The organism is Pseudomarimonas salicorniae, from assembly GCF_023156535.1.
In the GTDB taxonomy this organism is placed as follows: Bacteria; Pseudomonadota; Gammaproteobacteria; order Xanthomonadales; family Xanthomonadaceae; genus Pseudomarimonas; species Pseudomarimonas salicorniae.
Genome location: NZ_JALNMH010000011.1, coordinates 57,672 through 114,517, shown reverse-complemented (window position 1 = coordinate 114,517; position 56,846 = coordinate 57,672). Strand labels below are relative to the sequence as shown.

Genomic DNA, 56,846 nt, shown 5'->3' with positions numbered 1-56,846 from the left:
GTACGCCGCTGCTGCTGATCCACGGCTTTCCGACCAGCAGCTGGGACTGGGAGGCGGTCTGGCCCGAACTGGCCCACGACCATCGACTGATCGCGCCCGATCTGCTCGGCTTCGGCCGCTCGGACAAGCCGCCGGGCCATCGCTACAGCATCGGCGAGCAGACGGATCTGTGTGTGGAGGTGCTGCGCCAGCTCGGCTTCGATGAGTGCCACGTGCTGGCCCATGACTATGGCAACACCGTGGGCCAGGAGCTGCTCGCCCGGGCCAACGAGGGCCGCCTTGCCACTCGCCTGCACTCGATGGTCTTCCTCAATGGCGGCCTGTTTCCGGAGTGCCACCGCCCGGTGCTGCTGCAGCGCCTGCTGCTCGGCCCCCTGGGCCCGCTGCTGGCAAGGCTGACCAGCCGGCGACGCTTTGCCGCCAACCTCGTCCGCGTGTTCGGCCCGCAGACGCCGCCCAGCGCCGAGCAGGTGGACGGCTTCTGGCACCTGCTCAATGAGAACCACGGCATCGCCGCCCTGCCCCGCCTGCTGCGGTATATCCCCGAGCGCCATGCCCGGCGCGAGCGCTGGGTCGGCGCGCTGATGCAGGCGCGGCTGCCGGTCGGCTTCATCAACGGCAACCTCGATCCGATCTCCGGCGCGCACATGGCCGCGCGCTGGCGCGAGCTGTTGCCCGCGGCCGCCCTGGTCGAACTGGCCGACATCGGCCACTACCCGCAGCTGGAGGCGCCGCAGCGGGTGCTCGAGGCCTATCGTGCACTGCGCGCACGCTTCTCGACGGGCGGAGCATGAACGACGTCCCGTCGCCCCGCCGACCGCTCTCGCCCGCCTCGGTGCCGGCCCTGCTCGACGTGCTGGGCTATCCGCTGCAGGGCGCCGCCCTGGCTGCGCTGGCTGCCATCCTGGCGGTCCGCGCCCTGGCCGCCTTGCTGCCCGGCCCGATCGCCGTGCTCTGCCAGGGCCTGCTCTGGCTGGCCCTGTACAAGTACGCCCTGGAGTGCATGGCGGCGACCGCCCAGGGCCGCCGCGAGTCGCCCGACGTGCTCGCCCACCTCGACGACAGCATCCATCGGCGACATATCTGGGTGCAGGTCGGGGCCCTCGCCCTGCTGGTCGCCGTGATCCTGCTGGCCCCGGACCAGGTCGTCCTGGCAGCGCTCCTCGCCGCCGCCATCCTGCCAGGGCTGATCCTCGCGCTGGCCATCGGCCAGAACCTCGGCGCCGCGCTCAACCCGCTGAACTGGCTAGTGGTGGCGGGACGGCTCGGGCCAAGCTATGTGCTGCTCGCCCTGCTCTGGCTGCTGGTCAGTGCGCTGCAGTTCTCGGGGGCGGGTGTCTTCGCCCTCGGCGGACTGCCCGACTGGCTCGCCTATCCCTGCTTCTATCTGGTGACTCATTACCTCGTGCTCATGCAGTTTCGCTGGATGGGCCTTGCCCTCCTGGCCCATGCCGACCAGCTGGGCTATGAGGTCCGCGTCGCGGAACGCCCCGAGCTGCTGCGCGACCGCGAGCAAGCCGCGGTGCGCCGCGGCATCGCCTCCGCCCGCGAGCTGGGAGACCCCGGCGGGCGCGCCGACGCTCTTCGCGAGGCCGTGCGCCTGGGTGCGGCCGAACCGGTGCAGCGCGAGTACCGCATCGCCCTGCGCGCGGCCGGCCGGCGCGAGGAGCTGGACGCCCACGCCCGGGTCCGGGCGTCCGAGCTGGTCGTGCTGGGCGAGCTCAAGTCCGCGGCCGCTCTGGCCAACGAGGCCCTCCAGGACAACCCGCAGTTCAGCCTGCCCGAGGCCGAACCGCTCGAGCGCCTGCTGGACCACCTCGAACGCCTTGGACAGTGGCGCAACGCCCTGGCCCTGGCCCTGAACTACCGGCGCAGCTTCCCCAAACGCCGCGACAGCCTGCGCCTGGCAAGCCGCGCTGCCGGCATTCTCGCCGACCAGCTGGACGAGCCCGCGGAGGCGGCCGCGCTGCTCGACGAGGCTCTTGAACAGGCCGTTCCACTGGGCGAGCAGGCTCCGCTGGAAGCACTACGACAGCGTCTGGCCAGCGGGCTCCCGCTGCGCTCGCCGATCAGGCCGTCAGGTTAGGGGCGGCACCGGGAATTTCCTGAACGGTCATCCTGCGGCGGACAGCTGGCATATGCTTGGGACCTGAGCACTTCGCCGGAACCCCATGGCCGCGCCGCAGCCCGAATATTCGCCCGAGGAGCTGCACGAGCTGCTCAGCGGACTGATGCCGGAGATCCCCGGCTACCGGGTGCTGCGCCTGCTCGGGCGCGGCGGCATGTCCTACGTGTATCTGGGCGTGCAGGAGTCACTGGACCGCCAGGTGGCGATCAAGGTGATCCAGCCCGAGGCCCTGCGTGACGAGATCAGCAAGCTGCGCTTCGAGCGGGAGGCGCAGATCATCGCCAAGCTGCAGCATCCCTGCATCGTCGGCATCTACGAGATCGGCCGCACCGAGCACGGCCTGCTCTACTACGTGCTGCCCTACCTCTCCAAGGGCCACCTCGGCCAGCGCGACCTGCGCGATGACCAGCGGGCGATCGTCGAGGTGCTGCGTGCCCTGCTCTGGGCCCTCGACTACGCGCACGGCCGTGGCGTCGTGCACCGCGACGTCAAGGCCGAGAACGTTCTCTTCGACAATGCCGACCGTCCCCTGCTGACCGATTTCGGCATCGCCCTCAGCCGCCGCGACCGCTCGCGGGTGACTGGCCGCGGCCTCGCCGTCGGCAGCGGCGGCCACATGGCGCCCGAGCAGGCCCGCGGCGAGTCGGTCGATGGCCGCGCCGACCTGTACAGCCTCGGCATCCTCACCTTCGAGATGCTGACCGGCTACCTGCCATACAAGAACTCCGACCCGCTGGGCCTTGCCCTGATGCATGCGGTCGATCCGCTGCCGGCGCTGCCCGAGGCACTGGCCCACTGGCAACCCTTCATCCACAGGGCGATGGGCAAGTTGCCCAAGGACCGCTACCCTGACGCCCGGGCGATGATGGTCGCGCTGGACGAAGTGGAAGCGGCGATCCACCGCCTCGGCCTGCCCGAGTCTCCGGGCGCCGGGTCCCGGCAAAGCTGGCACGCCCTGGGTAACTGGGCCCGCGCCACCCGTGAACGGCATCAGGCCCAGCTGGCGGCCGCCGCGAGCACCGAGCCTGCGGCAACCGCCGACCCCCAGCCGGAGCCGCCGCAGGAGCCCAATCCGGCGTCCCGCGCGCTGGCTGCCCGGGTGCAGAACCTGCGCCGCCGTGCCGACGAGAGCACGGCACACCTGCGCGAGCAGTCGCGACTCGTGGGCGCGCGTGCCCGCGCCTCGCTGCGCGGCATCGACCGCAACCGCATCGGACAGGCCACGGCGGTGATCGCGCTGCTCGCAGCCGGCCTGCTGATCTGGAGACTCTGGCCCGAAGCACAGGCCCCTGCGCCGACGGCCTTCGAGACGCCGGCAAACGGCGTGGTGACCCAGGAGCTTCCGGACCGCGCCGCCGACGCCGCACCGCCCGGCCCTGAGGCCGCCGGCACCGGAGCAGACCGGTTCGAGCCGATCCAGCTCGAGCAGGAAAGCGCTTCCGGTGAGCCGGACGCCCCGGATCCGCTGGCCGAACTGCCCGCCGATGAGCGCCTGCTGGCCTTCGCCGAGGAGCAGATCGCCCGCCGCAGTCTCAGCCAGCCCCCGGGCAACAATGCCTACGAGTCGCTGCTGGCTGCCGAATCGCTCTCCGCCGATCCGGCCCGCCTTGCCGAACTGGGTGATGCCTGGCTGCAGGCGGCCACGCCGTATATCGCCGGCGCGCTGGCCGAGGGCCGCGACGACTCCGCCCTGGCCCTGCTGGAGCGCGGCCGCGAGCTGGCCAGGCGCCTGCGCCTGCAGGACGCGCCGGCGCTCGGTGCGCTGCGCGAAGCCCTGTCGACCCCGCTGATCGCCCGCTTCGAGGCCCTCACCCGGGCCCGCGATGTCGACGCACTGGCGACCCTGAAGGCACGGATCCTGACCCTCGGTCTGCCGTCCGAATGGTTCGAGCCGCACTGGTCGCGCAAGCTGATCCTCGCGCGCCCCGGCGAGCCGCTGCCGGGCGCCCCGCAGTGGCGCCTGGTCAGTCTGCCCGAGGGCCGGCAGGCCGGCCTGGCCATGCTGAGCACCCCGGTCAGCGTGTCCGAGTACGCCGCGTTCGCCCGCGACAGCGGGCGCGGCCCGGCAAACTGCCGGGTGCGCACGGCAATGCTGACCCTGAAGAAACGCAGCTGGCAGGATCCGGGCTTTGCCCAGCAGGGCGATCATCCCGTGGTCTGCGTCAGCCCGGCCGACGCCCGCGCCTATGCCAGCTGGCTGGGCGCCCGCGAGGGCGCCACGGTCCGCCTGCCCGCCGGCGCCGAGTGGAATCGCCTCGCCGGTCACGGCGTGGCCTGCGCGCCGGGCGCTTCATGCAGCCGCGAGGGCACCCGCGGCGGCGCCCAGTCCGCGGCCTCGGCGCTGGGCATCCACGCCAGCCGCGGCAATGTCCGCGAGTGGGTGGCCGAGCCCGGTGCCGCCCAGCGCGGCGAGAGCTGGCGCGATGTCGTCGACCGCCGCGCCGGCCGCGGCGACGACGCCCTCGACGCCTCACGCGGTTACGACGACATCGGCTTTCGGGTCGTGCGCAGCGTGCCGGCGGCCGAACTGGAAGTCGCCATCCCACCCCGCCGCTAGTTCGCCCGCGCCTCGCATCACCCCTCTGGCGGCGCGGCGCCGGAAGGGCAAGACTTCGCTTCCCGGGCCGGGTGCCCGCCCTCTGTCCGGATCGCCCCTTGCTGACCACGACCGAGCTGTATCTGATAGCCATGCTGGCCGTCTTCGGCCTGCCCTATCTGGTCTGGCGGCTGGGCCGCACCGACTACTACGCCCCGCTGGTCGTGGTCCAGATCGTCTGCGGCATCCTGCTCGGTCCGGGCATCCTCGGTGCCGCCCTGCCGGAGCTGCACGCCACGGTCTTCTCGCCCGCGGTCATCAGCGCCCTCAACGGCATTGCCTGGTGGGCGGTGATGCTGTTCGTCTGGGTCGCCGGGATCGAGCTCGACCTGCACGAGGCCTGGTCGCAGCGGCGCGACACCGCGGTCACCGCCTCCCTGGCGCTCGGCATGCCCCTGCTCGCCGGGGCCATCGCCGCCTTGGCGCTGCTGGCCTGGGGCGGCGGCTGGATCGGACCCGCGGCCAGCCCGTGGCAGTTCGTCAGCGGCGTCGGCATGGCCTGCGCCGTGACCGCGCTGCCGATCCTGATCCTGTTCCTGGAAAAGCTCGGGCTCCTGCGCCAGCCCCTGGGCCAGCGCGTGCTGCGCTATGCCAGCCTCGACGACATCGCGGTCTGGGCGGTGCTCGCCCTGGTCCTGCTCGACTGGCAGAGGATCGGGCGCCAGGCGGTGTTCCTGGTCGGCTTCTCGCTGGCGGCCTGGATGCTGCACGCGCTGATGCGACGGATCGAGGAGCGCGACCGCTGGTTCGTCTCGATGATCTGGCTGGCGGCGGTTTCGCTCGCGGCCGACTGGTGCGGCCTGCACTTCATGGTGGGCGCCTTCCTCGCCGGTGCGGTGATGGACTCACGCTGGTTCGACCAGGCGCGCATGGATCTGTTTCGGCACCACGTACTGCTGGCGCTGATGCCGGTGTTCTTCCTGTCCACCGGGCTGCGCACCCACTGGAGCATGGGCGGCGCCGCGGTACTGATGGCCGCGGCCCTCCTGCTGCTCGCCTCGGTGGGCGGCAAGCTCGCCGGCGTGCACCTCGCCGGACGGCTGCTTGGCTGGCGGCGGGGCGAAGCCGCACTGATTGGCTGGCTTCTGCAGACCAAGGCACTGATCATGATCATCTTCGCCAACGTACTGCTGGACAAACAGGTGATCAGCCCGGACCTGTTCACCGCCCTGCTGCTGATGGCCGTGGCCAGCACCATGCTGACCATTCCAATGGTCGCGCCGCGCCTTGCGGCCCATCGCGGCGAAACCGAACACCCGGCCCGGCCCGTCGCCGGCCCCGGATCCATGGAGCGCTGATGTACCTGCCACGCCGATTCGCCGAGACCGACCCCGCCGAGCTGGATGCCCTGCTCGCCCGCGACGCCTTCGTCACCCTGGTGACCGTGGATGCCGAGGGATTGCCCTTCGCCAGCCACCTGCCGGTGCTGCACCGCTGGGAAGGCGAACGCCTGCTGCTCGAGGGTCACTGGGCCCGGCCCAATCCGCAGGCCGGCCACCGCGGCCCGGCGCTGGCCATCGTCCACGGCCCGCATGCCTATGTCTCGCCAACCTGGTACACCGACCCCCGCGCCCAGGTGCCGACCTGGAACTACGCCGTGGCCCACCTGTCCGGCCCCCTCGCTCCGTTCGAGGAGACCGAAGCGCTTCAGACCCTGGTGGCGGAACTGTCGGCGAAGTACGAGGAGGCAGTGGGCAGCGACTGGCGCTTTCCAGGTTCGGCGCCGGACACGCTCTCCGACCTGCGCGGCATCATCGGCTTCCGACTCGAAGTCGAGCGCCTGCAGCTGAAGTTCAAGCTCAACCAGAACCACCCCGAGGCCAATGTGGTGGGTGCGGCGGCGGCGCTGGAACGCCTCGGCGGCGAGTCGGCCGAGGTCGCGGCGCTGATGCGCGAGCGGCTGGCCCGCCGACCCGCCCGGGCGTGATAGCGTTCCCTTCGATCGGGCGAAGGGAGCACAACACATGGACCTTGACCTTGCAGGACGCCATGCCCTGGTCTGCGGCGGCTCGGCCGGCATCGGCGGTGCCAGCGCCCGCGAACTCGCCCTGCTCGGTGCCCGCGTCACCCTGCTGGCCCGGCACACCGAGGGCCTGGAGCAGGCGCTCGCCGCCCTGCCTGCGCCGCGCGGCCAGGTCCACGCCGCGCACGCCCTGGACCTTGGCGATGGCCCGGCCCTGGCCGCGCTGATCGCCGGGCCGCTGTCCGCCGGCGACGTCGACATCCTGGTCAACAACAGCGGCGGTCCGCCCGGCGGCCGGCTGCTTGAGGCGCCGCTGGAGGCTTTCGAGAAGGCCTTCGCCCCGCACCTGATGGCCGCGCACCGGCTGATCCAGGCCTTGGTCCCGGGTATGCGCCGTCGCGGCTTCGGTCGCATCGTCAATATCGTCTCGACCTCGGTCTATGAGCCGATTCCGGGGCTCGGCGTGTCCAACACCCTGCGCGCAGCGGTGGCCGGCTGGGCCAAGACCCTGTCGCGGGAGCTGGCAGCGGAGGGCATCACCGTCAACAACGTGCTGCCCGGGTACACCCGCACCCGGCGCATCGACGAGATCATCGGCGCCCGGGCAGAGAAGGAAGGCCGCGAGGCCGGACAGGTCGAGGCCGACATGCTGGCCCACGTCCCGGCCGGCCGCATGGCCGAAGCGGCCGAGGTCGCCGCAGCGGTCGCCTTCCTCGCCTCACCGGCGGCCGCCTACATCAACGGCATCAGCCTCGCCGTCGACGGCGGGCGCATGCAGTCGATCTGAGCGCGGCAGCCATGCGCGAAGTCCTGAACCAGATTGGCGGCGTCGCCCAGTCCGCGCGGGACGGCCGCTTTCTGGATGTGTTCGACCCGGCCACCGGCGAAACGATCGCCCGGGTGGCGCGCAGCGGCGCCGACGATGTCGAGCAGGCGGTGACCGCAGCCCGGGCGGCCCAGCCGGCCTGGGCCGCGCTGCCGCACTCCGCACGCGCCGCCTGGTTGACCCGCCTTGCCGACGCGATGGACGCCGAGGCCGAGGCCTTCATCGCGCTTGAGGCACTCGACACCGGCAAGCCGATCGCCCTGATCCGCGACATCGAGTTTCCCCGCGCGCTGGCCAACCTGCGCTTCTTCGCCGCCGCCATCACCCAGTGGGCCTCGGAGTCGCACCACGGCGAGGTCGGCCTGAACTACACGCTTCGACAGCCGCTCGGCGTGGTGGCCTGCATTTCGCCCTGGAACCTGCCGCTGTACCTGTTCAGCTGGAAGATCGCGCCGGCCCTGGCCTGTGGCAATGCCGTGGTCGCCAAGCCGAGCGAGATCACGCCGCTGAGCGCTACCCGGCTGGTCGAGCTGGCCAGCGAGACCGGTCTTCCACCTGGGGTGCTCAACCTCGTCCACGGACAGGGCGACGAGGCCGGACGCGCACTGGTCGCCCATCCCGGCGTGCGCGCGGTGAGCTTCACCGGCAGCACCCGGGTTGGCCGAGAGATCGGCCGCACCTGCGGCGAACAGCTGAAGAAGGCCTCGCTGGAACTGGGCGGCAAGAACGCCTGCATCGTCTTTGCCGATGCAAGGCCGGAGGGGCTGGCCGCGACCCTGCTGCGCGCCGGCTGGCAGAACAGCGGACAGATCTGCCTGTGTGGCTCGCGCCTGCTGGTCCAGCGCTCGGCCTACGAGGGCCTGCGCGAGGCCCTGGTCGAAGAGGCCCGGAACTGGACGGTCGGCGACCCGCAGCAGCCTGCAACGAGGATGGGGCCGCTGGCCTCCCGGGCCCAGTTCGACAAGGTGCAGGCCGCGCTGGACAGCGCACGGCAGGCCGGCGCGCGGATCCTCTGTGGCGGCCAGGCGGTGCGCCCCGAGGGCCGCTGCCGCAACGGCTGGTTCCAGGCCCCGACCCTGATCGAGGCGCTGCCCGAAGACAGTCCGCTGCACCAGCAGGAGATTTTCGGCCCGGTGATCGTGCTGCAGCCGTTCGAGGACGCCGAGGACGCGCTGCGACTTGCCAACGGCACCGCCTACGGGCTCTCGGCCAGCGTCTTCACCCGGGACCTTGGCACCGCCCACGACATGGCGGCCCGGCTGCGCGCCGGCATCGTCTGGGTCAACGGCTGGATGGCCCGTGACCTGCGCACACCCTTCGGCGGCATGGGCGACTCCGGAATCGGTCGCGAGGGCGGCGTCGAATCGCTACGCTTCTTCACCGAACCCAGGAACGTGTGCCTGACCCTATGAGCCCTCCGCAGAACGTCCTCAAGAAGAACAAGGAATGGTCCGCGCGGATGCTTGCCGAGGACCCGCAGTTCTTCAAGCGACTCTCCGCCCAGCAAGCGCCCCGCTTCCTCTGGATCGGATGCTCCGACTCCCGGGTGCCCGCCAATCAGGTCTGCGACCTGGCGCCGGGCGAGGTGTTCGTCCATCGCAACATCGCCAATGTGGTCTCCCATGGCGACCTCAACTGCCTGTCGGTCATGCAGTTCGCCGTCGACATCCTCAAGGTCAAGCACGTCATCGTCTGTGGCCACTACGGTTGCGGAGGCGTGCACGCGGCCTTGGCCGGCACGCGCGTCGGGCTGGCCGACAACTGGCTGCGGCACGTCGGCGACGTCGCCCACCAGCACCAGGAGATCCTCGGCGCCTGCGAGCTCGAGTCGCTGCGCCACGCCAAGCTCTGCGAGCTCAACGTCATCGAGCAGGTGGTCAACGTCTGCCAGACCACCGTGATCCAGGATGCCTGGGCGCGAGGCCAGTCGATCACGGTGCACGGCTGGATCTATGGACTGCTCGACGGGCGCATCCGCGAGCTCGGCTTCGGCGTCAATGCGCCGGAGGCGGTCGACAAGGCGTATGCCGAAGCCGTCTCCAGCGTCCGCGCGGGCAAGACCGCGCCATGAGCGACGGGATCTCCGCACAGGCCGCGCCGCGCCCGGTGGGCAGCTACCCACACGCGCGCCGGGTCGGCGAGCTGCTGTTCCTCTCCGGAATCGGCCCACGCAACCCGGCCGACAACAGCATCCCGGGCAACCAACACGACGCCGAAGGTCGGCTCGTGCGCCACGACATCGCCCTGCAGACCCATGCGGTGATCGCCAATGTGCGTGCCGTGCTGGAGGCCAGCGGCGCGGGCCTCGCCGACCTCGTTGACGTCACCGTCTACCTCACCGACATGGCCCACGACTTCGACGCCTACAATGCCGTCTGGGCGGAATACTTTCCGGACCCGGCCAACGCCCCCTGCCGCACCACGCTGGGCATCGAGCGCCTGCCGACGCCAATCGCCATCGAGCTGAAGTGCCTGGCCCGGGTGAGCGAGGGATAATCGGGCCGTCGACGCCCTGATCGCCAGCAAGCTGGCTCCTACACGAGCGACCTGACTGTAAGAGCCAGCTTGCCGGCGATCCGGAGCACAGCGGTCGCCAAGGAGTCCGACCATGCTCAGCCCCCCTATCAACCTCCAGGCCTGGATCGACGAGCACCGCCACCTGCTCAAGCCGCCGGTGGGAAACAAATGCATCGTCGACGGCGACTTCATCGTGATGATCGTCGGCGGGCCCAACTCGCGCAGCGACTACCACTACGACGAAGGCCCCGAGTTCTTCTACCAGCTCGAGGGCGAGATGGTCCTGCGCGTGCAGGAGGACGGCACCGCACGCGACATCCCGATCCGCGCCGGCCAGCTGTTCTACCTGCCGCCCCGCGTGCCGCATTCGCCGCAGCGCATGGCTGACTCCATCGGCCTGGTCATCGAGCGCCGCCGCCTGCCCCACGAGCAGGACGGTCTGATGTGGTTCTGCGAGCGCTGCAACACCAAGCTGTACGAGGAGTACTTCCCGCTGACCGACATCGAGAAGGACTTCCCGCCGGTCTTCCAGCGCTACTACGCCTCGATCGAGGCGCGGACCTGCAGGGCCTGCGGCACCGTCCAGGCCCCGCCGCCAGGGCGGGGTTGACGGGACGAAGCCGAGCTTTGGGTGCGAGGCAGACCTTCCGCAGAACCCTAATGTACAAGGAGCCAGCTTGCTGGCGATAGGCGCCCCGGTCGCGACGATCGCCAGCAAGCTGGCTCCTACGTGCAACGGGATTTCCGGGTCCGGTTTGCGCCGAAAGGTAGACCTTGCCGCAGTCAAATTGTGGGAGTGCCCTTGGGCGCGACCGCGCCCCATCGGATTCACCACAAACCGAGGTCGGAGCGGATCTCCGCGGTCGCGCCCAAGGGCGCTCCCACAGTCGGGCTTCGTTGGGCGTCAGCGAAGCCCCATAGGGTGCGCCTTGGGCGCACTGGTAAGGGCGTTCGGACGCTACGCCCGGTGCGGTCAGCCGCACCCTAAGAATGCCTTCTTCGCGCCCTGACTGAGCATCCGCTTGAGCGGCGAGCCACTATTCGAATCCGTCGCGGAAGATCCGGTTGGCGTCGAGCGGCTCGAGCGCGCCGAGGCTGGGGCTGGCCGGGCGCGGGTCCCCGAGCAGGTCGTCGGGGGGCATCTGCGCTGCCAGCGCCTGGCCGATGCCGGCGCCGGTCGGCTGCGGACGGCCGTAGCGCTCGGCCAGATCACGGAATACATCGGCAATACGCGCCTGGCCGCCGGCGAAGCGCCCGCTGCCCGGCTGCCATACCGGGGTCACCAGACCGGTCTGGCCGGGCAGGCCCGGGTCGCCGCGCACCGGCTCCGGATCATCTTCGGGGTTGATCAGCTCGGCACCGCTGCTGGGCAGGGTCGAGCCGCCGTTGAACACCAGATTGCGCCGGAAGATGAAGCTTGCGGTATCCGCCGGAGGGGTGGTCGAGAACTTGCCCATGGTTCCGGTCGGGTCGGACCAGATGTTGTTGTACAGAAGCAGGTTCTGCATCACCGGATTGGCGCCCTCGCGGTTGAAGCGGAAGGCGTATTCCAGTGCCGGCAGGTTGCCGGCGATGGTGTTGGCCCGGAACACCACGTCGCGACAGCCCTTGACGCCGAAGGCCGAACGCATGGTGGCAGCGCTGTTGCCGAGCATCAGGTTGTTCTCGACCACGAGGTCGAAGGCCTCGAAGCTGGCCGTGCCGTCCTCGCCGCAGAGGACGAAGTTGGTCCCGGTGTTGCCTTGCCAGTTGAAGAACAGATTGCGCCGGATGCGCACGTTGGAGGCGCCGGTCACGCCGTCGCTGCTTCCGTTGGAGTCCTTCACCACGACGAAGCTCGAGGTGTCGTTGCCATTGACCCGGCCGGAGGCGGCGAAGTCGTTGAAGAACACGTTGCCCTCGACCAGCACGTCGGTGACGCTGTTGATGTCGATGTGCTCGTCGCTGCCCTGCTGGTTGTAGAACAGGTTGCCGAGCACGCGGACCTGCTCCGCGCCGTTGTTGATCTTCAGCAGGTCGTTGTTGAAGCTGTCGTGGATGACGTTGTCGGCCAGCGTGATATTGCGGGTCGGCTGTCCGCCGATCGCCTGCAGCTGGACCACCAGCCCGCCGGCTCCCGGGCCGGCATGGGCGATGTCGAAGCCCTCGATGCGGATGCCTTCGACGCCGACGGTATCGCTGAACACGGTCAGCACGGTGGCGGTGTGGCGGAGCTGGGCACGGTAGGGCTCGGACGAGCGGATGGTGACCGCCGGATCGAAGCGACCGCGGATGCGGATGCGGCCGTCGTAGCGGCCAGGCGCCACCAGGATCAGGTCACCCGAGGCGGCCCGGTCGAGGGCGAAGGTGATCGTGGCGAAGGGCTGGGCCTGGCTGCCCCGGCCTTCGGCGTCTAGGCCGTCGGTGGCGACGTGCAGGGTCGTCTGCGCCAGAGCCGGAAAAGCCAGCGCCCAGAGCAGCAGGATGATCGCGCGCATGGCGTGCCTTGGCTTGGGCCGCGACCAGTGTGCACCGGCCTGGCCTGCGGCCGGGCGCCGCCGGTCGGCGCCAGCGGCCGCGCGGGCGGTCAACGCCGCGGCGGCGGCTTGCGCTTGAAGCCGCCAGGCTTGCCGGGCGGCCGCCCCGGGCGCCGTGCTCCGCCACGCGGCCCTAGGCCTTCGGGCTCCTGCTCGTTCTCTCCCGCGGGGCGGATCTTCAGGCGCTGCCCGGCCACCCAGACCGACTTGAGGTGTTCGATCAGGTCGTCGGGCACCTGATCCGGCAGATCGACGAGGCTGAATCCCTCGCGGATGTCGATCCGCCCGATGTAGCGGCTCTCGATGCCGGCCTCGTTGGCGATGGCGCCGACCAGATTGCCCGGTTTCACCCCGTGGCGGTGGCCCACCTCGACCCGATAGCTGCGCATGCCGGCCTCGGGCGCGCGCTGCGGCCGATGCGGCATGCCGTCGGCGTCGTCGAAGTGGTGGCGTTCGCGGATCAGCTTCGGCGAGCCAGGCGACCGCTCTTCGCGGCCGCGCTCCGGGCGGTCGGGACGCTCCGCACGCGGCGGGCCGGCCTCGCGCTCGCGCCGGGCCGGCGGCTCCAGCAGCAGCGGGCTGTCGCCCTGCAGCAGCCGGGCCAGCGCCGCGGCCACCTCGACGGCCGGGACGTTGTGCTCGGTCTCGTAGCGCTCCACCAGGGAACGGTAGAGCTCCAGCCCTCCACGCTCCAGGGTGTCGGTGATGCGACTGAGGAACTTGGCCACGCGCTGGTCGTTCACCGCCTCGACGCTGGGCAGGACCATCTCGGCGATCGGCTGCCGGGTGGCGCGCTCGATGGCGCGGAGCATGCCCTTCTCGCGCGGGGTGACGAACAGGATCGCCTCGCCGCTGCGTCCGGCGCGGCCGGTGCGGCCGATGCGGTGGACGTAGCTCTCGGTGTCGTAGGGAATGTCGTAGTTCAGCACGTGGCTGATCCGCTCGACGTCGAGACCGCGGGCGGCGACGTCGGTGGCGACCAGGATGTCCAGCTGGCCCTCCTTCAGCCGCTGGATGGTGCGCTCACGCTGCGGCTGCGCGATGTCGCCATTGATGGCCGCCGCGGAGAAGCCGCGCGCGGCGAGCTTCTCGGCCAGCTCCTCGGTGGCCTGTTTGGTGCGGGCGAAGATGATCATCGCCTCGAACGGCTCGGCCTCGAGGATGCGGGTCAGCGCATCAAGCTTGTGCAGTCCGCTGACCCACCAGTAGCGCTGGCGGATGTTCGCCGCCGTGGTGGTCTTGGCCTTGATGCTGATCTCGACCGGGTCGCGCAGGTAGGTCTGCGCGATGCGCCGGATCGGCGGCGGCATGGTCGCCGAGAACAGCGCCACCTGGCGCGACTCGGGCAGCTTCTTCAGCACTGCCTCGACGTCGTCGATGAAGCCCATGCGCAGCATCTCGTCGGCCTCGTCGAGGACCAGGGTGCGCAGGGCGGACAGGTCCAGCGAGCCGCGCTCGAGGTGGTCGATCACCCGACCGGGCGTGCCGACCACCACCTGCACACCGCGGCGCAGCGCGCCCAGCTGCGGCCCGTAGCTCTGCCCGCCGTAGATCGGCAGGACATGGAAGCCGTCCATGCCGGTGGCGTAGCGCTGGAAGGCCTCGGCCACCTGGATGGCCAGCTCGCGGGTCGGCGCCAGCACCAGGCACTGCGGCAGTCGGGCGCCGGGGTCGAGACGGCTGAGCACCGGCAGGGCGAAGGCTGCGGTCTTGCCGGTGCCGGTCTGCGCTTGGCCGAGCACGTCGCGCCCCTCGAGCAGCGGCGGGATGGTGGCGGCCTGGATCGGCGAGGGCGTTTCATAGCCCACCGCGGCCAGCGCAGTGACCAGTTGCGGGGTCAGGCCCAGCTCGGAGAACGCCGGCACGCCGTCGGAAGATTCGTGGGAAGTCATCGCTTGCGGCCTTGAAAGGAAGGCCCACAGTCTAGAGGTCGGCGGGGGCGCTGGCATCCGCTGTCTTGACGCGGGGGCCGCGCGGGCCACGGCGGGCGGACCTCGACCGCCCGGACCGCGTGACGCCGGCCACCTTTGCCAAGCCCTGCATCTCGCGCCACACTGGCGCGGTCAGAGGGGGAAGCGCCATGTCCAGCACCGCAAAACCCGGCCTGTTCAGACGCCTCTTCGGTGGAACCGAGAGTTTCGTGGAACGTCGCCGCCGACCGCGCAGCCCGCCGCCGGATGGCACCCGAGCCCTGATCATCGACGACTCCAACACCGTACTGGCGGTCCTCGGCAAGATGCTGAGGCAGAACGGCTATCTCACGAGCACCGCACAGGACGCCGAATCCGGCATCCAGCTGGCCCGCAGTGAACGTCCCGACGTCGTGTTCCTGGATATCGTCCTGCCCGGCATGAACGGATTCGCCGCCCTGCGCGCGCTCAAGCGCGACCCCGAGACCCGCGACATTCCGGTGATCATGATGAGCGGCAACATGCAGGCCACCGAGCAGTTCTACGCCCAGCGGATCGGCGCCGACAGCTTCCTGAAGAAGCCCTTCCCCCGCGCGGAACTGTTCTCCCATCTCGAGCGCCTGCTCGATGCGTCGCGCCTGCCTACCGCGCTGGACGACGGCGATCCGGGACCGAGCGTGGTCGACAACAGCGAGGGCAACTGAGCGTGGGATCCGTGCGCCGGCTGTCCGGACTGGTCCTTGCCGTGCTGGCGGCGCTGCCGCTGCCCGTCGCAGCGGCGTCGCTCTCCGGCCAGGTCCGGCTCGACAGCAGCGGACAGGCCCTGCGCGCCAGTGAGGCCGCCGATGCGGTGGTCTACTTCCGCCCCGACGCCGCATTCGAGCCTCCGGCGCCGATGCCGCCGCAGAGCATGAGCACCCGCCGCAAGCAGTTCCTGCCAAGAGTAATGGCGATCACCCCGGGCACCGAGGTGGCCTTCCCCAACCAGGATCCGATCCTGCACAACGCCTTCTCCAGCTCCGCCGGCAACCAGTTCGATACCGGGGTCTACGGCGCCGGTGAAGGCAGCCGGCACCGCTTCGACACGCCGGGGCTGGTCAAGGTCTACTGCAACGTTCACCACGCGATGTCGGCGCACATCCTGGTGCTCGATGTGCCCTGGTTCACCCGCCCCGATGCCGAGGGCCGCTTCCGTCTCGACTCCCTGCCCGAGGGCCCCGGCACGCTGGTGGTGTTCCACGACCGCGCCAGCATCTGGCAGAAGCGAGTGGAGATCGGCGGGGCCCCGACCGAGGTCGAGGTCCAGCTGTCACTGACCCGACGCAAGGTGCCGCCACACATGAACAAGTTCGGAAAACCCTACGGCCGCGGCGTCAACCGCTACTGATCGCGCTGCGCGCCGGCCGCCCCAACCGCAGGCTTCCATTGACCACCCAGGACCGTTGAGCGATCCCGCCTCCACCCGCCGCCTGCCGCTCGCCACGCGCATGTTCCTGCTGGTGGCCGGCCTGCTGTTGCTGGCCATTGGTGCCGCGGTCTGGGTCAGCTTCCGCCAGGGCGCGGCGGTGGCCGAACGGGCGGTGCGTCATGCGCTGGAGTCCAGCGCCACGGTTCAGCAGGAGTTTGCCAGCCAGCGCCTCGCCGAGGTGGAACTCAAGGTTCAGCTGATCGCCGCCGACGCGCCCTTCGTCAACTACATCAGCGAGTCGCAGGGCGGCGTGCCCGGCGCCGCCCCGGCGGGCCTTGCCGAAACCGCCTCGATCTACGACCTGCTGGTCGAGCGCCAGGAGGCCTTCGGCTTCGACCTCGGCATGGTGCTGGACCCCCTCGGCCAGGTGCTTGCCCGCAGCGACCAGCCCGAGCCGATCGAGGAGTCTCTGGCGGCTGATCCCTTCATCGCCTCAGCGGTGGAGCCGATCACGCCGATCAGCGGCTACTGGCGGATGGGCAGCGCGCTCTACCAGGCGGCGGTCTGGCCGCTGGACCAGGGCGGCGACCTGGTCGGTTTCCTGATCGTCGCCCGGGCCATCGACCTGGCCATGGCCGAACGCATCCGGGCAATCAGCGATGCCGACATCGCCTTCCTGCTGCCGCGCGACGATGGCATCGTGATCGGTGCCTCCTCGCTCGCGGCCAACGAGCTGGCCGACCTCGATGCGGCGCTTCGCCGCGAAGGGTCGGAGCTCGGCGAGGCGGTCCGCCGAACCGGCGCGCTCGAGCGCAGCGAACTGCAGCTGGCCGGCTCGCGCTGGGTGGCGCGCCTGCGGCCGCTGTCGCTGGAAGGCGGCGCCGAAGTCGGCTCGGCCCTGCAGCTGACCTCGCTCGATCGCGCCGAAGCAGGCTACCGCGCGATCCTCAATACGGTGGCTGTCGCGGGCCTCGCCGCCCTGCTCGTCGCCCTGCCGCTGAGCCTGCTGCTCGCCCGGACCACCCTGCGCCCGCTGCGCGACATGGCTCGCGCGGCCAAGGACGCGGTGTCCGGCAACTACCAGACGCGCTTCCATCTGGAAGGTCGCGATGAACTGGCCGAACTCTCGCGCGCCTTCGACAGCCTGCTCTCGGATCTTCGCGGAGAGCGCGACATCGAGTCCTACGTCACCCACCTCTCACGGCTGCTCCCCGAACCGGGAGACGAACCGGAAACCGCGGGCGCGGCCGGAGACCTGCCTGCCTCACGCTGGCTGGGCGGCCTGTTGCTGCTGGTCGACCTGCGCTCTGCCCTGCCCACCGAAGGCGAGCGCGCGGCGCGACAGGGCGCGGTGCGCGAGTTGCTCGACGCGCTGGCAGGCCTTGCCGAGGACCATGGCGGGCAGCTGCCGGCCGCCTTCGGCACCGACGCCCTGCTGGTTTTCGAAGGCGATCAGGCCCTGGTCTCCGCCTTGCACGTGCTGCGCGGTGCGCTGGCAGACCACCCGGGCCTGCGCGCCGCGATCGGCGAGGGCGAGCTGCTGGTCGAGGTCGGCGCGGCCGGCCGGCCGGATATCGCCTGGGGCGCGGCCCTGCACGGCGTCGAGCGGCTGCTGGCCGAAAGCGGCGCAGGCTGGTTGCTGCTCTCCCGCCCCCTCGGCGAACGACTCCGCAGCGAGCTTCCCGAAGTGGAACGCAAGGTGGTGAAGGGCGCACTCAGCGGCAAACCCTACTATGCCGTGGCCCGCTCTGCCCTGTCCGGCCTGCCGGCCAGCCCGCCCCAGCCGCGCGCGCCCCGGGCGACGGCCAGCGCGGCCACCGTTGAGCGACCGGCCGCGCGCGGGGGCGACGCCCAGGCCCTCGTGCCCGGGCAGCGGCTGAGCGGACGCTTCCGGGTGCTCTCCGTGCTCGGCAGCGGCGGCATGGGCGTGGTCTACAAGGCCCGCGACCTGGAGCTTGACGACGTTGTCGCGCTGAAGATGCTCAAGCCCGACGCCCTGCGCGACCGCGACCAGCTCGAGCGCCTGAAGAGCGAGATCAAGCTGGCCCGCCGGATCACCCATCCAAACGTGCTGCGCACCTTCGACTTCGGTGAGATCGAAGGCATGCCTTTCATCAGCATGGAATACGTACGCGGCATGACCCTGCGCTACCTGCTGCAGCAGAGCGGCTCGGTGCCTTATACCGCCGCGCTGCGCATCGCCCGCCAGCTCTGCGCGGGCCTTGAGGCCGCCCACGACGTCGGCGTCCTGCACCGCGACATCAAGCCGGAAAACCTGATCCTCGAGGCCAGCGGCAACGCCAAGCTGATGGACTTCGGCATCGCCCGCCCGATCCGCCGCATCGCGCCTGGACAGACCGAGCCCGGGATGTACGTCGGCACCCCAGCCTATTCGGCGCCCGAGCAGCTGGCCGGCGAGGACGTCGACCACCGCGCCGACATTTTCGCCAGCGGCGTGCTGCTCTGCGAAATGTTCTGCGGCCGCCTGCCCTTCCCCGGCAGCACCACGGTGGAAATCTACATGGCGCAGATGCAGGGCGAGACGCCCTCGCCGCGCGAGCTGAAGCCGGACCTGCCCGAGGCCCTCGACGCGATCATCCTGCGCTGCCTGCAGCGCCGCCGCGAGGACCGCTACCAGTCCGCCACCGAGCTGGGGCGCGCGCTTTCCGCGCTGCGTGCCTGAGCCGCGAGGAAAGCCGATGCCGCGCCCGAGCCCCCGTCCCGCCCGACTCCCCAGCCGCTCGCTGTGCGGGCTTCTGCTGGCGCTCGTGACCGCGGCCGCTGGCGCACAGGAGATCGACCCCTTGCTGCAGTCGGCCGAGTTCGAGGACCAGCCGGTCCGGAGCGCCTGGCGGGCCACCGGCGATCTCGCCCTGCGCGCGGAATCCACCCACGGTTTCAGCAACCGTGAGGACATCGAACGCCTGCGCTCGCGACTGCGCGCCGGCCTCGTCCGCGACGATGGGACGTGGACGCTGCGCGCGGTAGCCAAGTTCGGACTCGGCAGCGATGACAACGCCGACAACCTGCGCAACCTCGACAACGAGAAGTCCGACGGCGTGGGCATCGACGAGTTCGCCGTCGGCTGGCGCGGCGATACGCTGCAGTGGCAGCTGGGCAAGAGTGTCCTGCCCCTGGCCTTCACCCCGCTGACCTGGGATCGCGACCTGCGCCCGATTGGCGCCAGCCTGCAGCACGAACGCCCGATCGGCGACTTCCACCGCTTCGTCGCCCAGGCCGGCTACTTCGCCCCTGACCATCTGGGCGAGGACGACTCGCGACTCGCCGCCGCGCAGTTCTCCTGGTTCCTCAACGAAGGCGGCGTGTTCTCAGGCGAGCTGCACGCCGGCTACTGGCACTACGACCGGCTTGAGTCGACCCGTCGCAGCGGCCTGATGCGCAGCAACCGCGTGGTCGACGGGCGCCTGGCCAGCGATTTCGAACTGATCAACCTGCAGGGCGCCGTGCGCCGGATGTTTGGCGAGCGGCCGCTGGAACTGCGTCTTGACCTGGTCGACAACCTCGGCGCCGATCGGGACGGCCGCGGCGCGCGCTTCTCGATCGTCTACGGCAGCGCCCTGATCCCCGGCCAGTGGGAGATCGCCAGCGCCTTCCAGCGCATCGGCCGCGACGCCGTGCCGGCGGCCTTCAACGAGGATGACTGGTGGTTCCATAGCGCGGCGCGCGGGGTGATGCCCTGGATTGCCTACGGCATCGACGAAACCTGGAGCCTGCAGCTGTCCGGCTTCTTCGAGCGCGCCGATGGCCGCGACGAGCGCATCGACCGCTATCTGCTCGACCTGCGCGCGCGCTGGTAGACCCGGGGTCATGGCGATGTTCACCCACGATCGGCGATGATCGCGGGCTGTCCCACACGCCACGGGAGGCGCCATGTCCCACACCCTGATCCTCGGCAGCAATCGCGGCATCGGCCTTGAGCTGGTCCGCCGGCACCTCGATCGCGGGCACAGCGTGACCGCCACCTGCCGCCAGACGAGCAAGGCGCTTGACGCCACCGGCGCCACCGTCATCGAAGGCATCGACCTGCGCCACACCGACGACCTGATCCGCCTGCGCGACACGCTGGACCGGCCGGTGGACCGACTGGTTGTGTGCGCCGGCATCCTGCGCGGCGACCGCCTTGAGTCGCTGGCGGATGAGGGCTTTGGCGGCGTCTCCGAGCAGCTCGCCGGCAATGCGCTGGCGCCGCTGCAGGCCGTGGTGACCTTGCTGCCGAAGCTGGCCAAGGGCGCGCGGGTCGGTCTGATCACCAGCCGCATGGGCTCGATCGCCGACAACGGATCGGGCGGCCAGTACGGCTACCGCATGTCCAAGGCCGCGCTGAACGCCGCTGGCCGCAGCCTGGCCATCGACCTCGCCCCGCGAGACATTCATGTCGCCCTGCTGCACCCGGGCTTCGTCCGCACCGAAATGACCGGCGGCCGCGGCGATGTGGAAGCATCCGAGTCGGCCGAGTCGCTGGCCCAGCGCCTTGACGAGCTGGATGCCTCGCGCAGCGGGCGCTTCTGGCATGCCAAGGGTGAGGAGCTGCCCTGGTAACCATGCACGCCGATGCCGCGCGGCGCCGCGCCTTCTTCCAGATCCACTTCTGCGTGCTGCTGTGGGGCTTTACCGCCATCCTCGGCAAGCTGATCAGCCTTGCCGCCCTGCCCCTGGTCTGGTGGCGGATGCTCCTGGTCAGCGTGGCCCTGCTGCTGCTGCCGCGGGTGGTCCGCGCGATCCGCGCCCTGCAGACACGCCTGCTGCTGGCCTATGCCGGAATCGGCGTACTGGTCGCCCTGCACTGGGTGACCTTCTATGCCGCGATCAAGCTGGCCAATGCCTCGGTGGCCGCCACCTGCATCGCCCTGGGCCCGGTCTTCCTGGCCGTGGTCGAGCCGCTGATGCAGCGCCGCGGCATCGCCTGGCGCGATCTGCTGCTCGGCGTCACCATGCTGCCGGGCGTGGCCCTGGTGGTTGGCGGCATCCCTGATGCCATGTGGTACGGGGTATTGATCGGTGTGCTCTCGGCCCTGCTGGTGGCGATCTTCGGCAGCCTCAACAAGCTGCTGGTCGAACATGCCGATCCGCTGGCGGTCACCAGCATCGAACTGGGCGCCGGCACCGCCGCCCTGACCCTCCTTGCCCCCCTGCTCGCCCTGCTGCTCCCCGAGCAGGCCGGCGTGGCGCCCTGGACCCTGCCCGGGCAGCAGGACTGGCTCTGGCTCGCCCTGCTCGCCTTCGGCTGCACCCTGCTGCCCTTCGCCCTTTCCCTGGTCGCGCTGCGCCAGCTCAGCGCGTTTTCCGCCCAGTTGGCGGTCAACCTCGAGCCGATCTACGCCATCGCCCTCGCCGCCCTGATCTTCGGCGAGCAGCAGGAAGTGCAGTGGACCTTCTACGCCGGCGCCGCCATCGTCGTCGCCGGCGTCTTCCTGCATCCCCTGCTGCACCGTCCCACCGGCCAGCCGGAAAGCCCCGAGATGCTCGCCGTGGCCGAGAGCAAGACGCTGGATTAGCGCGCGGCGAGAGGCCGTTTCGGGCGCGAAGCGGACATCCATAGGGTGCGGCTGGCCGCACCGGGCATACCTTCCAAACGCCCGTATCGGTGCGCCAAGGCACACCCTATGGGGCTTCGCCGACGCGCAACGAGCCCGACTGTGGGAGCGCCCTTGGGCGCGACCGCGGAAATCCGCTCTGGCCGCGGTCTGTGGTGAATCCGTAGCGCTGCGGTCGCGCCCCTGGACACTCCCACAATTTGACTGCGGCAAGGCCTACTTGGCGGCGCAGACCGGGCCTGGCAACGCCGTCGCACGTAGGAGCCAGCTTGCTGGCGATAGGCGCCCCGGAAGGGACGATCGCCAGCAAGCTGGCTCCTACATTCGGGTTTTGCGGAAGGTCTGCTTTGCGCCCGAACCGTGCGCCTTCGCCAGCCTCCCAACGAAGCGGCGGGTATGAGCGGGCTCGCCCGCGACCGCAACGCCGCGGGTCTGCCGCGGACTGCGGCCGGAGCGACCGTCCGCGGTGGCGCTGAAGGGCGCTCCTGCAGGAATCCCGCCACTTGACGGGCCTGGGCGGACGTTGAGGATGCGCCCGGATCGAGCCTTCTCTCAGACTCCGAGGCTGCGCTCGCACCAGGCCAGCAGCGGGCCGGAGAACACACCGAGTACCAGCATCAGCGCGGCGTTGATGGTGAACAGCCAACGCAGCTGGACGTCAGCCGAGGGCTCGGCCTCGACGCCGTCGGCGGGCGGGTCGAAGAACATGACCTTGATCACCCGGATGTAGTAGTAGGCACCGATCACGGCGAAGACCACGGCGGTGATGGCAAGCCAGATCATGTCGGCGTCGACGGCGGCGCGGATGACGGCGAGCTTGGCCCAGAAGCCGAGCAGCGGCGGCAGGCCGGCCATCGACCCCATCAGCAACATGACGCAGGCGGCGTACATCGGATGGCGCTTGCCGAGGCCGGCGAAGTCGCTGATCTCCTCGGCCTCGAAGCCCTTGCGGGCCAGCAGCAGGATGCCGGCGAAGGCGCCCGCGGCCATGATCGCGTAGCAGATGGCGTAGAACATCGCCGCCGAGAATCCGACCGCGGTGCCGTTGGCAAGGCCAAGGAACAGGAACCCGACATGCGAGATCGTCGAGTAGGCCAGCATGCGCTTGAGGTTGGTCTGGGCGATCGCGATCACGTTGCCGATGGCCAGCGAAGCCACCGCCAGCCAGGCGATCAGGGTGCGCCAATCGGCCTCGATGCCGCCGGCCGCGCCGTCGAGCAGGCGGTAGGCCATGCCGAAGGCGGCGAGCTTGGGCGCCGAGCCGATGAACAGCGTGATCGCGGTCGGCGCGCCCTGGTAGACGTCAGGCAGCCACATGTGGAAGGGCGCGGCGCCGAACTTGAAGGCGATGCCGACCAGAACGAACACCACACCGAGCAGGAACAGCGTCTGCTGGGCATCAAGTTCCAGCGAAGCGAAACGGATGCTGGCAATGTCCAGGCTGCCGGTGGCGCCGTAGATCATGCTCATGCCGTAGAGCAGCATGCCCGAGGCCAGCGAACCGAGGACGAAGTACTTCATCGCCGCTTCGGAGGCGCGCTTGTTGTCCCGGTCGATGGCAACCAGGGCGTATGACGACAGCGCCAGCAGCTCAAGGCCGAGGTAGACGGTCACGAGGTTGCCCGCCGAGACCAGCACCATCATGCCGAGGACGGCAAACAGCACCAGGACGTGGAACTCGCCGCGGAACAGCTTGCGCTCCTGAAGATAGGCCTTGGCGTAGACGATGGAGGCCGCGCTGACCACGATGATGAACAGTTTCAGCGCATCGGCCACGCCGTCGCGGATGAACATGCCGCCGAAGGCGGTCACGCTGACCTCGGACGGCGCACGCACCAGCAGGGCCGCGGTCGAGGCGAGCACCGCGAGCGACAGGAAGTGGGTCAGCCCGCGGCGCGATTCGCTGATGAACAGGTCGATCAGCAGCAGGGCGCAGGTCGCGCTGAGCAGGAAGATTTCTGGAAGCAGCGGGGCCAGGTCGGCGGCATTCATCGCGGAAGTCATCCCTTACAGCTTGGACACGGCGAGTTGCGCCGCCAGTTGCGCCACGGAGGCATCCATGAGGTCGGTCAGCGGCTTCGGGTAGATGCCGAAGGCCAGCACCGCCGCCGCAAACGTTGCCAGCACGATGGCCTCGCGGGCGTTGAGATCGGTCAGCTGGGCGACATTCGGGTTGGCCACCTCACCGAAAACGACCCGCTTGACCAGCCACAGCGTGTAGGCGGCGCCGATCACCAGGGTCAGTCCGGCCAGCGCGGCCAGCCACGGGTTGGCCTGGAAGGCCGCCAGGATGACCATGAACTCGCCAACGAAGCCCGAGGTGCCGGGAAGACCGGAGTTGGCCATGCCGAACAGGACGAAGAAGGCCGCGAAGCAGGGCATGGTGTTGACCACGCCACCGTAGTCGGCGATCCGCCGGGTGTGCATGCGGTCATAGATCACGCCGACACAGGAGAACATCGCGCCGGAGATGAAGCCGTGCGAGATCATCTGGACCATCGCGCCCTGCAGGCCGAGCTCGGCGGCGTCGGTGCGGCCGGACTCGCGGATCAGGGCGAAGGCGATGAAGCAGCCCAGGGTGACAAAGCCCATGTGCGAGATCGACGAATAGGCGATCAGCTTCTTCATGTCCTCCTGCACCAGCGCGACCAGGCCGACATAGACCACGGCGATCAGCGACAGCGCGATCACCAGCCAGGCCCACTCCTGCCCGGCATCCGGGACGATCGGCAGGGAGAAGCGGATGAAGCCGTAACCGCCGATCTTCAGCATGATCGCCGCCAGCACCACCGAGCCACCGGTCGGCGCCTCGACGTGGGCGTCGGGAAGCCAGGTGTGCACGGGGAACATCGGCACCTTGACCGCAAAGGCCAGCAGGAAGGCGAAGAACAGCCACATCTGCTCGGTCGCGCCGAGCTTCAGCGTGTAGAGATCGGCCAGCTGGAAGCTGCCGCCCTTCAGGTACAGGTAGACCAGCCCGACCAGCATGAACACCGAGCCGAGGAAGGTGTAGAGGAAGAACTTGATCGCCGCGTAGACGCGCCGCTGGCCGCCCCAGACGCCGATGATGATGAACATCGGGATCAGCATGCCCTCGAAGAACACGTAGAACAGCATCGCGTCCATGGCCGCGAACACGCCGACCATCATGCCCTCCAGGATCAGGAAGGCAGCCAGGTACTGGTGAACCCGGTCGGTCACCGACCCCCAGGCAAGGACCACGACCAGCACGGTGGTGAAGGTCGTCAGCATGATCAGCGCGACCGAGATGCCGTCAACGCCCAGGGCGTAGAAGATATCCAGCGCCGGGATCCATGCCTTGTTCTCGACGAACTGCATGGCCGCCGAACTGGCGTCAAAACCCGTGTACAGCGGCAGGCTGAGCAGAAACACCAGGATCGAGACCAGCAGCGCAAAGCTCTTGGCGGCCGCCGCCCTGTTCGGGCCGAACAGCAGCGTTGCCGCGCCGCCCAGCACCGGCACCCAGATCAGCAGACTGAGTAGAGGCCAACTCGAAGCCATGGACAACATCCTTATCCTGCAGGTGCCGGGTCAGCCCAGCGAGAGAATCAGCACGCCAAGCAGCGCGACGAGGCCGACGATCATCGCCAGCGCGTAGTGGTAGAGATAGCCCGACTGCACGTGGCGCACGATCGCGGCGATGCGGTCGACCAGCGAGGCCGTGCCATCGACCATGACGCCGTCGATCACCGCCGCATCGCCGCCGCGCCAGAAGGCGCGGCCAAGCTTGAGGCTGCCGCCGGCAAACAGGGCCTGGTACAGGTCGTCGAAGCCGTACTTGTTCTCCAGCACGCGCACGATCGGCGCCAGCGCCTTGCGGCTGCGCTCGGCGATCGACGGCTGGAACAGGTAGATCCAGGTGGCCGAGGCAAAGCCTGCGAAGGCCAGCCAGAACACGGGCGAGGCCCAGAAGTGCAGACCGAAGCCCACCGCCGCCGACATCCAGCCGTTCTCGTCGTGCCAGACCTTGTCGGCGACGCCGGCCAGCGTGTTGTTGACCTCGTTGACAAAGATCGCGCCGCTGAAGAAGTCACCGAACAGCATCGGGCCGACGGTGAAGAAGCCGATCGCGATCGAGGGGATCGCCAGCAGCACCAGCGGCAGGGTCACCACCCAGGGCGACTCGTGCGGTTCGTGCGCGCCGTGGTCGTCATGGCCGTGGCCATGGTTGTCATGGGCGTGGTCATCGTGACCATGCGCCGGCGCGTGGCGGAAGCGCTCCTCGCCGTGGAAGGTCAGATAGAGCAGGCGGAAGCTGTAGAAGCTGGTGACGAAGACGCCGAGCAGAACGGCCCACATCGCATACTGCTGCACCCAGCCGCCGGTTTCGGCAGCCACCTCGGTGGCGATGATGATGCTGTCCTTCGAGTAGTAGCCGGAGAAGAACGGCGTGCCGACCAGGGCCAGCGTGCCGATCACCGAGGTGATCCAGGTGATCGGCATGTACTTGCGCAGGCCGCCCATGCGGCGCATGTCCTGCTCGTGATGCATGCCGATGATCACGCTGCCTGCAGCCAGGAACAACAGGGCCTTGAAGAAGGCGTGGGTCATCAGGTGGTAGACCGCCCCGGCATAGGCCGACACGCCGAGCGCCACGGTCATGTAGCCGAGCTGCGACAGCGTCGAGTAGGCCACCACGCGCTTGATGTCGTTCTGCACGATGCCGATCAGGCCGGTGAAGAAGGCCGTGGTCGCGCCGATGAAGAGCACGAAGCTGAGCGCCGTCTCGCTCATCTCGAATAGGGGCGACATGCGGGCGACCATGAAGATGCCCGCGGTGACCATGGTCGCGGCGTGGATCAGCGCCGAAATCGGAGTCGGGCCTTCCATCGAGTCCGGCAGCCAGACGTGCAACGGCACCTGCGCCGACTTGCCCATGGCGCCGATGAACAGACAGATGCAGATGAAGGTCGGCACCGACCACATCACCGTGCCCCAGGGCGAGAAGGTGGCGTCAGCGATCGACGGCGCGGCGGCAAAGGCCTCGGCGTAGTCGAGGGTGCCAAGCCAGTACAGCACGCCGGCGATACCCAGCAGGAAGCCGAAGTCGCCGACCCGGTTGACCAGGAAGGCCTTGAGGTTGGCGAAGATCGCGCTGGGGCGCTTGTACCAGAAGCCGATCAGCAGGTAGGACACGAGCCCCACCGCCTCCCAACCGAAGAACAGCTGCATGAAGTTGTTGCTCATGACGAGCATCAACATCGAGAAGGTGAACAGCGAGATGTAGCTGAAGAAGCGCTGGTAGCCGGGATCCTCGTGCATGTAGCCGATGGTGTAGACGTGCACCAGCAGGGACACGAAGGTGACCACCACCATCATCATCGCGGTCAGGCGATCGACCAGGAAGCCGACGTGGGCCGAGTACTCGCCGATCTGGAACCAGGTGTAGACGTTCTGGTTGAAGATCGGCGCGCCGCCCCAGACCAGGTCGTAGAGCACCTTCATCGACAGCGCGCAGGACACCGCGACGCCCAGGATGGTGACGGTGTGTGCGCCGGTTCGCCCGACCTGCCTGCCGAACAGGCCGGCGACGATGGCGCCAAACAGCGGCGCCAGCGCGATCACCAGCAGGGTCGATTGTTCAATCGCCATGAGAATCCCCGAAAAACCTGCAGCTTCGACGGCGCTTGCCGTCAACCCTTCATCGAATCCAGCTCACCGACGTTGATCGTGCCGCGGTTGCGGAACAGCGTGACCAGGATGGCCAGGCCGATGGCCGCCTCGGCCGCCGCGACGGTGAGAATGAAGAACACGAAAACCTGCCCGCCCACGTCACCGAGGTAGCGCGAGAAGCCGATGAAGTTGATGTTGACCGACAGCAGCATCAGTTCGATGGCCATCAGCAGAATGATCACGTTGCGCCGGTTCATCACGATGCCGAGCACGCTGATGCAGAACAGCACGGCGCCGAGCGCCAGATAGTGACCCAGGCTGATCATTGCTCGCCCCCCTTGCTCTCGGCATCCATCTTGACGATGCGCACGCGGTCCTCGCGGCGCACCATCACCTGGCGTGCCGGGTCCTGGTGCTTGGTGTTGGCCCGCCGGCGCAGGGTCAGCATGATCGCGGCGATGATGGCCACGGTCAGGATCACCGCGGCGATCTCGAACGGGTACAGGTAGTCGGTGAACAGCGCCATGCCCAGCCACTTGGTGTTGCCCCCGGCGGCGGCCGCGGGGTCGGTGCTGCCGAACACCTGCTCGACCCGCTGGACGCCGATCAGGGCCAGCATCTCCAGCGCCATCACGATGGCGATGGCGATGGCGACCGGCAGATGGCGGGCCACGCCCTCACGTCCCGTGCCCGGCTTGATGTCCAGCATCATGACCACGAACAGGAACAGCACCATCACCGCGCCCACGTAGACCAGAACCAGGGCGATGGCGAGGAACTCGGCCTCGGCCAGCAGCCAGATGCAGGCCACCGAGAAGAAGGTCAGCACCAGCAGCAGGGCGGCATGGACCGCGTTGCGCACGGTGACTACGCCCAAGCCTGCTAGGGCGGCGACTCCGGCGAACACGTAGAAGGCCAGCAGTGAAAAATCCATCGCTCTCTACATCCGTTGGTGGCGGGGCCGATTGGCCTACCGCCGCATGAAGGGATCAGCGGTAGGCCGCGTCCAGGGCCTTGCGCTCGGCAATTTCGGCCTCGAGCCGGTCCCCGATCGCGAGCAGCTGCAGCTTGTTCACCACGTTCTCGCCGCGCTTCTCGAAGTGATACTCGTGGACATGGGTCTCGACGATCGAGTCCACCGGGCAGCTCTCTTCGCAGAAGCCGCAGTAGATGCACTTGAACAGGTCGATGTCGTAGCGCGTCGTGCGCCGGGTGCCATCCGCGCGCGGCTCGGAATCGATGGTGATGGCCAGCGCCGGACAGACCGCCTCGCAGAGCTTGCAGGCAATGCAGCGCTCTTCACCGTTTGGATAACGGCGCAGCGCATGCAGGCCGCGGAAGCGATGCGACTGCGGGATCTTCTCCATTGGATAGCGCATGGTGTACTTCGGCGCCCACAGGTAGCGCCAGGTGAGCACCATGCCCTGGAGCAGCTCCAGCAGCAGCAGCGATCGCAGATAGCCAACAACCCTACTCATGACGGATCAGACCCCAATCTCAAACCAGCGGTAGTGGGCGAACAGCGCCACGACGAGAATCCAGACGATGGTGATCGGAATGAACACCTTCCAGCCCAGGCGCATGATCTGGTCGTAGCGGTAGCGCGGGAAGGTCGCGCGGAACCACAGGAAGAAGAAGGCGAAGAAGAACGCCTTGGCGAACAGCCACCACACGCCGCTCTCGGACAGGAAGCCGAGGCCCCAGCCCTGGAACGGGCTCAGCCAGCCGCCCATGAACAGCAGCGCCGAGAGGAAGCTGATCAGGATCATGTTGGCGTATTCGGCGAGGAAGAACAGCGCGAAGGTCGCGCCCGAATACTCGACGTGGAAGCCGGCGACGATCTCCGACTCGCCTTCGGCGACGTCGAAGGGCGCGCGGTTGGTTTCCGCCACGCCGGAGATGAAGTAGATGATGAACAGCGGGAACAGCGGCAGCCAGAACCACTCGAAGAAGCCGGCGTCACCGGCCTGCGCGTTGACGATCTCGGTCAGGTTCAGCGAGCCCGCCGCAGCCAGCACGCCGACCAGGGCAAAGCCCATGGCAATCTCGTAGCTGACCACCTGGGCCGCCGAGCGCAGCGCACCGAGGAAGGCGTACTTCGAGTTGGAGGCCCAACCGGCAAGGATCACGCCGTAGACGCCCATCGAGGTCATGGCCAGCAGGTAGAGCAGACCGGCATTGGCATTGGAGAGCACGATGCCGTCCTCGAACGGCACCACCGCCCAGGCGGCAAACGCCGGAGCCAGGGCCAGGATCGGTGCGAGGCGGAACAGGAAGGGGCTGGAATTGGTCGGGACCAGCACCTCCTTGAACAGGAGTTTGAAGACATCGGCGAAGGGCTGGAGGATGCCGGCACCGACGTGCATCGGCCCGTGGCGGACGTGCATCCAGCCGATGACCTTGCGTTCCCACAGCGTGTAGAAGGCCACGCAGAGAATCAGCGGCACGGTGACCGCGAGAATCTTCAGCAGGGTCCAGGCGAGTAGAAGCAGCGTATCCATGCGTCAGGCCTTGGCCAGGGTCAGCGTATGGCCGGTTCCGGCCAGCGCCGCGGTGGCGGCATCCACGTTCTCGATCCAGATCGCTCCGCGGGCGACCGCGGCATCCACCGCCAGCGGCAGGCTGGCCTTGCCGCGGCCGTCGTCGAGCTTGACGATGCCGCCGGCGGACAGGCCCCGGGCCAGCGCATCCTCGGGATGCATGCGCACCTGCGCGGCCCGATTGAGCGGGTGGGACTGCAGCGGCGCCGCTCGGCGCACGCTGGCGTCGCAGCGGTAGATGCCGGTGCTGGCGATGCGCACCAGACCCTCGCCCTGTTGCGCCCGCTTGGGCAGCTCGCGCTCGCCCTGCGCCGGCGCGCCGACCGTCTCAAGCCCCTCCGGGCTGAGGAAATCGAAGCCCGGCACCTGCAGGACCTCACCCAGCGCGCGCAGCACCTTCCAGCCCTCGCGGGCCTCGCCAGGCGCCTTGGCGCCGGCCTGGGTGCGCTGGGTCTTGCCGAGCGCATTGGTGTAGTTCGCGGCCATCTCCTCGGCGGCGGCGATCGGCAGCAGCACCTTGGCCACCGAGCGGATCGCCTCGCCGGCGAAGGCGGTGAAGGCCACCACCTGCTGGGCCGAGGCCAGCGACTTCATCAGGGCCGCGGCGTGCGAGCCGTCGAGGTCCGGCTCGATGCCGTACAGGAGGAAGGCCTCGCAGCCCTTGTCGGCCATGTCGGCGGCGTCGCGGGCGGCGGGCAGAACGCCCTCACCCACCAGACCGAGTGCATTGGAGCCGGCCCAGAGCTGGTTGAGCGGCGCGCCGAGGCAGTTCGCCACGTGACGGGCGGCCTGGCGCAGCCAGCTGCCCTGGGCGTGGTTGAGGCAGAGCTCGCCGAGCAGGACCACCGGCCGCTGCGCCTTGCGCAGGGTCTCGGCAATGGCCTTCGTCGACTCATCGGCCCGGGCGTCGCCGAGCGCCGCAGCCAGGCCCGCCGGCGGCGACTGCTTGCCGTCCTCGCCGAGGCCGTGGCCCAGCGCCAGCAGCGCGTCGACCAGGCCCTGCGGATCGCGGATCAGCTTGTGCGCCAGTTCGACGTTGAGGTTCTCGTCCAGCGCATCGATGTGGATGACCTTGGCGCCCTGCTTCCAGGCCTTGCGCACGCGGTGGCCGAGGATCGGCGCCTCGCGGCGCGGGTTGCCGCCGATGACCAGGATGCAGTCCGACTGCTCGACGTCCTCGAGGCTGGCCTCGAAAGCCTTGGCCACGGCGCCGTCGCTGAAGTCGGCCAGCTGCAGCCGGTGGTCGAGGTTGGCGCAGCCCAGGCCCTTGGCAAGCGCCGCCAGCAGGCGGCCTTCCTCGTTCGAGGTCCCCGGATGGACCAGCATGCCGAGATTCGCGGCCGGCACCTTCTTCAGCGCCTCGGCGGCGGCAGCCAGGGCCTCGCTCCAGCTCGCCTCGCGCCAGCCCTCGCCATTGCGGATCATCGGGACGCTCAGGCGGTCCTCGGACTTCAGGCCCCAGTGCGCGTAGCGGTCACGATCGGCCAGCCAGCTCTCGTTGATCGACTCGTTGGCGCGGGGCACGACGCGCAGCACTTCGCCGCGGCGCACGTGCATGAAGAGGTTCGAGCCCAGCGCGTCATGGCTGCCGATGCCCTCGCGGGCGGTCAGTTCCCAGGCGCGGGCGCGGAAGCGGAACGGCTTGTTGGTCAGCGCGCCGACGGGGCAGACGTCGATCAGGTTGCCGGACAGTTCGCTTTCGATCGACTTGCCGATGTAGGTGCCGATCGACAGGTTCTCGCCGCGGCCCATGCCGCCCAGCTCCATCGTGCCGGCGATCTCGGTCGAGAAGCGCACGCAGCGGGTGCAGTGGATGCAGCGGGTCATGTCGGTGGCGACCAGCGGACCGATGTCCTCGTCGGGTACCACGCGCTTGCGCTCGACGAAGCGGCTGACCGAGCGGCCGTAGCCCATGGCCACGTCCTGCAGCTCGCACTCGCCACCCTGGTCGCAGATCGGGCAGTCCAGCGGATGGTTGATCAGCAGGAATTCCATCACGTTGCGCTGCGAATCCAGCGCCCGCTTGGACTGCGTGTAGACCTTCATCCCCTCCATCACCGGCGTGGCGCAGGCGGGCATCGGCTTGGGCGCCTTTTCGACGTCGACCAGGCACATGCGGCAATTGGCCGCGATCGGCAGCTTCTCGTGGTAGCAGAAGCGCGGGATGGCGATGCCGGCCTTGTCCGCGGCCTGGATGACCATCGAGCCCTTGGGCGCGGTCATCGCCACGCCGTCGATCTCGATATTGACGTGGTCAGGCGGGGTACTCGGGGTGCTGGGCTGCGCGCTCACGCCGCCTCCTTCACGTTGCCGGCCGCCTGGTCATCGACCAGGAAGCGCTTGTTGACGATGGCGTACTCGAACTCCGCCCAGTAGTGGCGCAGGAAGCCCTGCACCGGCCAGGCGGCGGCCTCGCCGAAGGCGCAGATGGTGTGGCCCTCGATCTGCCCGGCCGCGGCCTTGAGCAGGGTGAGGTCCTCAAGGGTCGCCTTGTGCTCGCAGATGCGCGACAGGACACGGTACATCCAGCCGGTGCCCTCGCGGCATGGCGTGCACTGGCCGCAGCTTTCCTTGTAGTAGAACTGCGAGATGCGACGGCAGGCGCGAACCATGCAGGTGGTCTCGTCCATGACGATCACCGCGCCGGAGCCGAGGCCGGAGCCCGCCTTCTGCAGCGAGTCGTAGTCCATGGTCAGGCCCATCATGGTGTCGCCCGGAAGCACCGGCATCGAGGAACCACCCGGGATCACCGCCTTCAGCTTGCGTCCACCGCGCACGCCGCCGGCCATTTCCAGCAGTTCGCTGAACGGCGTGCCGAGGCGGACCTCGAAGTTGCCCGGGTTGTTGACGTGACCGGAGACGCTGAACACCTTTGGCCCGCCGTTGTTCGGCTTGCCAAGGCCGAGGAACCACTCGGCACCGTTGCGGATGATCGCCGGCACCGAGGCGAAGGTCTCGGTGTTGTTGATCGTGGTCGGCCGGCCATAGAGGCCGAAATTGGCCGGGAAGGGCGGCTTGTAGCGCGGCTGGCCCTTCTTGCCCTCCAGCGACTCCATCAGCGCGGTTTCCTCACCGCAGATGTACGCGCCCGCGCCGAGCGCGGTGTACAGGTCGACATCGACGCCGCTGCCGAGGATGTCCTTGCCCAGCCAGCCATTGGCATAGGCCTCCTTGAGCGCCTCCTCGAAGTGCTCGAAGGGCTCGTGGTGGAACTCGCCGCGCAGGTAGTTATAGCCCACGGTCGAGCCCATCGCGTAGCAGGCGATCGCCATGCCCTCGATGACCGAGTGCGGGTTGTAGCGCAGGATGTCGCGGTCCTTGCAGGTGCCAGGCTCGGACTCATCGGAATTGCACAGCACGTACTTCTGCCCGGGCGCATTGCGCGGCATGAAGCTCCATTTCAGGCCAGCCGGGAAGCCTGCACCGCCGCGGCCGCGCAGGCCCGAGGTCTTGACCATGTTGATGACGTCTTCCTGCGAGATCTTCTCGGACAGGATCTTGCGCCAGGCCTGGTAGCCGCCGGCCTTGAGATAGTTCTCGTAGCTCCACGGCTTGTCGAAGTGGAGCGTGGTGTAGACGACGTTGTGTTCCTGCGGGGCGGGACCGACTGCCATCTGTGACCTCACTTCAATCCGTCGAGAATGCGGTCGACCTCGTCGGTCGTCAGCTTCTCGTGGTAATGCCCATTGACCACCATCATCGGCGCGCCGCAGCAGGCGGCCAGGCACTCTTCCTCGCGCTTGAGGTAGACCCGGCCGTCGGCGCTGCTCTCGCCAAGCTTGATGCCGAGCTTCTTCTCGCAGTGGCGCACGATGTCCTCGGCGCCGTTCAGCCAGCAGGAGATGTTGGTGCAGATGGCCACGTTGTTGCGGCCGACCTCGCGGGTCTCGAACATCGAGTAGAAGGTCGCCACCTCGTAGGCCCAGACCGGCGGCAGGTCGAGGTACTTGGCCACCGCGGCGATCAGCTCATCGGTCAGGTGGCCGTGGTTCTGCTCCTGCGCCGCGAACAGGCCCTGGATGACTGCCGAGCGCTTGCGCTCGGGCGGGAACTTGGCCACCCAGTGGTCGATGTGCTCGCGGGTGTGCTCGCTGAGCACCGCCTGCGGGTCGACGTCCTTGACTGCTTCGAAGTTGCCTGTGGCTTTCATGCATCGAGCCTGTGATTCGTGATTCGTGATTCGTGATTCGAAAGAGCATCCGTGCCGCATTTTCGACGCGAGCCGGGCTGGCGCAGCGAATCACGAATCACGAATGACCGATCACGGCAGTTCACCGATCGATCTCCCCGAAGACGATGTCGTAGGTACCGATCATCGCCACCACGTCGGACAGCATGTGGCCGCGGACGATCTCGTCCATCGAGGACAGGTGGGCGAAGCCCGGGGCGCGCAGCTTGACGCGGAACGGCTTGTTGGCGCCGTCTGAGATCATGTACACGCCGAATTCGCCCTTGGGCGCCTCCACCGCGGCATAGGTCTCGCCGGCGGGGACGCTGTAGCCCTCGGTGAACAGCTTGAAGTGGTGGATCAGCGCTTCCATGTCGTCCTTCATCTCCTCGCGGGAGGGCGGGACGATCTTGAAATTCTTCGGCATGACCGGGCCGGGGTTGGCGCGCAGCCAATCGACGCACTGCTTCATGATCCGCACCGACTGGCGCATTTCCTCGACGCGCACGAGATAACGGTCGTAGCAGTCGCCATTGACGCCCACCGGAATGTCGAAATCGACCTCGGCGTACTTGGCGTAGGGCTGCTTCTTGCGCAGGTCCCAGGCCACGCCCGAACCGCGCAGCATCGGGCCGGTCATGCCCCAGGCCTTGGCCTGCTCCGGCGGGATCACGCCGATGCCGACGGTGCGCTGCTTCCAGATGCGGTTGTCGGTGAGCAGGGTCTCGTACTCGTCGACGCGCTTGGGGAAGTCGGCGCAGAAGGCATCAAGGAAGTCGAGCATCGAGCCCTCGCGCCAGGCATTGATGCGCTGCAGCTCCTTGCCCTTGCGCCAGGGCGACTCGCGGTACTGCGGCATGCGGTCGGGCAGGTCGCGGTAGACGCCACCGGGGCGGTAGTAGGTCGCGTGCATGCGGGCGCCGGAGACCGCCTCGTAGCAGTCCATCAGCTCCTCGCGCTCGCGGAAGGCGTACAGGAACATCGCCATCGCGCCGAGATCGAGGCCGTTGGTGCCCACCCACATCAGATGGTTGAGAATGCGGGTGATCTCGTCGAACAGGGTGCGGATCCACAGCGCCCGCTCCGGCACCTCGAGGCCGAGCAGGTTCTCGATGGCGCGCACGTAGGCGTGCTCGTTGCACATCATCGAGACGTAGTCGAGGCGGTCCATGTAGCCGATCGACTGGTTGTAGGGCTTGGACTCGGCCAGCTTCTCGGTGCCACGGTGCAGCAGGCCGACGTGCGGGTCGGCACGCTGCACCGTCTCGCCGTCCATCTCCAGCACCAGGCGCAGCACGCCATGCGCTGCCGGGTGCTGCGGGCCGAAGTTAAGCGTGTAGTTGCGGATTTCCTGCATGGCTCAGCTTCCCTGCTCGGCGCGCGACTGCTGGTAGCGCGAGTCCTCGCGGACCACGCGGGGCACCAGCACGCGGGGTTCCACCGAGGTGACCGGCTCGTAGACCACCCTGCCCTTTTCGGCATCGAAGCGGACCTCGACGTTGCCGATCAGCGGGAAGTCCTTGCGGAACGGATGCCCGACGAAGCCGTAGTCAGTGAGGATGCGGCGCAGGTCCGGATGACCCTCGAAGACGATGCCGAACAGGTCGAAGGCCTCGCGCTCGAACCAGTTCAGGCCGGGCCAGATCTCGGTCAGCGAGGCCACCACCGGCAGCGAGTCATCGGCGCAGAAGGTGCGCACGCGCAGGCGCTGGTTCAGCTCGACCGACAGCAGATGGATGACCACCGCAAAGCGACGTGGGTCCGAAGCCGGACGCGGCCGCTCTTCCCAGGTGAATCGGCCCGGACCTGCGCCCTCGATGCCGCGCGAAAAGCCTTCATCGGAGACGTCGTCGGTGTCCCACTCGTCCTGGCCGAAGCCGAGATAGTCGACGCCGCAAAGGTCGACGCAGGTGTCGAAACGCAGCTCGGCGTCGTCGCGAAGCAGACGGGCGACCTCGAGCCAGTTATCGGAGCCCACCTCGATGGTGACCTCACCGTGCTCGGCGCGAAGGGTCTGCAGCTTGTCGCCCAGTCGGGCCCGCAAGCGGTCGGACAGGGCCGTGGAGGTGTCAGGCATGGCGATGGCTATCCCGGAACTGGCGCAATCAGCGGGCGATGGTGTTGGTCCGCCGGATCTTCTTCTGCAACTGGAGGATGCCGTAGACCAGGGCCTCGGCAGTCGGCGGGCAGCCCGGCACGTACACGTCGACCGGAACGATCCGGTCGCAGCCGCGGACCACCGCGTATGAGTAGTGGTAGTAGCCGCCGCCATTGGCGCAGCTGCCCATCGAGATCACCCACTTGGGGTCGGGCATCTGGTCGTAGACCTTGCGCAGCGCGGGGGCCATCTTGTTGACCAGGGTGCCGGCGACGATCATCACGTCAGACTGGCGCGGGCTTGGTCGGAAGACGACGCCGTAGCGGTCGAGGTCCAGGCGCGAGGCGCCGGCGTGCATCATCTCGACCGCGCAGCAGGCAAGGCCGAAGGTCATCGGCCACATCGAACCGGTGCGCGCCCAGTTCAGCAGGGTGTCGACCGAGGTGGTGACGAAGCCGCGCTCAAGCAGCGGGTTGTCGCCCTCGGGACGGAGGATGTCGTCGACGCGACCGATCGGCTCCGGATTATTGAAGAACTGCGCGATGCCCATGGCTCACTCCCACTCCAGCGCGCCCTTCTTCCACTCGTAGGCGAACCCGACGACGAGGATGCCGAGGAAGATGGTCATGGCGATGATGGCGGTCATACCGATCTCGCGGAACACCAGCGCCCAGGGGAACAGGAACGCGATCTCGAGATCGAAGATGATGAAGAGGATGGCGACGAGGTAGTAGCGCACGTCGAACTTCATGCGCGCGTCCTCGAAGGCCTCGAAGCCGCACTCGTACGGAGACAGCTTCTCGGCATCCGGCCGCTTGGGACCGAAGACGGTGCCTACGGTCAGCAGGACCACGCCGATGGCCGTTGCGACGATCAGGAACAGCAGGACTGGAAGATACTCAGCCAACACGGGGTTGAAGCCTCCCGCACCCTGACGGGCGCTTCCATGCGGCCGCCGAGGACGGCCCGGTTAGCGTATTAAACAGGATCCGATGCGAGATCCCTGTCAAGCTTGGTGCCCAGAGTGGGACTCGAACCCACACAGCTTGCGCCACTACCCCCTCAAGATAGCGTGTCTACCAATTCCACCATCTGGGCATTGTCTTTTCGATGCTGGCCGAGGGCGGCCAACCGAGGCTCGAAATTGTAGCAGGGGAGGAACCTGCCGAGGAGACTCCGTTACTCGCTTTTTTCGCTCTCCGCCTCGTTCTCCACCGCGCCCGCGGCAGGCTCGGCAGCCACCGGCACCTCGCCGTCGTTGGCGGCGGGCGGCGCGACTTCATTCGCGGCCGGCAGTTCACTGCTGGCAGGCGCCGGGTCGACCGGAGCGCTCGGCACTTCGGCCGCCGCGGGCAGGGCACCCATGACGCCGAGGTCGTCGGTGGCCGGGCCGAGGTTGGCCATCCGGCTGGCGTACATCGCCATGCCCATGCTGATCACGAAGAACAGCGTGGCCAGCACGGCAGTCGACTTGGACAGGAAATTGGCCGAGCCGCGGGCACCGAACACGGTCGCCGAGGCGCCACCGCCGAAGCCGGAACCGGCCGCGGCACCCGCGCCGCGCTGAAGCAGGATCAGCACGATCATGCCCGCGGCGACGAGAACATAGAGGATGTTTGCGAAGGTCAGCAGCATTTCAATCAGGTCCGGCCCGCCGCCGCAGCGACGATGCCCATGAATTCCGTGGCGATCAGTGAGGCTCCGCCAATCAACCCGCCATCGACGTCCGGCTGGGAAAACAGCTCGGCGGCGTTGGCGGCCTTGACGCTTCCGCCGTAAAGCACCGGAAGCAAGTCCGCAATCGTAGCACTGAACGCGGCAACTTCGCTACGGAGAAAACGATGTACGTCCTGCGCCTGCTCCGGCGAGGCGGTCTTGCCGGTACCGATCGCCCAGCGCGGCTCATAGGCCAGCAGCGCCTTCTCGAAGGTGGCCGGGCCACCCAGGCGCAGCACGGGATCGAGCTGGGCGCGGAGCACCTGCTCGGTCTCGCCGCGCTCGCGCTCCTCGAACGATTCACCCACGCAGAGCACCGGCAGCAGACCGGCACGACGCGCGGCCATGAACTTCTGTGCCACCAGCTCGTTGCTCTCGGCCTGGTACTGGCGTCGCTCGGAGTGACCGCAGAGCACATAGCGGCAGCCGATGTCGCGCAGCATGCGGGTCGAGACTTCGCCGGTATGCGCACCCTCCTCGCGCGGCGAGACGTCCTGGGCACCAAGCTGCACGGCGGACTCGCCGAGCGCGTTGCGCACCGCATGCAGATGCACGAAGGGCGGAATGACGACGACCTCGACGCCCGTCGTCGAGCCCGCGGCGGCGGCCACTTCCGCGGCCAGCGAGCGCGCGCTCTCAAGCGTGCCGTGCATCTTCCAGTTACCGGCGACGATCGGCTTACGCATGCGTGGTTCCTCCCGCGGTCGAAGGCGCGCGAGGATACCGGCCTGACCCGCCCGCAGCAATGCTGCGCCGCGGCGTGACCCGCGCGCCTAGCCCGGACATTTCATGAGGGGGCGGATGATCGCGCAGGGTGAGCAAGGGCGCCTTGAACAGTCCAGTGGACTGTTCAGCCCGCCGCGAACGCCCCGGCAGAGGCAGGTAGCGCCGAGCGGAAGGCGCGACGAGTCCAGGTGGCGGGCCCACCTGGGCGAAGAGCAACGCGGCGATCGGCGCCAGGGACAAGCGAGGGCCGCGCCAGCCGTGGATCGCTTCGGCGCAAAGTGTTCGGAGCAAAAGGTCACGTGAACCCGCTGCCAGACGCCAGATGCAGAGCGAGTCATGGCGACCTCGTGAAATGTCCGGGCTAGCGGTGGATGATCTGCGGCCGCATCGGCGCCAGCCGCCTCAGGAGCCGGTTCTGGGCCCGGGTCGGCACCTCGAGCGCCTCCATGGCATCGACCAGGTCCTCGACCAGGGCGTTGAAATCGGCCTCGGTCAGATCAAGGCCGATGTGGGCGTCCTCCATCGACAGGCCCCGGTAGGTGCATGGCCCACCGGCTTCGACGCAGAACTGTTCAACGAGCCGCTCATGCAGCTGGATGATGTCGGTCTGGGCGAAGTGGTGGGCGATGCGCTCATCCTCCACCAGCCGGACCAGCATTTCCTCGACGATGGCCGAGATCCCCTCCCGCCCCCCCAACTGGCGGTACAGGCCATCATCGCTGGCCGGCTGCGGCAGCCCGGCGCAGGCCGCCAGCAGGCAGGCCAGAAGGAGGCAGACGGCAGGCCGGATCACCGACTTACCTGCAGCGAAAGGTACCAGCCACGCTGGTCGCGCAGGCTGGCCACGTCGCCAAGATCGGCCCAGGCCGCCACCACGGCCACCCGCTTGTTCGGAAACCAGGCGATGAAGGCGTCCTGCCAGGCCTGTTCGCGTGCGAATCCAAGGTTGTCCGGCTTCTGCCGGTACTCATAGCCCAGCGCCCAGTGGCGGTCGAGCAGGATGGCGAGCGAGCCCTCCCAGACCAGGCTGCGGCCGTTCCGGCGATCCCCGCCGAATCCCAGCAGCCCGGCCTGGTTGGCGCGGGTCGACCGCAGGTTGAGATGGCCAAGCAGGTTGTAGCCACCGGCGCCGCCCAGCCAGAGCTTGCTGGCGGCGAGCAGCCAGTCAGTGTCGGTGTCGTCGCGGGCACCGACCAGGACGGGCACGGCGAAATCTCGCTGTCGCTTGTGCTGGGCGATCAGCGAAAGCTGTGGCCAGGGCGAGTAGACCAGATCGCCAGCAAGGCGCAGCTTGGCCGAGTACACGTCCTGGCGGAACCGATCAATGGGCAGGTCGAGTGAGGCGGCGAGCGTCGGCAGGGCAAGCCGCTGGCGGGCGACTCCCAGCTCCAGCCGGTTGCTCCAGCCGAACGCCAGTCCGCGGGCTTCCAGCTCGTAATCGCCGGTGACCGCGCGGGTAGCGAAGGCGCTGCCTCCCCACTGACCCTCGCTGCCGTAGCCAGCGATCACCGCCCAGGGCACGATGCCGCCGCCGGCACCGCCCTCGAAGACCGAGGCACCTCCGGTGGCCAGCAGTCGCCCACCCTGCCCGGCCCGGCCTTCGGCGCAAGGCGCCCCGGCAACGAGCAGGCCGAGCAGCAGCGCGGCCGCGACGCGACCTTGCCAGCGCCCGCTCACCGCTGCGCCTCGCCGTGCGCGGCCACCCGCTCCTTGCGCCGCCGCTCGCCCCACCAGCGGGCGAACTCCTCGGGCTCCAGCGGGCGCGAGTGAAGATACCCCTGGGCCAGCTCACAACCCTGTCGGCGCAGGACCTCCAGGCCTTCTTCTGTTTCCACACCCTCGGCGACAACCACCAGGGCGAGGGCGTGGGCCAGCTGGACGATGGAGCTGACGATGCGCTCATCATCGGTGCCGGCACGCAGGGCCATGACAAAACTCTTGTCGATCTTCAGCTGGTCGACCGGCAGCCGCTTGAGCTGGGCCAGGGTCGACTGGCCGGTGCCGAAGTCGTCAACGGCGATCGGAATGCCGGCCGAGCGCAGCTTGTGCAGGGTCGCGATCGACTGCTCGAGATCCTGCATCATCGCGCTCTCGGTCACCTCGATGACCAGCAACTCCGGGGCGATGCGGTACTTCGAGATCAGACCGAGCACCGTCTCGGGCAGATCCTGTCGGGAGAGGTCGAGCGCCGACAGGTTGATCGCCACCCCGCAGTCGATGCCGCGGAGGCGCCAGTCGTCGAGCTGCTGCAGGGCGCGGCCGATCACGAAGCGGGTGATCGAGGGAATCAGGCCGGCGTGTTCGGCCAGGGCGACGAACTCGTCCGGCGGCACGAAGCCAAGCTCGGGGTGCCGCCAGCGCAGCAGGGCCTCTGCGTGCACGGGGCGCTCGTCGAGAACGGCCATCTGCGGCTGGAAGACCAGCTGCAGTTCACCGCGCGATTCGGCATGGCGCAGGTCGCCGATCAGACGCAGCCGGCGAAGGTGCGCCTCCTCGCTGCCCTTCTGATAGAACGAGATGACCTGCCCGCCCCGCTTGGCGGCGCCGAGCGCGATATCCGACCGGCGCAGCAGCTGGGCGGCATCGATGGCGTCCTCGGGAAACAGCGCGACTCCGACGTAGACATCCAGCGCCAGCTCGGTCCGGCTCAGCACCAGCGGCGCCTTCATCGCCGCGACCAGCCGCTCGACCCGCGCCTGCGCATCGTCGGCACCGATCCCGTACATCAGCAGCAGGAACTCGTTGCTGCCGACCCTCGCGACCAGATCCTGACCGCGGACAGCGCCCTTGAGGCGTTCGGCACAGCGCACCAGCACCTCGTCGCCGAAGGCCTGCCCAAGCAGGTTGTTCACCTCGCGAAAACGGCGGATGTCGACCCGGACGACGGCGCCGTGCGCGACCGCACCGTCCTTGGCTTCCATCGCCAGGGTCAGCCGGTGCAGCGCCTGGTCGCGGTTGGGCAGGTCGGTCAGTCCATCATGGGTGGCCTGGTGAAGGATGCGCCGCTCGCGCTCGCCGATCGCCCTCTGCATGCGGGTGAAGGCCCGGGCCAGCTGGCCGATCTCATCGTCGCCGCGCGCCTCGACCGGGGCCTCGTAGTCGCCCTGGCGCATGCGTGTCGCGGCATCGGCCAGCTGAGCCACCGGCCGCGACACCCGGGTCCCGATCCAGCTGGCGACCGCGAGGGTGATCAGGGCCGCGAGCAGGCCCAGCCACAGCGCGCGGCTCTGCAGTCCGGCGAAGGGCTGCAGAGCCTGCTCGCGAGCGCTGCTCATCAGCAACCAGACCGGCGCCGAGCCGTCGCGGGTCAGCCGTTCCGCGCGCAGGGCACGGCCGGCCAGCCCCTCCATCTGTGCCCATTCGTGGTCGCTGTCGGCCGAGGAAAGGGTGGCGCAGAATCCCTGCGGCGAATCGAAGGCGGCAAGCGCGGGAGACTGCGCCACGACCCGGCAGTCCGAGCCGAGCGCCAGGGCGGCATCCAGGCCGGTGATCGATTCGAAGCGCCCCAGTGACTCCCGCCCCATCTCCTCCCCGACCGCGACCCAGCCGACCAGATCGGGCGCAAACACCGGCGCCAGGGCGTAGCGGATCGGCCGTCCGGACAAGGCGAGCACGCCCGCCGCAAAGCCCTGCTGGCGCGCCGCCTCCAGCGCCAGACCCAGGTCAGCGTCGCGGAGTTCGGCGCCGTCAGGCAGGTGGCTCGCCGTGGTCATTCCCTCGGCATCCAACAGCAGCCCGTACTGCGCACCCAGCCGCTCGGTCTGGTTGGCCAGGACCGAACGGAGGGTCGGCGGGTCTTCGGTCGCCACCGCCTGTTTGAACCCGAAATCATCGGCCAGCACCAGCAGACGCTCGGTGAGCTGAACAAGCTGCGCGCCGTGGGACTGTGCCCAGACCCGGCTGCCCACCTCCAGCTGCCGGTGAAGCTGCTGGTCCACCGCGGTCGATACGGCGTAGCGCGTCGCAACCAGCACCGTGATCTGGAAGCTGACGATGATCGCCAGCATGGACAGCACCACGCGTCGCGCGAACCGACCGCGGCCACGCAGGGGTCGCGGTGCGGGGGCGGGACCCGGCTCAGTCGCGCTCACGGTCCAGAGCCCGAAAACGCTCCTGCAGGGCGCGCAGGCGCTCGTCACCGCGCGGCGGGCGCGGCGGCTTGAGGGACAGCTCAAGGCTCACTGATTCCTGCGCATCCTCCGGCAGCTCCACGGAATGCAGGAGCGGCTCACCGGCCTGGCGCTCGTGCCAGATCCGCAGGCGGTAGGCGCCCGCCGGCAGGTCGGCCAGACGCGCCACGCCCTCCGCGTTGCTGACCGCGTAACGCTCCGTTTCGACGACGACGATGAATCCGATCATGGCGTCGTGGATGTTGCAGCCCAGCGTGACCAGTCCGGCCTTGTCGAACACCACAGGGTCGGGCGGCGTACCCGCGTACAGGGGCAGCTCGAAGCGCTTGGCAGCCGAGAACGAGTAGACCTGGTGCCGGGTGCTGTCGCTGTTGGGAAAGCTCACCGGCGAGCCGCGCGTGACGATCAGCTGGCGCGGGACGAACTCGGAGTTCACCTGATCCATGACCGCAGGACTCGGCGTGGGCGCAGGCGCGCCCGGCTCGAGCAATTCGACCACCGCGTGGGCCACCGGCCCATCGGCGGCGCGCAGGCTGACGACAAGCTCGGCAGCGCCGGCGCCCCCCGCCCAGCAGGCCGCTGCACCGATCATCCCTGTCACCCACCTTCGGGCCGCTTCACGCATGTCGCTGTCCAGCCAGGCTGTCGTCGGCCATCATAGCGGCGCATTCATGACGACGCCGAGGAGATCTCCATGCACGCAGCAGTCGAAGCGCGCGGCCACGCGCTGGTCACCGGAGCCTCGGCAGGCATCGGCGCGGCCCTGGCCCGCGAGCTGGCCCGCCGGGGACATCCCCTGATCCTCACCGCCCGGCGCGCCGACCGCCTGGAAGCCCTGCGTGAAGAGCTGTCCAAGCAGGTCGACTGCAGGGTACTGGTGGCCGATCTGGAAGACCCCGAGGCGCCGACGCAGCTGCTCGACGCCGTGGCCGAGCAAGGCATCGAGGTCGGGTTGCTGGTCAACAACGCCGGCTACGGCGTGCCCGGGACCTACGGCTCGGTCGACTGGGAGACTCACGCCCGCTTCCTGCAGATCATGATCACCGCGGTCTGCGAGCTGAGCTGGCGCTTCCTGCCGCAGCTGCAGCGCAACGCCGGCGGCGTCATCAACGTGGCCTCGCTGGCCGGCCACGTGCCGGGCTCCGCCGGGCACACGCTGTACGCGGCGGCGAAGAGCTTCATGATCAAGTTCTCGCAGTCGCTGGCGCTGGAGAACGCCGAACATGGCATGCGCGTCTGCGCCCTGTGCCCGGGCTTCACCTACTCGGAGTTCCACGACGTCACCGGCACCCGCGACCAGGTATCGAAGATGCCGGACTACATGTGGATGCAGGCCGAAGACGTCGTCCGCGAGGGCCTCGACGCCTGGGAGCGCGGCGAGATCGTCTGGGTGCCCGGCAAGGTGAATCGGGTGATCAAGACCCTCACCGCGCTGATGCCCGACCGCATGGCCCTGAAGCTGGTCGCCAAGCGCTCGAAGGATTTCAGGAAGTTGTGAGGAGGGCGTAGGGCTCAGGGACTAGGGCTCAGGGCTCAGGGCTCAGAAACTAGGGGCTAGGGCTCAGGGCCTGGGGCTCAGGAAAGAAGCATAGAGCCACGTCTTCGCGTCATCCCGCTCTTCTGAGCCCTAGCCCCTAGCCCCTGAGCCCTCAGATCAGCTTGATCTCGCGCAGCCGCTCGAGCAGGTACTCGTGCGAGCTGATCGGCTGCGGGTAGCGGTTCGGATTGTCGGCGCTGATGCAGGAGGGCAGCGTCTCGATCATGAAATCCGGGTTCGGGTGCAGGAAGAACGGCGTCGAGTAGCGCGGCTGGCGCGCGGCGTCGCCCGGGGGATTGGTGACCCGGTGGGTGGTCGACGGATACACGTGATTGGTCAGGCGCTGCAGCATGTCGCCGATATTGACCACGATGGTGTCGCCGTCCGCGGTGAAGGGCACCCACTCGCCCTGGGTCGAGCGCACCTCGAGGCCGGCCGAGCTGGCACCGACCAGCAGGGTGATCAGGTTGATGTCCTCGTGGGCGCCTGCGCGCACATTGGGAATGTCGGGCGCGGTGATCGGCGGGTAGTGGATCGGGCGCAGGATCGAATTGCCGAAGTCGGTCTTGTCGGCGAAGTAGTCCTCGGCGAGGCCGATGTGCAGGGCCAGTGCGCTGAGCACGCGGGAGCCGAGTCCGTCCAGCGCGTTGTAGAGATCGAGCGCGGCCTTGCGGAAACCGTCGATCTCCTCGGGCCAGACGTTGGCCGGCATCACGTCCGCGTACTTCGAATCCCGCGGGATCTCCCGGCCGACATGCCAGAACTCCTTCAGGTCGGGGAACTTCGAATCCTTGGCGGTCTCGATGCCGAACGGCGTGTAGCCGCGGGCGCCGCCGGTACCGGGCAGGTGGTAGCGGCGCTTGACCTCGTCAGGCAGGGCGAAGAACGCCTTGAACGCCTGGTAGGCGGCGTCGATGGTCGCGGTCGGGATGCCGTGGTGGCTGATTCCGCAGAAGCCCCATTCCCGGTAGGCAGCGCCGATCTCGGCGACGAAGGCCGTTCGGTCGGAGTCGAAGCGACGGATGTCGAGGGTGGGAATGCGGTGCATCGGGCGGATCCGGGAAGAATTCAGACCGGCCATTGTAGGGCCCGCGTGACCCACGCGCGATGGGAACTTCCCCCGCCGCTGCGGCTCAGGCGGCGGCGCGTACCGCCTCGGACAGGCGGTCGAGAATCTGCTGCATGACCGCGGCGTCATCGGCCTCAACGGTCACCCGGACCACGGGCTCGGTGCCCGAGGGCCGCAGCACCACCCTGCCCCGCCCCTCCAGCTGGGACTGGGCGTAGGCCAGCTCGCGCTTCACGCATTCTGCCTCGAGCGGCTTGCTGCCGGGCGCGAGCTTCAGGTTGACCGTCTTCTGCGGAACCGTATGCAGCCCCTCCAGCGCCTCACGCAGGCCCAGGCCCCGCTGCGCCAGCACTTCCATCACCTGCAGCGCGGCGACAATGCCATCACCGGTCGAAGCGCGGTCCAGGCACAGCACGTGGCCCGAGGTCTCACCCCCGAGGATGCCGCCTTCCGCGACCAGAGCCTGGTGGACGTAGCGGTCACCGACCTTGACCCGGCGGAACTCGATGCCCTGCACGCCCAGGGCCTGCTCCAGCCCGAAGTTGGTCATCAGGGTACCGACCACGGGGCCCTTCAGCCGGCCACTGCGCTTCCACGCGCTGGCCAGCACGTAGAGCAGCGCATCGCCGTCGACCAGGTTGCCGAGGCGGTCGACCATCTGCACCCGGTCGCCGTCGCCGTCGAAGGCGATGCCGACGTCGGCGCCGCTGGCCAGTACGTGACGGGACAAGGCCGCCGGCGAAGTCGAGCCGACCTCGCGATTGATGTTCAGCCCGTCCGGCGCGACGCCGATTGCATCGACCTCGGCGCCCAGCTCACGGAAGACCCTCGGCGCGACGTGGTAGGTGGCGCCGTGCGCGCAATCGAGGGCGATGCGCAGGCCGTGCAGGGACAGGTCAGAGGGTACCGACGCCTTGCAAAACTCGACGTAGCGGGCGGCGGCGTCCTCGATCCGGCTCGCCTTGCCGAGGTGTTCGGAGCCGCGGGTGGCCAGCGGCGAGTCCAGCGCTTCCTCGATGGCCAGCTCGGTGGCGTCGTCGAGCTTCTCGCCGCGCGCCGAGAACAGCTTGATGCCGTTGTCCTCGTGCGGATTGTGCGACGCGCTGATCACGATGCCGGCATCGGCCCGCAGCGAACGGGTCAGCTGGGCGACCGCAGGCGTCGGCATCGGGCCGAGCAGGCGCACGTGGGCACCGGCCGCGACCAGGCCCGCCTCCAGGGCCGATTCGAACATGTAGCCGGAGATCCGCGTGTCCTTGCCGATCACCACGCTGGGATGCGGACGTCCTTCGGCCGACAGCACGCGACCGAGCGCATTGCCCAGGCGCAGCATGAACTCGGGATTGATCACGCCGTCGCCGACCCGACCGCGGATGCCGTCGGTGCCGAAGTACCGCCTCGCCATGCCTATTCCCCGCTCGCTTCGGGGCGCTGGGCACGGCTCAGCATGGCCAGCAGGCTGGCAAGACGGTCACGCAGCTGACGACGGTCGACGATCTGATCGATGGCGCCATGGTCGAGCAGGAACTCCGCGCGCTGGAAGCCATCGGGCAGGGTCTCGCGCACGGTCTGCTCGATCACCCGCTGGCCGGCGAAGCCGATCAGGGCGCCGGGCTCGGCCATGTTGATGTCGCCGAGCATGGCGAGGCTGGCCGAGACGCCCCCGGTGGTCGGGTGGGTCATGATCGAGATGTAGGGCAGACCAGCGGCGCGCAGGCGGCCGAGCGCCGCCGAGCTCTTGGCCATCTGCATCAGGGACAGCAGTCCCTCCTGCATGCGCGCGCCGCCGGTGGCCGAGAAGCAGACCAGGGAGGTGCGCTCGGCCAGGGCATGCTCGGCGGCGCGGGCGAACTTCTCGCCGACCACCGAGCCCATCGAGCCACCCATGTACTTGAACTCAAACGCGCAGGCGGTCAGCGGCAGGCCCTTCAGGCGGCCGCTCATGCTGATCAGCGCATCCTTTTCGCCGGTCTGCTTCTGCGCGGCGCGGATGCGGTCCGGGTACTTCTTGGAATCGCGGAACTTCAGCGCATCGACCGGCTCGAGGTTGGCGTCCAGCTCCACCGCGCTGCCCTTGTCGAACAGCGCGTCAAGGCGCTCGCGGGCGCCGATCTGCATGTGGTGACCGCACTTCGGACACACGTGCAGGTTGCGCTCCATCTCGGGCTTGTAGAGCACCGCGGTGCAGGCCTCGCACTTCTCCCACAGCCCTTCGGGCACCTGGCGCTTGTTGCCACCCTCGGTTCGGATGCGCGAAGGCATCAGTTTCTGCAGCCAGCTCAAGGTTCTCCCCCTGACCAATCCCGGCGCCAGCAGGCGCCCAAGACCGGGAGTTTAGCCGTTTGCGCCGTCCAGCGCCGCGCGGATGGGGGCGAGGAAGTCACGGGCCGCGTCGGCCGCCGACTCCGGATCGCCGGCTTCGGCCAGATGGGCAACCAGGGCGCTGCCGATCACCACACCGTCGGCGCGCTCGGCGGCGCGGCGTGCGCTGTCGCCGTCCTTGACTCCGAAGCCCACTGCGATGGGAGTCCGGCAGTGGGCGCGGACCGCATCGACCCGGCCGGAAACCTCGTTCGTGTCGAGGCTGCTGGCGCCGGTCACGCCGGCGAAGGAGACGTAGTAGAGATAGCCTTCGGAGAGCTCCCCGATGAGCGCCAGGCGTTCGTCTGTGGTGGTCGGCGAAGCGAGCAGGATCAGCTGCACGCCGGCCTCGGACAGGGTCTGCTTCAGCGACTCCGCCTCTTCCGGCGGGCAATCGACCACCAGCACGCCGTCGACCCCGGCCTCTCGCGCCGCCTTGGCGAAGGCCTCCAGGCCGAAGATCTCCATCGGGTTCAGGTAGCCCATCAGCACCACGGGAGTCTTGGCGTCAGCGTCGCGAAAGCGCCGACAGCATTCCAGCACCTGGCGCAGCCCGACCTTGCGGGTCAGGGCCCGCTCGCTGCTGCGCTGGATCACCGGGCCGTCGGCCTGCGGATCGGAGAACGGCACGCCCAGCTCGATCACGTCCGCGCCGGCTCCGACCAGGGCATGCATGACCGGCACCGTGGCCTCGAGGGATGGATCACCGCAGGTGATGAAGGGCACCAGGGCCTTGCGGCCCTGCGCGGCAAGTTCGGAGAAGCGTTGGTCGATTCGGGTCATTGTTTGGCGTGATTCGTGATTTGTGATTCGTGATTCGAAAGGGCACGCAGGTCGCTCGGAGAACGACGCGCCTGACCGCAGCGGGAGACCCGCTCCGGCGTCCACGCCCCCTGTCGCGAAGCCCTGACCGAGCGAAGCGAAGGCGCAGGTGGCAAAGCCACCGTTGCCGCGCAGCGGCCGAACCCTGACCGAGCGAAGCGAAGGCGCAGGTGGCAGGGCCACCGTTGCCGCGCAGCGGCCGAACCCTGAGCTAAAGCGTGATCCCCTCGCGCTTGGCGATGGTATGGACGTCCTTGTCGCCGCGACCGGAGAGGTTGCAGAGCACCAGGGCGTCCTTGGGCAGCTCGCGGGCAAGCTTGATCGCCTGGGCAATGGCGTGGCTGGACTCCAGCGCAGCCAGGATGCCTTCGGTGCGGGCCAGCAGGTGAAAGGCTTCAAGCGCCTCGGCATCGGTGATGCCGACGTACTCGGCGCGGCCGGCGTCCTTGAGGAAGGCGTGCTCGGGGCCGACGCCCGGATAATCGAGACCGGCCGAGACCGAATGGGTCTCGATGATCTGGCCGTCGTCGTCGCAGAGCAGGTAGGTCCGGTTGCCGTGCAGCACACCGGGTCGACCGGCGACCAGCGAGGCGGCATGCATGCCGCTGCCGATGCCCTCGCCCGCCGCCTCGGCACCGACGATGCGCACACCGGGGTCGTTGAGGAAGGCGTGGAACATGCCGATCGCGTTGGACCCGCCGCCGACGCAGGCGACCAGGGCGTCCGGCAAGCGGCCGTAGTCGCTGAGCATCTGCGCACGCGCCTCGCGCCCGACCACCGCATTGAAGTCGCGGACCAGGGTCGGATAGGGGTGCGGCCCGGCCACCGTGCCGATGATGTAGAAGGTGTCGCGGACGTTGGTCACCCAGTCGCGCATCGCCTCGTTCAGCGCGTCCTTCAGGGTCTTGGAGCCGGACTGCACCGGGACCACCTCGGCGCCGAGCAGCTTCATCCGGTAGACGTTGATCGCCTGCCGCTCGACGTCGACCGCGCCCATGTAGACCACGCACTTCAGGCCCAGCCGCGCGGCCACCGTGGCGCTGGCCACACCGTGCTGGCCGGCACCGGTCTCGGCGATGATCCGGGTCTTGCCCATGCGCTGGGCCAGCATGGCCTGACCGATCGTGTTGTTGATCTTGTGCGCGCCGGTGTGGTTCAGGTCCTCCCGCTTGAGCAGGATCTTCGCGCCGCCGACATGGCGGGTCAGACCCGCGGCGAGATAGATCGGGCTCGGCCGGCCAACGTAGTGCTTGAGGTCGCGCTCCAGCTCGTCGAGGAACTCGGGATCCTTCGAGTAGCGCCGATAGGCGGCGTCCAGCTCCTTGAGGGGTCCGATCAGGGTTTCAGGCACGAAGGTGCCGCCGTAGCGCCCGAAATGGCCCCGCGCATCCGGAAAGGCATGGAAATCGAGATTGTCCTTCGCCACCGCGTTCACTGTTCTGCTCCTTGATCTGGTTCCGATTCGTCCGCGCCGCGCACCTGCGCGACGAAATCCCGCATGCGCTGCGGACACTTCACGCCGGGCTGGGCCTCGATGCCGCTGGATACGTCCACCGCGAAGGGCCGCACTGCGCGCACTGCGTCGCCGACGTTGCCGGGCTCGAGCCCTCCGGCGAGTATCGCGCATCGACGCGCGCCGGCGGGGATCAGGTTCCAGTCGAACACCCGCCCGGTTCCGCCGATGCCATCCACGCCGTGCGAGTCAAACACATATCCGGCCGCCGATGTGTGATCATCCAGCATGCGCAGGCCGGCCGCCGGGTCGCCCATCGGGATCGCCTTCAGATAGCGCAGGCCGGCGCGGCGGCAGTCCGCCGCCGGCTCACGGCCGTGGAACTGGAGCAGGTCGGGGCGCAAACGCTCGACCACATCGGCAACGAAGGCCGGTTCGGCATCACGGACAAGGGCCACGCAGGTGACCAGGGGCGGGATCGTGCGGCGAAGGTCGACCGCCCGCGCAAGGTCCAGCGCCCGCGGGCTGGCCGGGACCAGGATAAGCCCGATAGCGTCGACGCCAAGGCTGACTGCGAGGGCGATGTCCTCCGGGCGGGTCATGCCGCAGAACTTGATCCGCGTGCGGCGGGCGCTCATGGCGTGGGCTCCGGAATGCCGAAACGGTCTGGATAGCGCGGGCCGATAAAGCAGAGCCCCTCGGCGGGAGCCGTCGGCCCGGCGACGCTGCGGTCGCGACCGGCCAGCAGTTCGGCCATCCATTCGACAGGCCGTTCGCCGCGGCCGATCGGCAGCAGGCTGCCGACCAGGTTGCGGACCATGTGGTGAAGGAAGGCATTGGCTTCCACGTCGATGCGCACCTCTTCGCCCTGGCGTTCGACCGTGATGGCGATCATCCGCCGGCGGGCGTGAGGGGCCTGGCAGGCCGCGGTGCGGAAGGCCGAGAAATCGTTCTCGCCGACCACCGCCTGGGCCGCCTGGTGCATGGCGATGGCATCCAGCGGACGTCGCTCCCAGGTCAGGAAGCGCGCCTGCAGGCCGGGCCGTGCCGGCCGGTTGAGGATGCGGTAGCGATAGCGCCGCGAAGTGGCGCTGTAGCGGGCGTGGAACTCGCCCTCCACCGGGCGCACCCAGCGCACTGCGGCAGCGCGCGGGAGCAGGCTGTTGCAGCCCATCATCCAGCCATAGTCGCTGCGTTCGGCCTCAGTATCGAAATGAACCACCTGTTGCAGCGCGTGCACGCCCGAGTCGGTGCGCCCCGCACAGGTCACCTCGATCGGAGCATGGGCCACCTTGCCCAGGGCCGCCTCCAGCACCTGTTGCACGGTGCGTCCGTGGCTCAGCCTCTGCCAGCCCAGGAAGTCGGTGCCGTCGTACTCGATGCCAAGGGCAAGTCGCATGCAGCGGGTGTTCCATCGACAGCGCGGCTGCGCTGCCGGAAAAGGCGACGCCCGGCCGGGGCCGGGCGTCGCAGGGTGTCATGACCGCCGCTCAGCGGATCTCGTCGAGCAGCCGCTTGGCCTCGGAGCGCTGACCGGCATTGCCCTCGTTGACCACCTCCTCGAGCATGCCGCGGGCACCTTCGACATCGCCCATGTCGAGGTAGGCGCGGGCCAGCTCGAGCTTGGTGGCGGCGGCGTCGTCGGCATCGATATTGGCATCGGCCAGCTCGGCGTCGCCGTCGAAGTCGAGATCGGTCAGCGGAGGCGGCTCGCCGCCGTCGGAGGCCGCCAGTTCGGCGTCGTCCATATCGCCCGGCAGACCGTCCGGCACCGAGGGAATCTCCTCGGTGACCGCGTTGTCCTGGTCGATGTTGTCCTCTTCGACCATGCGGTTGATGTCGTCCAGGCTGAAGGTCTGGGTGGTGTCGGCATCGTCCGCCGCTGCGGCTTCCGGGGCACCGTAACCTTCCTCGTCGTCGCCGCCGGAGACGGCGCCGGGAGCTTCCCACTCGATCTCGCCGTCGCGCGCCGGCTGCGGCTCGTCCAGCGAGTCGGTGACGTCCTCGTCGGCGAGCTCGAGGTCCTGACGGTAGGACGTGCTGTCCTCCTCGGACGATTCAGTCTCGTCGGCGCCCGCCGCGAACAGCGGGTGGTCGGGCAGCAGGTCGCGGCCCATGACCAGCACCTGCTTCCAGGACAGGTCCTCGGGGTCGAACAGCTGGGCGTACATCGCCTCTGCAGCGCCCTCGAAGCCGGACGCGTCGCGCTGCTCGTAATAGTGGCGGACCAGGGCGAGGTGCCGGTTGAGGTCATCCGGCTGCTCGGCGATGGCATCGACCAGGATCTGGGCCTCGGCATCCTCTTCTGATCCGGCGGCCGCGACCGCGGCGCCGCTGACCGGACCGGCGGCGAAGCTGTCGGCGACGCTGCCGCCGCGCACGGGCCTGGCCGGCGAGGCCTTCTTGCCGCGCGAGGCAAACCAGGCAAGCAGTCCGCCCAGCAGCAGCACGCCCAGACCGCCGCCGAGGATCAGCGGGTTGCGGTACCAGGGCTCGGCCACCGGCTCGGCCGGCGCGGTCTCGATCGGGGCACGCTCGGCTGGAGCCGAATCGGGGGCCGGCAATGCCTCGGACGGCAGTGCCTCGGACGGCAGTGCCTCTGCAGGCGCTTCGGCGGCGGGGTCGATGCCGTCAATCGATTCAGCCGGGGCCTCCTCGCCGGCCTCGGCCGCGGGATCGACCAGGGCAGGGTCCACCTGGGCAACCTCGGCGGGCAAGGCCTCGGCCGGCGGCTGCGCCGGCTGGTCGACCTCGGCCGGCGCTGCGGCCGACCGGCCAGCCGCGGCAAGAGCCTGCTCCAGCTCGGCGACCCGCGCCTGGGCCGCGGCGAGTTCGGAATCCTTGAGCTCGATCAGTCGCTTGGCATCGGTGTCGATCTGCTCCAGATCGTCGACCCGCGAACGCAGTTCACGGTTTTCCTGCTGCAGTGCAGTGACCTGCTCGCGGGCCCGGTTGAGGTCGGCGCGAAGCTCGGTACCCTCTCCGCCCTGCGCAGCCCCGGACTGCGCCCGCGAGGCCTGCTCACCCGCCGGCGGCACCAGCTCGAGACGCGAATCGGCCGAATCGGCGGCGGCGCTGGCAGTCTGCCCGGTGCGCGCCTGGCCGGCCGGCTGCTCGATCGCACCGCTGCGCGCGCGCCACTCGCGGGTCTGCTCGATGACCTGGGAGGCAGCGGCCTGCTCTGCCACCGCGCGCACCTCGTCGGCGGTGGGGATCCGCAGCACCGCACCGCGCTTCAGGCGATGGATGTTCTGGTCGATGAAGGCATCGGGATTGGCGGCCAGCAGGGCCAGCATCACCTGGTTCATCGACACCGTGTCGTTCGGCCGCACGAACTCGGCGATCGACCACAGGGTCTCACCGTCGCGAACCGGACCGTAATTGTCCTGACGCGGCTGGGCCGGCGGCGCCGGAGGCGGCAGCGGAGCCGGCTGCACCGGCAGTGCGGGCTGCTGCACGGCGGCGGGCTGCGGGGGTGGCGCGGTCGGCTGGGTGGCAGCGGGCGGCGCGACCGGCTCACGGATCGGCGGCGGCGCCTCCAGCGGTTCCACCGGGGTGGCCGGCTCCGCGGGCAGGACCGGCGCGGTCTGCGCGACGCTCGGCACCTGCGGCGCCGGGGTGACGCGGGAGACCGCTGTCACCGGCGGGTCGAGCAGGACGGTGTACTCGCGAAGCACGCGCCCCCTACCCCACTCCACCTCGAGCAGGAAGTTCAGGTAGGGATCGCGGATCTTGCTCGGCGTGGTCACCCGGATCACCGGGCGGGCGCCCTGGTTGTCCACCGAGAACTCAAGATTGGCGGCAAGGATCGCCGGCCGGTCAAGGCCGATCCGCTCGAAAGCCTCGGGCGAGGCCAGCCTCACGCGCAGCTCGGCCAGTTCGGCCTGCGAACTGCCGACGATGGGAATCTCGGCGACCAGCGGCTCATTGAGCCGGGTCCGCACGTCGATGCTGCCAAGGCCCAGGGCCAGCGCGTGGCTGCTCCCCAGTGCCAGGGCCAAGGCAAGCGTAAGGCGTTGATTCTTCAACATCAGGCATCTCCCCCGAGCGCCGGGCGCCTCCCGCCCTGCACACGTAATTCGTCCGTGAAACCTAGAAACGGCTTGACAACGCGTAGCTAACTATAGATGACGTTTAGGAATTCACCAATATCTCGGCAATCTGCACGGCATTGAGCGCCGCCCCCTTGCGGATGTTGTCGGCCACCACCCAAAGCGCCAGACCGCGCGGATGCGAGATGTCCTCGCGGATGCGGCCGACGTAGACCGGATCCTTGCCGGCGGCATGGGTCACCGGCGTCGGATAGCCTCCCGGCCTGCGATCGTCGACGATCACCGCGCCCGGTGCCCCGGCGATCAGTTCCCGGGCCCGTTCGGCGCTGATCTTGTCGCGGGTTTCAAGGTGCACCGCCTCCGCGTGGCCGTAGAACACCGGCACGCGCACCGCGGTCGGGTTCACCTGGATCGACTCGTCGCCGAGGATCTTGCGGGTCTCCCAGACCAGCTTCATCTCTTCCTTGGTGTAGCCGTTGTCCTGGAAGTCGTCGATGTGCGGAATGACGTTGAAGGCGATCTGCACCGGGAAGCGCTGGGGCTCGGGATCCTGGAAGCTGAGCATGGCCGCGGTCTGCTTGCCGAGCTCCTCCATCGCCGAGCGGCCGGCCCCGGACACCGACTGGTAGGTGGCGATGTTGATGCGCTCGATGCCGACGGCGTCGTGAATCGGCTTGAGCACGACCATCAGCTGCATGGTCGAGCAGTTCGGGTTGGCGATGATCCCTCGCGGGCGCTGGCCGATCGCCTCCGGGTTCACCTCGGAGACCACGAGCGGCACGTCGGCGTCGTAGCGGAACTCCGAGGTGTTGTCGATGACCACCGCGCCGGCCGCCGCGGCGCGCGGTGCGTGCACCTTCGAGACCTTGCCGCCGGCCGAGAAGAAGGCGATGTCGATGCCCTTGAAGTCGAATTTCTCGAGCTCCTGCACGGTGAACTCGCGGCTGCCGCAGCGGACCTTGCCGCCGGCACTGCGCTCGCTGGCCAGCGGCACCAGGTCGGCGAACGGGAAATTCCGCTCGGCGAGGATCTCCAGCAGGGTTTCACCGACGGCGCCGGTGGCACCGGCGATGGCGATACGCGGTCGGGCATTCATCGGATCAGCACACTCAAGCTTGGGAAGGAATTCGCGGCGAAATCTCGCCCACATCGGCGCACTGGCCACGGTGGCGGAGCGCGTGGTCCATCAGCACCAGCGCGACCATGGCCTCGGCGATCGGCGTGGCGCGGATGCCGACGCAGGGATCGTGGCGACCCTTGGTCACCACCTCGACCGCCTCGCCGGCGCGATTGATCGAACGCCCGGGCAGACGAAGGCTGGAGGTCGGCTTCAGGGCCAGCGAGCAGACGACGTCCTGGCCGCTGGAGATGCCGCCCAGGATGCCGCCTGCGTTGTTGCTGAGGAAGCCGTCCGGAGTCATCTCGTCACGGTGTTCGGTGCCAAGCTGGTGGACGCAGTCGAAACCGGCGCCGACCTCGACGCCCTTGACCGCGTTGATGCTCATCAGGGCCTGGGCGATCTCGGCGTCGAGCTTGCCGTAGACCGGCTCGCCCCAGCCCGGCGGCACGCCCTGGGCGATGACCGTGACCCGCGCACCGACCGAATCTCCGGACTTGCGCAGGGCATCCATGTAGCGCTCGAGCTCCTCGACCATCGAGGCATCGGGCCAGAAGAAGGGGTTGTCCTCGACCACATCCCAGTCGAAGCCGCGCGGCTGCAGCTCGCCGAGCTGCGAAAGGTGTCCGCGCACGCTGATCCCGAACTGCTCGGCCAGCCAGCGCTTGGCGATCACGCCGGCAGCCACCCGCATCGTGGTCTCGCGTGCAGAGGAGCGGCCACCGCCGCGCGGATCGCGGATGCCGTACTTCTGCCAGTAGGTGTAGTCGGCATGCGAGGGCCGGAAGCTGTCCTCGATGTCAGCGTAGTCCTTGCTGCGGGCATCGGTGTTGCGCACCAGCAGGGCGATCGGGGTGCCGGTGGTGCGGCCCTCGTAGACGCCGGAGAGGATCTCGACCTCGTCCTTCTCGCGGCGCTGCGAGGTGTGCCGGGAGCGACCGGTCGCGCGCCGCTCGAGGTCGGCGCGGAAGTCCTCGGGCGCGATCGCCACTCCGGGCGGACAGCCGTCGATCACGCAGCCTATGGCCGGACCATGGCTCTCACCGAAGGTGGTCACCGCAAGCATCGTGCCGAAGGTGTTGCCCGCCATCTGCTGCTCCCTAGCCTGGTTGGTTCCGGTGTCCTAGCGCGCGTCGGCCAGCGCGCGGATCGCCTCCGCGTGCTCGACCAGGTCCTCGCGACCGATGGCGAAGATGCCCATCTGGCCGACCTTGAACTCGATCCAGGCGAAGGGCACATCCGGCAGCAGCCTGACCAGCGCCCGCTCGCTCTCGCCGACCTCGACAACCAGCAGGCCACCGGGTGCGAGATGCTCCGGCGCATCTCGAAGGATCCGCAGGGCGAGGTCAAGGCCATCGTCGCCGGCACGCAGGCCGAGCTCCGGTTCGAAACGGTACTCCGCCGGCAGGGCGTCGACCTCGTCGTGGGTCACATAAGGCGGGTTGGAGACGATCAGCTCGTAGACCTCGCCGGCGACCGGGGCGAACAGGTCGCCACGCAGCAGGCGCACGCGCTCCTCGACGTGCAGGCGCTTGACGTTCTCCTCGGCAAGCGCAAGCGCCTCCGGGGACAGGTCCACGCAGTCCACCTCCCAGTCCGGCTGATGGTGGGCCATGGCGATGCCGATACAGCCAGAGCCAGTGCACAGATCGAGCGCGCGCTGAACCTGCAGCCCGCCGATCCACGGCTCGAACCCGGCCTCGATCAGTTCGGCGATCGGCGAGCGGGGCACCAGGGCGCGGCGGTCGGTCTTGAAGCTGAGTCCAGCAAACCAGGCCTCGCCGGTGAGGTAGGCGGCAGGGATGCGCTCGGCAATGCGCCGCTCGAACAGGGCCAGCACGTTGGCCCGCTCCTCGGCGGTGACCCGCGACTGCCCATACATGGGATTGAGGTCGTGCGGCAGGTGCAGGGCGTGCAGCACCAGCTGGGTCGCCTCGTCGAGCGCATTGTCGTAGCTGTGGCCGAAGGTCAGACCGGCTTCGTTGAAACGGCTGCCGCCGAAGC

General features: G+C 68.9%; 50 protein-coding genes and 1 tRNA gene (2 of these 51 cut by a window edge). 17 read left to right on the top strand and 34 right to left on the bottom strand.

The annotated features are described in order from the left end of the window. From M0G41_RS13680 to M0G41_RS13635, 10 genes are all read left to right on the top strand, one after another. Positions 1-794, top strand: partial view of an alpha/beta fold hydrolase gene (locus M0G41_RS13680; RefSeq protein WP_248210326.1) — the 3' portion only. 115 nt of this gene lie to the left of the window's left edge; only the last 794 of its 909 coding nucleotides appear in the window; the start codon falls outside the window, past its left edge; it ends in the stop codon at positions 792-794. Further along, positions 791-2,086: a hypothetical protein gene (locus tag M0G41_RS13675; RefSeq protein ID WP_248210323.1), complete on the top strand. Its 1,296-nt coding sequence runs from the start codon at positions 791-793 to the stop codon at positions 2,084-2,086. Before M0G41_RS13680 ends, M0G41_RS13675 begins: the two co-directional genes overlap by 4 nt. An 85-nt stretch (positions 2,087-2,171) precedes the next feature. Further along, positions 2,172-4,685, top strand: coding sequence for a bifunctional serine/threonine-protein kinase/formylglycine-generating enzyme family protein (locus M0G41_RS13670; RefSeq protein ID WP_248210322.1), 2,514 nt, complete (start codon positions 2,172-2,174; stop codon positions 4,683-4,685). 98 nt (positions 4,686-4,783) lie between these two features. Further along, a complete protein-coding gene (locus tag M0G41_RS13665; protein ID WP_248210320.1) occupies positions 4,784-6,022 on the top strand; it encodes a cation:proton antiporter in 1,239 nt (412 codons plus the stop codon). Further along, positions 6,022-6,651 (top strand): FMN-binding negative transcriptional regulator, encoded by a 630-nt coding sequence (locus tag M0G41_RS13660; protein ID WP_248210319.1) that lies wholly within the window; start codon positions 6,022-6,024, stop codon positions 6,649-6,651. The genes M0G41_RS13665 and M0G41_RS13660 overlap by 1 nt, the downstream gene beginning before the upstream one ends. 37 nt (positions 6,652-6,688) lie before the next feature. Continuing rightward, a complete protein-coding gene (locus M0G41_RS13655) occupies positions 6,689-7,474 on the top strand; it encodes an SDR family oxidoreductase (protein WP_248210318.1) in 786 nt (261 codons plus the stop codon). Positions 7,475-7,485: 11 nt separating this feature from the next. Then, on the top strand, positions 7,486-8,925 hold the full coding sequence (locus tag M0G41_RS13650) for an aldehyde dehydrogenase (protein ID WP_248210317.1): 1,440 nt from the start codon (positions 7,486-7,488) through the stop codon (positions 8,923-8,925). Next, on the top strand, positions 8,922-9,584 hold the full coding sequence (can, locus tag M0G41_RS13645; protein ID WP_248210316.1) for a carbonate dehydratase: 663 nt from the start codon (positions 8,922-8,924) through the stop codon (positions 9,582-9,584). The genes M0G41_RS13650 and can overlap by 4 nt, the downstream gene beginning before the upstream one ends. After that, on the top strand, positions 9,581-10,009 hold the full coding sequence (locus M0G41_RS13640; RefSeq protein ID WP_248210315.1) for a RidA family protein: 429 nt from the start codon (positions 9,581-9,583) through the stop codon (positions 10,007-10,009). The genes can and M0G41_RS13640 overlap by 4 nt, the downstream gene beginning before the upstream one ends. Positions 10,010-10,121: 112 nt before the next feature. Continuing rightward, the gene (locus M0G41_RS13635; RefSeq protein ID WP_248210312.1) at positions 10,122-10,640 is read left to right on the top strand and encodes a 3-hydroxyanthranilate 3,4-dioxygenase; all 519 of its coding nucleotides are present in this window, start codon (positions 10,122-10,124) and stop codon (positions 10,638-10,640) included. A gap of 427 nt (positions 10,641-11,067) precedes the next feature. On the opposite strand, the gene M0G41_RS13630 is transcribed toward M0G41_RS13635, so the two are convergent. Together M0G41_RS13630 and M0G41_RS13625 are read right to left on the bottom strand one after the other, a co-directional pair. Then, positions 11,068-12,507, bottom strand: a complete 1,440-nt coding sequence (locus M0G41_RS13630) for a right-handed parallel beta-helix repeat-containing protein (protein WP_248210311.1) — start codon at positions 12,505-12,507, stop codon at positions 11,068-11,070. Positions 12,508-12,596: 89 nt separating this feature from the next. Then, a complete protein-coding gene (locus M0G41_RS13625; protein ID WP_248210308.1) occupies positions 12,597-14,438 on the bottom strand; it encodes a DEAD/DEAH box helicase in 1,842 nt (613 codons plus the stop codon). A gap of 188 nt (positions 14,439-14,626) precedes the next feature. Between M0G41_RS13625 and M0G41_RS13620 the strand changes: the two genes are divergently transcribed. The 6 genes from M0G41_RS13620 to M0G41_RS13595 all read left to right on the top strand — a co-directional run bounded on the left by M0G41_RS13620 (position 14,627) and on the right by M0G41_RS13595 (position 21,380). After that, the gene (locus tag M0G41_RS13620) at positions 14,627-15,160 is read left to right on the top strand and encodes a response regulator (protein WP_248210306.1); all 534 of its coding nucleotides are present in this window, start codon (positions 14,627-14,629) and stop codon (positions 15,158-15,160) included. Positions 15,161-15,162: 2 nt separating this feature from the next. Further along, positions 15,163-15,843 carry a cupredoxin domain-containing protein gene (locus M0G41_RS13615; protein ID WP_248210304.1) on the top strand — a complete coding sequence of 227 codons (681 nt, stop codon included), beginning with the start codon at positions 15,163-15,165 and terminating at the stop codon, positions 15,841-15,843. Positions 15,844-15,898: 55 nt separating this feature from the next. Next, the gene (locus tag M0G41_RS13610; protein WP_248210301.1) at positions 15,899-18,547 is read left to right on the top strand and encodes a protein kinase domain-containing protein; all 2,649 of its coding nucleotides are present in this window, start codon (positions 15,899-15,901) and stop codon (positions 18,545-18,547) included. A gap of 16 nt (positions 18,548-18,563) precedes the next feature. Beyond that, complete coding sequence (locus M0G41_RS13605) at positions 18,564-19,682, top strand: putative porin (RefSeq protein ID WP_248210299.1); 1,119 nt, start codon at positions 18,564-18,566, stop codon at positions 19,680-19,682. 73 nt (positions 19,683-19,755) lie between these two features. Further along, on the top strand, positions 19,756-20,424 hold the full coding sequence (locus tag M0G41_RS13600; RefSeq protein ID WP_248210297.1) for an SDR family oxidoreductase: 669 nt from the start codon (positions 19,756-19,758) through the stop codon (positions 20,422-20,424). 2 nt (positions 20,425-20,426) lie between these two features. Further along, positions 20,427-21,380, top strand: coding sequence for a DMT family transporter (locus M0G41_RS13595; RefSeq protein WP_248210296.1), 954 nt, complete (start codon positions 20,427-20,429; stop codon positions 21,378-21,380). Positions 21,381-21,971: 591 nt separating this feature from the next. On the opposite strand, the gene nuoN is transcribed toward M0G41_RS13595, so the two are convergent. From nuoN to M0G41_RS13490, 21 genes are all read right to left on the bottom strand, one after another. Continuing rightward, positions 21,972-23,411 (bottom strand): NADH-quinone oxidoreductase subunit NuoN, encoded by a 1,440-nt coding sequence (gene nuoN / locus M0G41_RS13590; protein WP_425511255.1) that lies wholly within the window; start codon positions 23,409-23,411, stop codon positions 21,972-21,974. A 15-nt stretch (positions 23,412-23,426) separates the two neighbouring features. Further along, positions 23,427-24,941, bottom strand: a complete 1,515-nt coding sequence (locus tag M0G41_RS13585) for an NADH-quinone oxidoreductase subunit M (RefSeq protein ID WP_248210291.1) — start codon at positions 24,939-24,941, stop codon at positions 23,427-23,429. Positions 24,942-24,971: 30 nt separating this feature from the next. Further along, positions 24,972-27,038 carry an NADH-quinone oxidoreductase subunit L gene (gene nuoL / locus M0G41_RS13580; protein WP_248210437.1) on the bottom strand — a complete coding sequence of 689 codons (2,067 nt, stop codon included), beginning with the start codon at positions 27,036-27,038 and terminating at the stop codon, positions 24,972-24,974. Between the two features lie 35 nt (positions 27,039-27,073). After that, a complete protein-coding gene (gene nuoK, locus M0G41_RS13575; RefSeq protein WP_248210290.1) occupies positions 27,074-27,379 on the bottom strand; it encodes an NADH-quinone oxidoreductase subunit NuoK in 306 nt (101 codons plus the stop codon). Continuing rightward, the gene (locus M0G41_RS13570) at positions 27,376-27,987 is read right to left on the bottom strand and encodes an NADH-quinone oxidoreductase subunit J (protein ID WP_248210289.1); all 612 of its coding nucleotides are present in this window, start codon (positions 27,985-27,987) and stop codon (positions 27,376-27,378) included. Before M0G41_RS13570 ends, nuoK begins: the two co-directional genes overlap by 4 nt. 55 nt (positions 27,988-28,042) lie before the next feature. Continuing rightward, on the bottom strand, positions 28,043-28,531 hold the full coding sequence (gene nuoI / locus M0G41_RS13565; protein WP_248210288.1) for an NADH-quinone oxidoreductase subunit NuoI: 489 nt from the start codon (positions 28,529-28,531) through the stop codon (positions 28,043-28,045). A 6-nt stretch (positions 28,532-28,537) separates the two neighbouring features. Beyond that, positions 28,538-29,554, bottom strand: a complete 1,017-nt coding sequence (nuoH, locus tag M0G41_RS13560) for an NADH-quinone oxidoreductase subunit NuoH (protein ID WP_248210287.1) — start codon at positions 29,552-29,554, stop codon at positions 28,538-28,540. Between the two features lie 3 nt (positions 29,555-29,557). Then, on the bottom strand, positions 29,558-31,885 hold the full coding sequence (nuoG, locus tag M0G41_RS13555) for an NADH-quinone oxidoreductase subunit NuoG (protein ID WP_248210285.1): 2,328 nt from the start codon (positions 31,883-31,885) through the stop codon (positions 29,558-29,560). Continuing rightward, complete coding sequence (nuoF, locus tag M0G41_RS13550) at positions 31,882-33,207, bottom strand: NADH-quinone oxidoreductase subunit NuoF (RefSeq protein ID WP_248210284.1); 1,326 nt, start codon at positions 33,205-33,207, stop codon at positions 31,882-31,884. The genes nuoG and nuoF overlap by 4 nt, the downstream gene beginning before the upstream one ends. 8 nt (positions 33,208-33,215) lie before the next feature. Then, entirely contained in the window at positions 33,216-33,743 is a 528-nt protein-coding gene (gene nuoE, locus M0G41_RS13545; protein WP_248210282.1) for an NADH-quinone oxidoreductase subunit NuoE, read from the bottom strand. Positions 33,744-33,864: 121 nt separating this feature from the next. Then, positions 33,865-35,118 (bottom strand): NADH-quinone oxidoreductase subunit D, encoded by a 1,254-nt coding sequence (locus tag M0G41_RS13540; protein ID WP_248210279.1) that lies wholly within the window; start codon positions 35,116-35,118, stop codon positions 33,865-33,867. A 3-nt stretch (positions 35,119-35,121) separates the two neighbouring features. Next, complete coding sequence (locus tag M0G41_RS13535; RefSeq protein WP_248210277.1) at positions 35,122-35,838, bottom strand: NADH-quinone oxidoreductase subunit C; 717 nt, start codon at positions 35,836-35,838, stop codon at positions 35,122-35,124. A 28-nt stretch (positions 35,839-35,866) separates the two neighbouring features. Then, positions 35,867-36,409 carry a NuoB/complex I 20 kDa subunit family protein gene (locus tag M0G41_RS13530; RefSeq protein WP_248210276.1) on the bottom strand — a complete coding sequence of 181 codons (543 nt, stop codon included), beginning with the start codon at positions 36,407-36,409 and terminating at the stop codon, positions 35,867-35,869. A gap of 3 nt (positions 36,410-36,412) precedes the next feature. Further along, entirely contained in the window at positions 36,413-36,769 is a 357-nt protein-coding gene (locus tag M0G41_RS13525) for an NADH-quinone oxidoreductase subunit A (RefSeq protein WP_248210274.1), read from the bottom strand. Between the two features lie 103 nt (positions 36,770-36,872). Next, positions 36,873-36,957: transfer RNA gene (locus tag M0G41_RS13520), tRNA-Leu, on the bottom strand. 81 nt (positions 36,958-37,038) lie between these two features. Next, entirely contained in the window at positions 37,039-37,494 is a 456-nt protein-coding gene (gene secG, locus M0G41_RS13515; protein WP_248210272.1) for a preprotein translocase subunit SecG, read from the bottom strand. A 5-nt stretch (positions 37,495-37,499) separates the two neighbouring features. Continuing rightward, positions 37,500-38,261 (bottom strand): triose-phosphate isomerase, encoded by a 762-nt coding sequence (gene tpiA / locus M0G41_RS13510; RefSeq protein ID WP_248210271.1) that lies wholly within the window; start codon positions 38,259-38,261, stop codon positions 37,500-37,502. 401 nt (positions 38,262-38,662) lie between these two features. Continuing rightward, positions 38,663-39,094: a group I truncated hemoglobin gene (locus M0G41_RS13505; RefSeq protein ID WP_248210270.1), complete on the bottom strand. Its 432-nt coding sequence runs from the start codon at positions 39,092-39,094 to the stop codon at positions 38,663-38,665. After that, the gene (locus M0G41_RS13500; RefSeq protein WP_425511254.1) at positions 39,091-39,978 is read right to left on the bottom strand and encodes a DUF3034 family protein; all 888 of its coding nucleotides are present in this window, start codon (positions 39,976-39,978) and stop codon (positions 39,091-39,093) included. The genes M0G41_RS13505 and M0G41_RS13500 overlap by 4 nt, the downstream gene beginning before the upstream one ends. After that, entirely contained in the window at positions 39,975-42,308 is a 2,334-nt protein-coding gene (locus tag M0G41_RS13495) for a putative bifunctional diguanylate cyclase/phosphodiesterase (protein WP_248210269.1), read from the bottom strand. The genes M0G41_RS13500 and M0G41_RS13495 overlap by 4 nt, the downstream gene beginning before the upstream one ends. A gap of 70 nt (positions 42,309-42,378) precedes the next feature. After that, the gene (locus M0G41_RS13490; RefSeq protein WP_248210268.1) at positions 42,379-43,023 is read right to left on the bottom strand and encodes a methylamine utilization protein; all 645 of its coding nucleotides are present in this window, start codon (positions 43,021-43,023) and stop codon (positions 42,379-42,381) included. A gap of 102 nt (positions 43,024-43,125) precedes the next feature. Here M0G41_RS13490 and M0G41_RS13485 point away from each other — a divergent pair, with 102 nt between their 5' ends. Further along, the gene (locus M0G41_RS13485; protein ID WP_248210267.1) at positions 43,126-43,929 is read left to right on the top strand and encodes an SDR family NAD(P)-dependent oxidoreductase; all 804 of its coding nucleotides are present in this window, start codon (positions 43,126-43,128) and stop codon (positions 43,927-43,929) included. Positions 43,930-44,080: 151 nt separating this feature from the next. Here M0G41_RS13485 and M0G41_RS13480 read toward each other — a convergent pair whose 3' ends face one another. The 11 genes from M0G41_RS13480 to prmB all read right to left on the bottom strand — a co-directional run. After that, a complete protein-coding gene (locus M0G41_RS13480) occupies positions 44,081-45,016 on the bottom strand; it encodes an isopenicillin N synthase family dioxygenase (RefSeq protein WP_248210266.1) in 936 nt (311 codons plus the stop codon). Positions 45,017-45,101: 85 nt separating this feature from the next. Then, positions 45,102-46,442 carry a phosphoglucosamine mutase gene (gene glmM / locus M0G41_RS13475; RefSeq protein WP_248210265.1) on the bottom strand — a complete coding sequence of 447 codons (1,341 nt, stop codon included), beginning with the start codon at positions 46,440-46,442 and terminating at the stop codon, positions 45,102-45,104. A gap of 2 nt (positions 46,443-46,444) precedes the next feature. Continuing rightward, a complete protein-coding gene (gene accD, locus M0G41_RS13470; RefSeq protein WP_248210264.1) occupies positions 46,445-47,320 on the bottom strand; it encodes an acetyl-CoA carboxylase, carboxyltransferase subunit beta in 876 nt (291 codons plus the stop codon). A gap of 51 nt (positions 47,321-47,371) precedes the next feature. Beyond that, the gene (gene trpA / locus M0G41_RS13465) at positions 47,372-48,181 is read right to left on the bottom strand and encodes a tryptophan synthase subunit alpha (protein ID WP_248210263.1); all 810 of its coding nucleotides are present in this window, start codon (positions 48,179-48,181) and stop codon (positions 47,372-47,374) included. Positions 48,182-48,431: 250 nt separating this feature from the next. Beyond that, complete coding sequence (gene trpB, locus M0G41_RS13460) at positions 48,432-49,646, bottom strand: tryptophan synthase subunit beta (protein ID WP_248210435.1); 1,215 nt, start codon at positions 49,644-49,646, stop codon at positions 48,432-48,434. A gap of 5 nt (positions 49,647-49,651) precedes the next feature. After that, positions 49,652-50,311 (bottom strand): phosphoribosylanthranilate isomerase, encoded by a 660-nt coding sequence (locus M0G41_RS13455; protein ID WP_248210262.1) that lies wholly within the window; start codon positions 50,309-50,311, stop codon positions 49,652-49,654. Then, complete coding sequence (gene truA / locus M0G41_RS13450) at positions 50,308-51,072, bottom strand: tRNA pseudouridine(38-40) synthase TruA (protein WP_248210261.1); 765 nt, start codon at positions 51,070-51,072, stop codon at positions 50,308-50,310. The genes M0G41_RS13455 and truA overlap by 4 nt, the downstream gene beginning before the upstream one ends. Before the next feature lie 91 nt (positions 51,073-51,163). Beyond that, positions 51,164-53,704, bottom strand: a complete 2,541-nt coding sequence (locus M0G41_RS13445) for a motility hub landmark protein FimV (protein WP_248210260.1) — start codon at positions 53,702-53,704, stop codon at positions 51,164-51,166. A 103-nt stretch (positions 53,705-53,807) separates the two neighbouring features. Then, positions 53,808-54,821: an aspartate-semialdehyde dehydrogenase gene (locus M0G41_RS13440; protein ID WP_248210259.1), complete on the bottom strand. Its 1,014-nt coding sequence runs from the start codon at positions 54,819-54,821 to the stop codon at positions 53,808-53,810. Between the two features lie 13 nt (positions 54,822-54,834). Continuing rightward, on the bottom strand, positions 54,835-55,932 hold the full coding sequence (gene aroC, locus M0G41_RS13435; RefSeq protein WP_248210257.1) for a chorismate synthase: 1,098 nt from the start codon (positions 55,930-55,932) through the stop codon (positions 54,835-54,837). A 33-nt stretch (positions 55,933-55,965) separates the two neighbouring features. Beyond that, on the bottom strand, positions 55,966-56,846 hold the 3' portion of the coding sequence (gene prmB / locus M0G41_RS13430; RefSeq protein WP_248210255.1) for a 50S ribosomal protein L3 N(5)-glutamine methyltransferase. Its footprint extends 37 nt past the window's final position; only the last 881 of its 918 coding nucleotides appear in the window; the start codon falls outside the window, past its right edge; the stop codon is at positions 55,966-55,968.

What these genes read in the sequence shown, in the direction of transcription:
- M0G41_RS13530 (WP_248210276.1), bottom strand. Translation starts at nt 36,409, where the DNA reads ATGGGCATCGCGCAGTTCTTCAATAATCCGGAGCCGATCGGTCGCGTC.
- M0G41_RS13595 (WP_248210296.1), top strand. Translation starts at nt 20,427, where the DNA reads ATGCACGCCGATGCCGCGCGGCGCCGCGCCTTCTTCCAGATCCACTTC.
- trpA (WP_248210263.1), bottom strand. Translation starts at nt 48,181, where the DNA reads ATGACCCGAATCGACCAACGCTTCTCCGAACTTGCCGCGCAGGGCCGC.
- nuoF (WP_248210284.1), bottom strand. Translation starts at nt 33,207, where the DNA reads ATGGCAGTCGGTCCCGCCCCGCAGGAACACAACGTCGTCTACACCACG.
- M0G41_RS13585 (WP_248210291.1), bottom strand. Translation starts at nt 24,941, where the DNA reads ATGGCTTCGAGTTGGCCTCTACTCAGTCTGCTGATCTGGGTGCCGGTG.
- M0G41_RS13630 (WP_248210311.1), bottom strand. Translation starts at nt 12,507, where the DNA reads ATGCGCGCGATCATCCTGCTGCTCTGGGCGCTGGCTTTTCCGGCTCTG.
- M0G41_RS13490 (WP_248210268.1), bottom strand. Translation starts at nt 43,023, where the DNA reads ATGATCGGTGCAGCGGCCTGCTGGGCGGGGGGCGCCGGCGCTGCCGAG.
- M0G41_RS13540 (WP_248210279.1), bottom strand. Translation starts at nt 35,118, where the DNA reads ATGCAGGAAATCCGCAACTACACGCTTAACTTCGGCCCGCAGCACCCG.
- M0G41_RS13570 (WP_248210289.1), bottom strand. Translation starts at nt 27,987, where the DNA reads ATGGATTTTTCACTGCTGGCCTTCTACGTGTTCGCCGGAGTCGCCGCC.
- nuoN (WP_425511255.1), bottom strand. Translation starts at nt 23,411, where the DNA reads ATGAATGCCGCCGACCTGGCCCCGCTGCTTCCAGAAATCTTCCTGCTC.
- M0G41_RS13480 (WP_248210266.1), bottom strand. Translation starts at nt 45,016, where the DNA reads ATGCACCGCATTCCCACCCTCGACATCCGTCGCTTCGACTCCGACCGA.
- M0G41_RS13620 (WP_248210306.1), top strand. Translation starts at nt 14,627, where the DNA reads ATGTCCAGCACCGCAAAACCCGGCCTGTTCAGACGCCTCTTCGGTGGA.
- M0G41_RS13605 (WP_248210299.1), top strand. Translation starts at nt 18,564, where the DNA reads ATGCCGCGCCCGAGCCCCCGTCCCGCCCGACTCCCCAGCCGCTCGCTG.
- glmM (WP_248210265.1), bottom strand. Translation starts at nt 46,442, where the DNA reads ATGGCGAGGCGGTACTTCGGCACCGACGGCATCCGCGGTCGGGTCGGC.
- M0G41_RS13640 (WP_248210315.1), top strand. Translation starts at nt 9,581, where the DNA reads ATGAGCGACGGGATCTCCGCACAGGCCGCGCCGCGCCCGGTGGGCAGC.
- M0G41_RS13655 (WP_248210318.1), top strand. Translation starts at nt 6,689, where the DNA reads ATGGACCTTGACCTTGCAGGACGCCATGCCCTGGTCTGCGGCGGCTCG.
- aroC (WP_248210257.1), bottom strand. Translation starts at nt 55,932, where the DNA reads ATGGCGGGCAACACCTTCGGCACGATGCTTGCGGTGACCACCTTCGGT.
- truA (WP_248210261.1), bottom strand. Translation starts at nt 51,072, where the DNA reads ATGCGACTTGCCCTTGGCATCGAGTACGACGGCACCGACTTCCTGGGC.
- M0G41_RS13495 (WP_248210269.1), bottom strand. Translation starts at nt 42,308, where the DNA reads ATGCTGGCGATCATCGTCAGCTTCCAGATCACGGTGCTGGTTGCGACG.
- M0G41_RS13625 (WP_248210308.1), bottom strand. Translation starts at nt 14,438, where the DNA reads ATGACTTCCCACGAATCTTCCGACGGCGTGCCGGCGTTCTCCGAGCTG.
- M0G41_RS13650 (WP_248210317.1), top strand. Translation starts at nt 7,486, where the DNA reads ATGCGCGAAGTCCTGAACCAGATTGGCGGCGTCGCCCAGTCCGCGCGG.
- M0G41_RS13660 (WP_248210319.1), top strand. Translation starts at nt 6,022, where the DNA reads ATGTACCTGCCACGCCGATTCGCCGAGACCGACCCCGCCGAGCTGGAT.
- nuoH (WP_248210287.1), bottom strand. Translation starts at nt 29,554, where the DNA reads ATGGATACGCTGCTTCTACTCGCCTGGACCCTGCTGAAGATTCTCGCG.
- M0G41_RS13600 (WP_248210297.1), top strand. Translation starts at nt 19,756, where the DNA reads ATGTCCCACACCCTGATCCTCGGCAGCAATCGCGGCATCGGCCTTGAG.
- nuoI (WP_248210288.1), bottom strand. Translation starts at nt 28,531, where the DNA reads ATGAGTAGGGTTGTTGGCTATCTGCGATCGCTGCTGCTGCTGGAGCTG.
- M0G41_RS13440 (WP_248210259.1), bottom strand. Translation starts at nt 54,821, where the DNA reads ATGAATGCCCGACCGCGTATCGCCATCGCCGGTGCCACCGGCGCCGTC.
- secG (WP_248210272.1), bottom strand. Translation starts at nt 37,494, where the DNA reads ATGCTGCTGACCTTCGCAAACATCCTCTATGTTCTCGTCGCCGCGGGC.
- M0G41_RS13670 (WP_248210322.1), top strand. Translation starts at nt 2,172, where the DNA reads ATGGCCGCGCCGCAGCCCGAATATTCGCCCGAGGAGCTGCACGAGCTG.
- M0G41_RS13455 (WP_248210262.1), bottom strand. Translation starts at nt 50,311, where the DNA reads ATGAGCGCCCGCCGCACGCGGATCAAGTTCTGCGGCATGACCCGCCCG.
- nuoE (WP_248210282.1), bottom strand. Translation starts at nt 33,743, where the DNA reads ATGAAAGCCACAGGCAACTTCGAAGCAGTCAAGGACGTCGACCCGCAG.
- nuoK (WP_248210290.1), bottom strand. Translation starts at nt 27,379, where the DNA reads ATGATCAGCCTGGGTCACTATCTGGCGCTCGGCGCCGTGCTGTTCTGC.
- M0G41_RS13445 (WP_248210260.1), bottom strand. Translation starts at nt 53,704, where the DNA reads ATGTTGAAGAATCAACGCCTTACGCTTGCCTTGGCCCTGGCACTGGGG.
- M0G41_RS13635 (WP_248210312.1), top strand. Translation starts at nt 10,122, where the DNA reads ATGCTCAGCCCCCCTATCAACCTCCAGGCCTGGATCGACGAGCACCGC.
- tpiA (WP_248210271.1), bottom strand. Translation starts at nt 38,261, where the DNA reads ATGCGTAAGCCGATCGTCGCCGGTAACTGGAAGATGCACGGCACGCTT.
- M0G41_RS13535 (WP_248210277.1), bottom strand. Translation starts at nt 35,838, where the DNA reads ATGCCTGACACCTCCACGGCCCTGTCCGACCGCTTGCGGGCCCGACTG.
- can (WP_248210316.1), top strand. Translation starts at nt 8,922, where the DNA reads ATGAGCCCTCCGCAGAACGTCCTCAAGAAGAACAAGGAATGGTCCGCG.
- M0G41_RS13675 (WP_248210323.1), top strand. Translation starts at nt 791, where the DNA reads ATGAACGACGTCCCGTCGCCCCGCCGACCGCTCTCGCCCGCCTCGGTG.
- M0G41_RS13485 (WP_248210267.1), top strand. Translation starts at nt 43,126, where the DNA reads ATGCACGCAGCAGTCGAAGCGCGCGGCCACGCGCTGGTCACCGGAGCC.